The sequence below is a fragment of the Corallococcus sp. CA047B genome, from assembly GCF_003612065.1.
GTDB classification, from domain to species: Bacteria; Myxococcota; Myxococcia; order Myxococcales; family Myxococcaceae; genus Corallococcus; species Corallococcus praedator.
The window spans coordinates 57,672-115,342 of the sequence record NZ_RAWD01000003.1 but is presented as its reverse complement, the minus strand read 5'-3'; the positions used below and the strand labels follow the sequence as shown (position 1 = coordinate 115,342).

Genomic DNA, 57,671 nt, shown 5'->3' with positions numbered 1-57,671 from the left:
GCACCGACGGCTTCTTCGGCGCCGTGCTCGTCCGCGCGAAGTAATCCCGACCGCGGTCCCCCCGCGAGAAAGGCAACTCCGGCCATGTCGTCAGCCGTCCACTACCGCGTCGCCATGCCCCGTCCGCATGCGCACCTGTTCGAGGTGGAGGCCACCTTCCCCGCCGGGCCCGACGCGCTCGACGCGGTGATGCCGGTGTGGACGCCGGGCAGCTACCTGGTGCGCGAATACGCGCGCCAGGTGCAGGACGTCAGCGCCGTGGACGAAGGCGGCCAGCCGCTGCCGGTGCGCCGGGTGGACAAGCGCACCTGGCGCGTGGAGGCGCGGGGGCACGCCGTCACCCTGCGCTACCGCGTCTACGCGAACGAGCTCAGCGTGCGCACCAGCCACCTGGACGGCAGCCACGGCTACTTCAACGGCGCCACCGTGTTCCTCTACACGGAAGGCACGCGCGAGCTGCCCCACCGCGTCACCGTGGACGCGCCCCCGGGCTGGCGCACCTTCTGCGCGCTGGACTCCGAAGGCGGCACGTTCCACGCGCCCGACTACGACACGCTGGTGGACAGCCCGTTCGAGGTGGGCCCGCACACGCCGCTCACCTTCACCGCCGCGGGCGTGCCGCATGAGGTGGTGGTCTGGGGCGACAGCGTGCCGGACGCGGAGCGGATGTGCTCCGACATGCAGCGCATCTGCGAGGCGCAGGCGCGCATGTACGACGGCCTTCCGCTGAAGCGCTACCTGTTCCTCGTCTACCTCACCGACAAGGGCCGGGGCGGGCTGGAGCACCAGGCCTCCACCGCGCTGCTCTTCCCGCGCACGGGCCTGTCGTCGAACCGGGGCTGGGAGGACTTCCTCACCCTGGTGGCGCACGAGTACTTCCACCTGTGGAACATCAAGCGCGTGAAGCCGCGCGCGCTGGTGCCGTTCGACTACTCGCAGGAGAACTACACCACGCTCTTGTGGGCCTTCGAGGGCGGCACCGCCTACTACGACAACCTCTTCGTGCGCCGCGCCGGGCTGATGTCCGCGTCGCGCTACCTGGCCCGGCTGGGAGAGACCTTCAGCCTGCTGCACTCCACCCCGGGCCGCCGCGTGCAGACGCTCACCGAGGCGTCGCTCGTCAGCTGGGTGAAGCACTACCGCCCCGACGAGCACTCCCCCAACAGCGCCGTCTCCTACTACCTGAAGGGCGAGGTCGTCTGCGCGCTGCTGGACCTGGAGGTGCGCCGCGCCACGCGGGACGCGAAGTCGCTGGATGATGTGCTGCGCTGGCTGTGGCGCCACCACGGCGACGGCTCCGGCGTGCCGGAGGACGGCGTGGAGAAGGCGGCGAGCGCGGTGGCGGGCGTGGACCTGACGCCCTTCTTCGACCGGGCGGTGCGCTCCACGGAGGACCTGGACTACAGCGTCTTCGCGCATGTGGGGCTGGAGGTGTCCTTCCGCGTGCGCGAGGCCCCCAACGACAAGGGCGGCACGCCGCCGCGCCTCAAGCAGGAGCCCAAGCCGAAGGGCTGGCTGGGCGTCACCCTGCGCGGCGCCGCGACGCTGTCCACCGTGCCGGAAGGAACGCCCGCGCTGGAGGCCGGCCTCTACCCGGAGGATGACGTGGTGGCGCTGGACGGCTGGCGCGTGGACGGCGCGGGGCTCATCGCCCGCTGCGAGGACAAGCGCCCGGGCGACACGGTGAAGGTGACGCTGTTCCGCCGCGACCGGCTGCTGGAGGTGCCGGTGGTGCTGGGCCAGAAGCCCGCGGATGCCGTGTGGCTCCAGCGCGTGGAGCGCCCCACCGACGCGCAGAAGGCCGCGTTCCAGGCCTGGCTCGGCGCGCCCTGGGACGAGACGCCCGGCCCGGCGTAGTAGGCTTTCGCGGCATGAAGGCCGCCCCTGCCTCCCTTACGTGCCGCTCCCATCCGGCCGCCGTCGCAGGCTGGCGCTGCGAGCAATGCGAGTCGCCCCTGTGCCCCTCCTGCGTGGAGACCCGGCGCATGGGCCCGGTGGAGTACTTCGCCTGCGGCCGCTGCGGTGGCACGGCGAACGTGCTCCTGCGCCACCGCTCGGACTTCGACTTCCAGCAGCGCCTGACGGGCGCCCTGCGCTTTCCCCTCACCGGGCCGGGCCTGCAGACGCTGTTGGCCGTCAGCCTGATGCTGGCCGTCCTGCGCTCGCTCGGAGGCGGCATCCGGTTGATCCAGGTGCTGCCGCTGACGCTGGCGCTGGGCATCTTCTGGGGCACCTTCTTCGCGCTCGTGAAAGGCGCGGCCCGGGGCAATCCGGATCCGGAGGCCCCCGTCTTCACCGATGTCATCCGCGACAACCTGATCCCCGGCCTGCGCGGCCTGGTCGTCACCGTCGGCGTATTCCTGCCCGCGTTCGCGCGCGCCGTGTCCCTGGCGCCGTCGCCGCAACAGCACCTGATGAACCTGCTGCTGGGCGCCTCCCTGGAGGCCGTGATGCCTCCGGCCGCGCTGGAGGACCCGCTCACCTGGGGACTCGTGCTGCTGGGCTTCCTGTGGCTGCCGTGGGCGTGGCTGGTCGCGGCCATGGGACAGTCGATGGTCGGCGCGCTCCATCCCCTCCGCGCGCTCGCGTGCATCCGGGCCCTGGGGCGCGACGCGCTCAAGGTGATGGGCGTGTTCGCGCTGCTGGCCGTCGCCCACGCGGGGATGCACTGGCAGGCGGACCAGGTGCTGGCGTTCCACATCTTCTTCCTGTCCCGGTGGATCGCGGAGGCGCTCACGTTGCTTGTGCCCTTCGCCGCCGCGAACGTGCTGGGGCTCGTGCTGTACGTGTACGGCGATGCGCTGGGCTACCTGCCCGCGAGCGACTTCCTGGAGCCCGTGCTGGGCACCACCGCGCCGGAGCGCGCCCCCCCGCCGCTGCGGGGCGCCGCGCCCGAAGTCCCCGAACCCGAGGCGCCCTCCTCCCCCGAGGAGATGGCCTCTCAGGTGGCGGCGTTCACGCAGGCGGTGGAGGCGCGCGACGTGGCGCGGGCGCTCGCCCTGTACGCGGCCCTGCGTGTTCTGCCCCACCTGAAGCTTTCGCCCACGCACCATCTGTTCGTTGGACAGGCCGCGGCGGTGGAACGAGATTTCCCACTGTCGGTCATGGCGCTGGAAGCGGCGGCGGACGCGGCGCCCGAGGAGCCCACCGCGCCCCGCGCGCTGGTGCTGCTGGCGCGCGTGCAGGGGGAGAAGATGGGAAACACGGTGCGCGCGGAGGAAATCTACCGGTACATCCTGCACCGATATCCGGACACGGATGCCGCCCGTTTTGCCCAGGGGCGGGTGACGTCCGCTGCGTAGTCTTCGCGTTGCGGCACCCGTCCTCCGGTACCAGATTGTCCGCATGGGACGGGTCGGGGGCGTGGGGATGGGGAAGCGGTTTCGGACGTATGGATGGTTGGGGCTCCTCGCGAGCGTGTGGGTGACGGGCTGTGATGAAGCCCCGAGCGCCAATCGCCAGGAGGACCCGTGCGCGGAGCCACTGTCGCTGCGCGTGCACGTGGTGTCGTCGGATGGCGCGTTCATCCAGGGCGCGACCGTGACGGCCACCAACCTGGAGAGCAATGCCAGCATCACCGGCGTGACGGATGACCGCGGCCTCACCACCGCCATCAACGAGCACCTGGCGCCCAGCCCCATCCGGGTGGTGGCCACCGCGGGCTCGCACGTGACGCCCGCCGAGCGCGTGGAGTGGACGTGCGATGCGTGTCACTGCACGCCTGTTCCCGCCGAGCTGACCCTGGAAATGCGGGACTGACGTCGAAGACCCGCCAGAGAGGTCCGGGCCGGGTGGAAATCCACCGTCCCGGGCCGTGGGGCGGTTGTGTTGACCTGCCCGCGTGCGGTACGGCTTACGCCATGCGTCAAACCCGCATGCGCGCGCTCGCGTCGGACAGGCTCCCCTTCATCCAGGCCGCCCGCTCGGTGTGCCTGAAGGCGGGGTCATGGATGTGTTGTCGCGGCACTGGTGTCCCTTCGCTCCAGTAAGCCGTGCAACCGCGCTACCCCCCGGGTAGGCATATCCGTGGCATCCCCTGAAGGTCCCCCATGCCCGCAGACAGTGTGGAAGTGCTGCTCCAGTGCTCGGTCACCGAGCTGACGGGGCGGTTCATCACCCAGGCCCAGTCCGTCCCGCAGGGACTGCTGGAGGCGCTGGAAGCAGATCCCCGACAGGGCGCGCAGGGGCTCGCGCGCAAGCTGCGTTCGCGCCAGGAGAAGAACCGGGCGGAAGGCCAGCGGCTGCGTCACCTGCTGAAGTTCGAGACGGAGCTGTGGGAGCAGGGCCTGCTGAAGGTGGCCGGGGTGGACGAGGCGGGCATGGCGCCGCTCGCGGGCCCCGTCGTCGCCGCCGCGGCCATCCTGCCCAGGGGCTACCGGCTCCGGGGGCTGGACGACTCGAAGAAGATACTGGACCCGGACAAGCGCGAGGCGCTGGCGGAGGCCCTCAAGCGCGACGTGGTGGCGTGGGCGGTGGGCCAGGCGGAGGTGGAGGAGATCGACCGGCTCAACATCTACCACGCGGGCCTGCTGGCCATGCGGCGCGCGGTGGAGGGGCTGGGGATGACGCCGGACTACGTGCTGGTGGACGCGCGCACGATTCCCCAGTGCGCGGCGCCTCAGCGGGGCATCATCAAGGGTGACTCGCTCTCGTTGAGCATCGCGGCGGCGTCGGTGCTGGCGAAGACGACGCGCGACCGGCACATGGCCGAGCTGGATGCGCGCTACCCGGGCTACGGGCTGGCGGCGCACAAGGGCTACCCCACCGCGCAGCACGTGGCGGCGATCCAGGCGAAGGGGGTGCTGCCCATCCACCGACGGAGCTTTGGACCGGTGCGCGAGGCGCTCGGCCTGGAGCAGCCCGCCGGGTCCGTCCCGATGCAGTCGGAGCTGTTCGCCGCTACTCCTGATCAGGTGGCGAAGCGATGAGCGCGGACCGGGACATCGACGGCTGGTTGGCGGAGCGGGGCGTCACGCTGATGGACGCGCGCGTGCGGGCGCGGGGCGTGCTGGAGGAGGTGGGGCTCACGCGGCCGGGCAAGGCGCGCATGAGCGAACCCAAGCTGATGCGAGCGGCCGAGGTGCTGACCGAGCGCTTCTTCCAGGTGTGCGCGGATCCCGCCTGCCTCCAGGTGGCGACGGCGAGCGGCCGGGAGCCTCTCCGTGTAGAGCCGCGCAGTCACTGCGCGCGGTGCGGCGGTTCCGCCAACCGGCGCGCGGAGGTGGCGTTCCTGGAGGTGTGCCACGCCCGCAACGTGAACCGCGTGGTGGTGGTGGGCGGCTCGCCCGCGGTGCGCGAGGAATTGGAGTCGAAGCTGGGCGGCCACATCGACCTGCGCATGGTGGACGGCACGGAGCGGCGCACGTCGGACCGGGCGCGGAGTGATTTGGAGTGGGCGGACCTGGTGCTGGTCTGGGGCGCCACGGAATTGCACCACAAGGTGTCTGGCCATTACACGCACGGGCCGCCCGCGCATCACCACAAGGTGGTGCACGTGGTGAAGCGGGGCGTGGCGGCATTGCTGGATGAGGCGATGATCCACCTGCAACGCGCCACGCGCTGAAGGGCGTCACGTGAGAAGCCTGGCAATCCCATCCGGGTGGCCAGGCTTCTTCCTTCAGGTCCACCCTGCGGGAAGGACGCAGCGGGGGTGAGGGTTTTCAGCGACCCGACGAATCGTCGCTCTCCGCCGAGCGGACAAAAAGCTCTCTGCCCGCTCGGATCGTGCACTTGACGTCGGTGAACCTCCGAACGTCCGTGGTGGGATCGCCGCCGAGGACCACGAGGTCGGCGTCGAGCCCTGGGTTGACGCGGCCACGGCGCTCGCCAGCGTGCCAGCGTGCCGCAGGGGCGGTGGTCAGCGACGCGAGGATCTGCATCGGCGTCAGCCCCGCGTGGGCCATGAGGACGTATTCCTGCGTCGGATCCAGGTCCGCCATGTACCCGACATCGGTGCCGAACAACACCTGACCACCGGCGCTCGAGAACGCCGCGAGCTGCCGTTCGGCATCCGCCACGATGGCCTCGCGGATGTGAGGGGGCACGTCTGCCTTGGCGAGCTCGTACCCCCAGAGTTGCAGCGTCGGGACCACGGAAACGTGGCTCGCGACCATCTGACGGATGAGTTCGGCGCTCCACGTAGACTTCGGCGGATCGATCGTCGTGTGCACGAGGATGTCCACGCCGGCCTGCACGGCGGCGCTCACCCCCTCGGGATCGGTGGGGTGCATCATGGACAGGCCACCCTGCCGGCGGGTTTCGTCCACCGCGGCGCGCGCGATGTCCGCGGACATGCGGCGGATCTCACCATGTCCCTGGGGCGTGGCGATGAACAGCTTGGTCCCCTGCGCGCCGTGCTCGAAGTTCCCGCGCACGATGGCGCGGGCCTCATCCGCCGTCGCGGGTTGCGGTAGCTGTCGCAGCAACTCGGGCGGCAGGTCGCGCAGGTAGATGGGAATGCCGTTTTCCGGATACAGCGAGGCTCCGACGGTGAGGATCGCCGGCCCCTGCAGTTCGCCGCGCGCGATGCGCTGGCGAAGGGCCTCGGTGTTCGCGGGGTCGGACCCGGTATCAACGACCGTCGTGAAGCCGAAGCGCGTGGTCATCCGGCTCAGGGGTTGCTGGAGCGCGTCGGACGGGCGGCCGGCGGCCCCGGCGAACGCAGGGTCCGTGAAGTGAACGTGGCTGTTCTGGAACCCAGCCGTAATCACCCCGCCGCTGCAGGCGTCCGCCCGCCGGACCCCGGCCGGCGGAGCGACCGACCCGGAGCCGATGGCTTCGATTTTTCCGCCGCTCACGAGCACCCAGGCGTTGTCCATCGGAGGCTCATCCGGCGCCACATAGAGCCGCGCGGCCGTCAGGAGCCAGCGCTCGGCGTCAGCCGGCCGCTGGCTCGAAGCGCAGCCAGCGGTGGCCAGCCAGAGAAGAAGTACGAAACGCTGCATCATCCCCACCTCACGGATTCGAATCATGCGTTCAAGCGCGGAACTTCGTGAGGAGTCTAGGGCACGAGTACACATGGACCGCACCTCCTTCGGGACGCGCTGCCTGATGCGTGGAGTTGCCCCCGTCAAATCGGACAGCTCAAGGTTGAGAGTTAGCAGTACGGAACTCGCGGGGTGACTTCATCTTGAGGCCTCCGGCGGCGGGTTCAATTGCCGCCGCTTCCAAGGCGCCACCCTCTGAGAACGGGGCTGCACCTGCATTTCAAGGACCAAACCGGAGACGGAAACGACATGAGCAAGACGTGGATCGGCAAGTGGAAGCGTATAGGCGGGATAGAGGCCATGCGACGCGGTACGGCCGTCCCGACGCGACGATGCGGACGCTGCCGCACAGGCAGCCGCCGGTGAAGCGCTCGGGTCCTTCCACGCTCATTCCGCTTTGCGACGGAAGTGGAGCGCCTGCACGCCGGACTTGAGCCGCTGCGTCGATAGGAGTTCGAGATGCCGCGCACTCGACAGGCCATGAAACAACGTCGGCCCGCGGCCACTGATGATGGGATGAACGACGATGCGGTACTCGTCGATGAGCCCCAACTCCTCGAGCGCAGCCGCGAGCTTGGGCGCTCCGACGAGGACACCCCGCTCGGTCTTCGCTTTCAGCGCCGAGATCGCCTCGCCAAGGTCACCCTCCACCTTGATCGTGTTCTGCCACGGAAAGTCGCTCCGCGAGCCCGACACGACGTACTTCGCCTTCGCCTCGAGCCTCTGTGCCCACTCGCGCATCGCGCGCGGCGCCTTTTCGTCGCGTGCCACCGCGGGCCAGGCTCCCTCCATCAGCTCGTAGGTGTTGCGCCCGAAGAGCATCGCCCCGCTCTGCTCCATGAGCTGCGTCCAATAGTCGTGCAGTTCGTCGTCCACGATCCCCTGGGTGTGATCGATGCACCCGTCCAAAGTCACGTTGAGACCGAAGGTGAGGAGGCCCATGGCGTGGGACTCTACGAAAAGCGCGCGCAGCGCGCAGCAGCCCGAGCCATCGACGCAATGCCCCTTCCCCGGTGGGTATCGGCGCGCAGAAACTCGACACCATCGAATCGATCATCCCGCCCGGCTGCGCGAGGACGCGCAGCAACCAGACATGATCGCCGCGATCCCCTTTCGCCACTGCGCACTGCGCGCAACAACCTGGCGTATCGGCGGGATAGAGGCCATCGGTGAGCGTCAAGGTAGTTGTCGCGTGAAAGGGTTCAGCCGATGCGTTTCAGCTCCTGCACTTCCGGTGAGGGGTTGAGGCGCACGGGGCCCGCGGGCGTCCAGTCGCGCGTGTCGCGGCTCCATCGCTCGGGGCGACGGGCACGAGCGCGCTGGTACACCTGGTGGCGCTGGGCGAGCAGTGCCGTTTCGCTGCCGAAGTGCCTGGCTTCCGGCGTGACGAAGCGGATGGCGGAGTGCCGGTGCTCGGTGTTGTACCAGCCCACGAAACGCGCCACCCATGCGTGCGCGTCCTGAGTCGAGGCGAAGGCTCGCTGGGGGAAGGAAGGGCGGTACTTCAGCGTGCGGAAGAGGGCCTCGGAAAACGCGTTGTCGTCCGAGACGCGGGGCTGGCTGAAGGAGGGCGCCACGCCCAACCATTGCAGCGTGGCCAGCATCGTTGCGCCCTTCATGGGGCCGCCGTTGTCCGCGTGCAGCACCAGGCCCTCGGGGCAGCCGGCGGCCTGCCAGCTGTCGCGGATGAGGGCTGCGGCATGCGCGGACGACTCCTCCTCGTGGACGCGCCAGCCCATGATGCGGCGGCTGAAGACGTCCACCACGAGGTAGAGGTAGAGGAAGCAGCCCTTCACCGGGCCCTTCAGGTAGGTGATGTCCCAGATCCACACCTGGCAGGGCCGGGGGGCGGTGTGTTCGGCCTTCGGGCGCGGTGTGGGCGGCTTCGCGGGGCCTCGGTGCGTCAGCTGTCCCGCCGCGCGCAGCACCCGGTAGAAACTCGCCTCACTGGCCACGTACTCGCCCCGGTCCGCGAGCCTCGGCACCAACTGCTTGGGCGACACGTCCCGGAACTCCTCGCTGTGGGCCACCGCCAGCATCCGGCGCTTCTCTCCCTCGGAGAGGCGGTTGGCGGGCCGGGTGCGCGGACCGCACCGCCCATCCTGCGCGGTGGCCGGCTTCCTCCAACGTTGAATGGTGCGAGGGGCGACCCCCAGCCGCTCGCAGACGGCTTCCAGCCGCACGCCCTGCTGGAGGGCTTCTTCGACGTGCGCGAGCGTCATTTCTCGCGCCTCTCGTCCGCTGCGGCGTCCTCGTCGTCCAGGTGCCGCTCGTCCCAACCCGTCGCCTGAACTTATTCGAGCACCAGCAGCGCCGCCGTCTCCGCCAGCGCCTTCTCCTTGCGGTGCAGTTCGCGCTCCAACTCCTTCACCCGCTTCTCGGCCACCGCCAGTCGCCTGCGCTCCTTGGCCGGCAGTGGCTCGGCGGAGGCACCCGAGAGGGCTCCAGCTGCGGCCTGCTGCCACTCCTTCAGCTTCTCCTCGTGCAGCCCCTCTCCTCGCAGCAGCGCCCCCATCGCCTCGCCGGTGAGCCCCTGGGCTGCGACCAGCACGCGCAGCTTCTCCTCGGGCGTCCACTTCTTCGGCCCAGCGGACACCGCGGGCTTCTTCTCCTCGGGCGGGGGCGTCATCGCCGCCAACTTATTCGCCTCCCGCAACCACTGCGACAATGTCGGCTGCGACACTCCCACCTGGCGGGCCAACGCTGCGGCGCTCACCGCGCCCGGGCCTACCATCCGCTTCACCATCTCTGATTTGAATCCATCCGTGTACGGCACTGCGTCCTGCCTGCTCTCGCCTCCAAGGCGTGGTCATCCCGGCCGCTCAGCCGAGGCGACAACTTCCCTGACACAGAGGGCCTCACGCACGCGAACACATCCAGGGCGAACGTCCTTTTCAGCAGCCCGGCCCAATCCAAACGGGGTATGCGCTCCTTCCTCGGCTCCTCCACCGTCGCGGCAAAGGCGGGGCTCTCCTCCTCCAGCCCCGGCTCCGCCCCTGCTTCAGGGAGCGTGTTGGCATGCAGGAGAAGCCCTCCAGGAAGGCGCACCGGGGCTGCTTATGCTGTTGGCTTGCCGACGCTCGATGGTCCTAACAGCCAGGTTCCCTCGTCGCGGAGCCATTTCCATGCTGAGCCGATGCAACACGCGCAAGAGACCTCCAGCTCCGTGAGCAGTGAGGAACCCGAAGTGCATCAGCGTGGGCACAGCCGACGCGAGTTCGTGCGCGGCACCGCTTTCGCCATGGCCAGCGCGGGAGCGGCAACCGTCCTAGGTCCTCTGACCGCCGTCGGCGCAGAGGCAAGAGGTCCAGTGGAACAGGGGACCGGTCCGTTTCCGACGGAGGGCATGGCCGCCTACTCCCCGAATGGCCCCCACAAGCTCCTCAAGTTCCAGCGTCGAGCCCTCCGCCCGAAGGACGTGGCGATCCGGATTCACTACTGCGGCGTCTGCCATTCGGATATCCACACCGTCCGAGGCGACTGGGGAAAGTATCCGTATCCGCTGATCACCGGTCACGAGCTTGCGGGTGAAGTCGTGGGCGTCGGGTCGAGCGTGAGCAAGTTCAAGGTGGGCTCGCGCGTCGGAGTCGGGACGATGGTGAATTCCTGCCGGCAGTGTCGGGAGTGCCAGGCTGGCTTTGAGCAATACTGTGAAAATGGAAACACACAGGCATACGGGTCGAAGGATCGGGACGACTCCATTACGCAGGGCGGCTATTCGAGGCTCGTCGTTGTAGACGAGGATTTCGTCCTGAGCATCCCGGACTCCATCGATCTCGCCGAGGCAGGCCCACTGCTGTGTGCCGGTATTACCGTCTACTCCCCCCTTCGACACTGGAGCGTGGCCCCGGGACAGAACGTCGCCATCGTCGGGCTGGGCGGCCTTGGGCACCTCGCGGTTCAGCTTGCGAGTGCGCTGGGCGCTTCAGTGACGGTCATCACGACCTCGCCCGACAAGGCCAAAGACGCTCGACGATTCGGAGCGAAAGAGGTGCTCGTCAACAAGGAGGGAGCGGATTTCTCGAAGCAGAAGAAGACCTTCGACTTCATCCTCGACACCGTCCCGTATGCTCACGAGCTGGATCGCCTCATCCCTCTCCTCAAGCGGGATGCGACCTACTGTCGCGTCGGCGTTGGAAAGCTCACGACTCCCAACGAGGTCGGCCAGATGCACCTGGTGCTGGCGAGAAACTCGCTCGCGGGGTCGGTTACGGGCGGCATCCGGGAAACGCAGGAGCTGGTGAATTTCTGCGCTCTCCAGAAGATCAAGCCAGAGGTCACGAAGATCGCCCTGACGGGCATCGATGAAGCCTGGTCGAAGGTGGTGGCCAAGAGGGCTCGATACCGCTTCGTCGTCGACATGAACGCCTGACAGAGGACTCGATGGGAACCACAAACGAGAACGGCAGATTCGCAGGGAAGGTCGCGTTCGTAACGGGGGCCGCCAACGGCATCGGGCGCGCCACGGCGCTCGCCTTTACCCGAGAGGGGGCCAGCGTCGTGCTCGCCGACGTGTCCGAACAGGGCAACCGGGAAACGGCACGCATGATCGAGGAACAAGGCGGAAAGGCGCTCGCGGTCCGATGCGACGTAACACGGGCCGAGGACGTGAAGGCGGCCCTGGACAAGACCGTTGAGACCTTCGGACGGCTGGACTTCGCCTTCAACAACGCGGGTATCGAACCGAGAAAGCCAGCTCCTACGGCGGAGTACGAGGTGGAGGAGTGGGACCGGATCCTCAACATCGACCTTCGTGGCGTCTTCCTGTGCATGAAGTACGAGATCCCGCTGATCCTCAAACAGGGCGGCGCCATCGTGAACACGTCCTCGGGGGCCGGGGTGATCGGAATCAAGGGCAGCCCCGCATACACCGCCGCAAAGCACGGCGTGATCGGCCTCACCCGGGCGGCGGCCCTCGACTATGCGGCGCAGAATGTTCGCATCAATGCCGTCTGCCCTGGGTACATCGACACGCCGATGATGGACCGCTTCACGGGCGGCACCCCCGAGGGCCGAGCCAAGGTGGTCTCGGAGGAGCCCGTCGGGCGAATGGGTCGGCCCGAAGAGATCGCCGCGACGGTCCTCTGGATGTGCTCCGACGCGGCGGCCTTCATGATCGGGCATGCGCTCGTCGTCGATGGCGGCCAGACGGTGCAGTGATGTATTGCCTGGCCTGACAGTCCAAAGGACTCATCATCATCAACGCCCGCTTAACGGCCCGTTCGCTCCCTCGGGCTAGTGCATGGGGCGCCCGACGGGTACTCCTGTTGTCGCCCTCCACATCGACTCCCTTCCCGGGAGCGCGACCACGGGGGCTCCTTCAGGGCGAAAGGGCCCCCGACCCATGTGTACCCAGTGCGATGACCCGCGCCATGTTCATCACGCGGCCCCCCCCGCCCGCAGGACCATTCTCAAGGCGGGCCTGGGGCTCGCTTCTGCGAGCGCCCTTGCGGGTACGACCGCCTCCGCGCAGCCAGCCGTGCCCAAGGCGGGACGAGCCACTCAGGGTCCGCGGACGACCCGGGCGCTTGGCGCCGCGGAGGCCAAAGGCCCCCTGAAGGCCCTCACCATCCAGCGTCGCGCCATGGGGCCCAACGACGTCCTCTTGGATGTCCTCTATTGCGGCATCTGCCACTCGGACATCCACGTCGCCCGCAGCGACAGGGCGCGCTTTCCCTGTGTGCCGGGCCACGAGGTGGTTGGCCGCGTGCAGGCGGTGGGCAGCGCGGTCACCCGCTTCAAGGTAGGGGACGTGGGCGGCGTGGGTTGCATGGTGGGCTCGTGCGGGGAGTGCGCGAACTGCCTCGCGGACCGCGAGCAGAACTGCCTGAAGGGCACCGTTTTCACCTATGGCGCGCCAGATCCCGCGGCGGGCGGCTACACCTTCGGTGGCTACTCCGAGACGATGGTCGTCCCGGAGCGCTTCGTGCTGCGGATCCCTCCGGGAGCGGACCTCGCGGCGACGGCACCGCTGCTGTGCGCCGGCGTCACCACCTTTTCGCCCCTTCAGCACTGGGAGGTCTCGGCGGGCCAGCGCGTGGGCGTCGTCGGCCTTGGAGGGCTGGGGCACATCGCGGTGAAGCTCGCCGTGGCACGCCGCGCGGACGTCACCGTCTTCACCACGTCGCCGGGCAAGGTCGCGGACTCGCGGCGTCTGGGCGCCCGGCACGCCGTCCTCTCCACGGACGCGGCCGCGATGAAGGAGCACGCGGGTACCTGCGACCTGCTCATCGCCACGGTGCCCAGGACCTTCGACATGCGCCCGTTCATGGACGTGCTGAAGCTCGACGGCACGCTCGTCAACTTGGGCACGCTCGGGGCGCTCGGCAGCCTCGACGGCTTGTCGATGGTGATCGGTCGCAAGAGCGTGGCCGGTTCGCTCATCGGCGGCATCGCCGAGACGCAGGAGATGCTCGACTACTGCGCCGCGCGCGGCATCAAGGCGGACGTGGAGGTCGTGCGCGCCCAGGACGTCAACCGGGCATACGATCGCATCGTGAACAAGGACGTCCGCTACCGCTTCGTCATCGACGTGGCGAGCCTGAAGGACGCCCAGGGCTAGGTGCACATGCGCATGCGTACCCAGCCGACACGGACTCGCTTTCGTCGACTGGCGCTGCGCTTGGGGCTCGGCTTCCTCGCCGTCCTGATACTCGTGACAGGCGCGGTCCTTCTGTCTACCCAAGGCCTCCAGACCCTTGGCGACACGCCGGAGCCGGCAAGGCTCACCCGCTTGGCCAGGCAGTCGCGTTTCCAGGACGGGCGCTTTGCCAACCTCGAAGCACCTTCGCCTCCGTACACGGGGGAGCGCCCGACGCTCATGCAGGTCTTCTTCGGCGGCGAGCGCCGACGGCCTCCGGCGCCGCCACCCATCGCCGCACGGGAGGACTGGATGTCCGTGGGCGAAGGCGGCCGCGTGACGTGGCTTGGCCACTCCACGCTCCTCATCGAGGTGGACGGCGCGCGCGTGCTCACCGACCCCATCTGGTCCGAGCGCGCCTCGCCGTCCTCGCTCGTCGGCCCCGTGCGCTTCCACCCGCCTGTCGTGCCGCTCAGTGCGTTGCCGAAGCTGGACGCCGTCGTCATCTCGCACGACCACTACGACCACCTGGACATGGACACGGTCCAGGCGCTGGCGAAGACGGGCGTGCGCTTCTTCGTCCCACTGGGTGTCGCTGACCACCTGAAGGCGTGGGGCGTGCCGCGGGCGCAGCTGGTCGAGTTCGACTGGTGGAGCGAGGCCCGCGTCACGCCGGACGTGTCCCTGGTGGCGACCCCGTCGCGGCACTACTCCGGCAGGACGACAGGGACGCGCAACACCACGCTGTGGGCGTCCTGGGTCGTCCGGAGCGCGCGACACCGAGTCTTCTTCAGCGGCGACAGCGGGCCGACGCCTCAGTTCGAGGAAATTGGACGCCGCTTCGGTCCCTTCGACCTGGTGGCTCTCGAGATTGGCGCCTTCCACCCCGCCTGGGGAGACATCCACCTGGGTCCGGACAACGCGCTAGAGGCGCACCGGATGCTGGGGGGCGGGCTGCTGCTGCCCATCCACTGGTCCACTTTCAACTTGGCGGCGCACCCGTGGGACGAGCCCATCGAGCACCTCGTGCGCCTCGGAGATCAGCGCGGCGTGAGCATCGTGACGCCGATGCTGGGAGCGCCCCTGGTCCTCGGCGAGGTCGCTCGCACCGGGCCCTGGTGGCGGAGCGCCAGCGCGCCGGGCGTCCCCACGCAGGCAAGAAGCTCCAACTCCGCGGGGGCGGCGCGATGAGCGGGCAGAGCGACATGCAGTGCTTTCAAATCAGGAGGACGGACATGAAACGATTCATCGGTGTTGCACTCGTCGGGTTGCCGGTGGTCGGCGTTGCGCTCGCACAGCCGCATCCCAGCACGCCTGCGCTGCGCATCACGCGGTATCGGGTGCGCTACTCATGACGCTTCACAGGACACGGCCGCTGGCCCTGGGCCTTTCGCTCTCTCTTCTTCTCGCGGGCTGTGCTTGCGCGAACAACTCGGACCCGAGGCGTGGCGGACCCGCCTCGCCGACGGCTCCTTCCACGGACGGCGGGGGCAGTCACGCCCCTCCAGGCGAGGCGTCGGCTCAGATGAAGATCACGGTCGGAACAGCGGTCTTCACCGCCACCCTTCACGACAACGAGACGGCGCGGGCCTTCAAAAAGATGCTGCCGCTCACGTTGAACATGAAGGACCTGAACTCGAACGAGAAATATCACCGTTTCCCGGACAGCCTACCTGCGAAGGACGCGAACCCCGGGAAGATCCAGGCCGGCGACGTGATGTTGTACGGATCCAACACCCTGGTTCTCTTCTACGAGTCGTTCTCCACGTCTTATCGGTACACGCGAATTGCCGAGGTGGACGACCCCATCGGCCTGACCGCGGCACTGGGCTCGGGCGACGTTTCCGTCACCTTCGGGCTGTGAGCCAGCAGGGCCCTACGTCGACATGCACATTGGAGATCACTACAGCCTTCGCGATTTTCTCAGATGGACGAGGCAAGAGCTCTACGTGCTCGCTCTCAATGCCACCGTCCCCACGTTGCTTTACCAGCTGCTCGGCTGGAAGTGGCTCACGCTGCCCTGGGCGCCCATCGCCACCGTCGGAACGGCTGCGGCGTTCCTGCTCGCGTTCCGCAACAACTCCACCTACGACCGTCTCTGGAAAGCCAGGATCATCTGGGGTGCGATCGTCAATCTGAGTCGCACCTGGGCAATCCAGGTCCGAGACCTGGTCTCTGCCGGGCCCCCCGAGGCCCAGCAGTTCACGCGCACGCTCGTCCGCCGGCACTTCGCATGGCTGACAGCACTGCGCTTCCAACTCAGACAGAGGAGACGCTGGGAGCGCATGGACCAGACCGTCAACAGGGAGTACCTCGGGGTCTATGAGGTGCCCGAATGGGACGGGGACCTGGACGCGGAGATGCGGCCCTATGCGCAGGAGGCCCAGTGGGAGCGTCTGAAGGTCACGAGGAACCCAGCCGCGCAGATCATCTCCCTCCAGTCCGAGGACCTGAAGGCTGCCTTCGACCGGGGATGGCTCGACAGCATTCGCCTCTCTCAGCTCGTTGGCACCCTCGGACGGCTCCACGAGCTCGCCGAGACGGGGGAGCGACGGTGTGGCTCTCGATTCCAGTGAGCATGCTCATCAGCTGGGTCTTCCACTCGATCGAGAAGATCGGGGCTCACTCCGAGAATCCTTTCCAGGGAGGCTCGGATGACACGCCGATCTCCTCAATCGCGAGGAACATCGAGATCGACCTCAAAGAGATGTTTCAAGAGGCGCCCGTTCCCCTCCTGATGCAGCCCAAGAACTCGATCGTCATGTGAGGACCTGCGAGAGCTGGGTTTAGGTGCCGGAAGTCGCCACGCGTCGAGCTGGACCGCGCGGTCCGCCGTCAGGTGGCCGTCTCGCCGAAAAGTTCCTTGGCTCGGCTGATGGCGGACATCGCGTTCGGCCAGCCGGCGTAGAAGGCCAGGTGGGCCATGAGCGCGACGAGCTCCTCCTGCGTCACGCCGTTTTCCAGGGGGCAGGTGCGCACTCGCGTGGGCAACCCCAGGTGCTCCAGAATCGCTCTGCCCCCTCCTGCTCCCTTCACGTACGCCAACACCCTTAAGCCTGCCTCCACACCTCACGCACGCGAACACATCCAGGGCGAACGTCCTGCGCAGCAGCCCGGCCCAGTCCACCAGGTGCACTGCCGTCACATGCGCCCGCTTCGCGTTGCAGGAGGGACACACCCCTCGTCCCTTGCACGAGAAGGCGACGAGAAGCTCGTCCTTGCAACTCTCGCAGCGCCCCCGCGCGAAGCCGTGCGCCAGCACTCCGCACTCCAGGTACCAGGCTTACGTCCCGCTCCACGCACCGGGGCAGGCCGAGCCCCACCTCGCTCGCCTCCGCCAGCAGCGTGGCCAGGTGGTCCTTCACCGCCTCGTACAGCACCGTCCCCTCCGGCTGCCTCCGCCGGTACGCCCACCCGCGCTCCGCCACCCGCTCCTCCCCTGCCACACCTTTCCAGGGCACACGCGACTGTCCGCCTCCCATGGGGTTCTCGTGAGCCCTGGGAGACCGGGGAACTCAGGCCGCTTGCGTTCAAGCAGATTGCCCCTGTTGGGCCGCATGTGCCCCCAGTGTGCCCCTCCAGCGGGGTTAAGAACGGGACGAGACGGGACAAAACGGGACGGAGCGGGGGAACGATCCGGTGTGAGATCAAGGCATTAGCCGGTAACAGCGCGACCTGCTTAGGGTTTTTGCTTCCGCCTTGAGGCGGGTTCGATTCCCGCCGCTCCCAAGCAGACCGCGCGTGGTGACTGGAGTCATCAGGGAATGACGGCGGTCATCAGGCCGAGCCGCGCGGAGCCGCGTTGGCGCGCATCCAAGCCGAGGAAGATCAATGGATTGCGCGTCCCCCCAGGCCTCCAGGGCCCTGGCACGCCCGCTGCTATGGGTGGACTCAACGCTGAACGCGGCAACCACCCTCTTCTTCTGAAACGAGTTCCCCCATGAAGGTCTCCTCCGCTCGCGGCTCCTCCACCAACGCCATCCGCCGTCCCCCCGCGCAGGACATCCCGTCTTCCAAGCCGAACTCGCCCAACGCCCCCCAGAAGCCGGACTCCAAGCTCTCCTCTCCCAACTCGCCCAACGCCCCCCAGAAGCCGGACTCCAGGTTCTCCAAGTCCTCGCTCCTCGACACCGCGACCCAGCTGCCTGACGCCATGCTCTCCGCGTCCTCGCTGCTCAACGGCGCCCAGCAGCCTGACGCCATGCTCTCCGCGCCCTCGCTGCCCAGCGGCGCCCAGCGGCCTGACTCCAAGCTCTCCTCGCCCCTGATGCAGTCGCTCCAGGCGGACGGTTTCTCCACGGGCGGCTCCAGCAAGACCGAGAGCATCGGCAAGCTGCTGGAGGGCATCTCCTCCGTGATCAGCAGCATCACGGAGCTGGTGCAGGCCGCCACCCAGGGCGTGCAGGCGGTCTCCCAGGGCGTGCAGGGCGTGGCCCAGGGCGTGACGGGCGTCGTCGGCGCCGTTGGCACCGCGGGCAGCTCGCTGCTCGGTGGCGCGCTCGGACAGGCCCACTCGGATCCGACGGCCGGCATGAGCCAGTCCCCCACCATCGAGTAATCCGACGGCGCCCCGCTTCGGATGAAACAAGAAGCCCCTTTCCAGCACGGGCCGGAAAGGGGCTTCGTCATCACGAAGACCCGGTTGGATCGCTCTCGCCAGAGGCGCCGAGCGGCGGGTTCAATTCCCTCCGCCTCCCCGCAGAACAACCGCCCCTTTCAATCTTCCACTGTGGATAAGAGGAGGGGGCTTGTATTTCGGGATCCAATCGGGCTTTCGCTACGCCTTCATTTCGATGACACGTCGGACCTGGCCTCCCACCTGCTTCGTCCAAACGCTCACTTCGCGCCTTGCTTGCCAAATACCGGCGCAGAGTCCTCCCAGATAAAATCTTCGAGCGCCTGAATGGCCGCCGTGCTCAAGCCCAGGTCCTGAAGCGGCCAATACTCAATCGTCAGGGTCTTCTTCCATAGCGATACAGGCGCCCACATTGACAGATGCATCGCGAAAGTCGTTGGACTGTGCTTGCCGAAATGCTGCCTAAGCCGTGGCGTAAGATCGTTGGCTTTGCCGACGTACAAGCACGCCTTTCCCTCATAGCCGTTCAGCCGAGCCATCTGGTACCCGTGCTTGACTTTTGTACCAGCACCGATGTTCTTGTGCTCGACTGCCACCGCTTTGCGTCGTTCGTGCTCGCTCTGCGCCAAGCGCCACAATTCGCCAGCAACGGCAGTTGCTGCACCAATCCGGTAGATCGCCGGGCACTTCTTCGGCCAGCCGCCTTCATAGAGCGTTTCAGGACGTTTGCAGGCCGCGACCTCAGCGACCGTTGTAGTCAGACTCTCCGGCATTGGCAACTGGACAGGGCGCAACTCATCGGCAATAGCAAGCAGGCGATCTGCGGCGCTCGCGGGATAACCTCGAATCACCTCCCCCGGCGCAGCCGAAATATTCTCTGACTTTTCAATGACAGCTTTCATTTATCTCTCCCCTGCGAATATCCCTTGGGGTGACAGGGCGGGGTCATCAATCATTGGACGCGATGAGGTTTAAGTTTCTCGTAGAGAGCCTTTGCCATCTTGGTTTCGAGTTCAATGGTGCCATACTGGAGCCGGGCAACGTAGGGCTGGAAGTCCCTGGGCCCCAATGCTGCTCGACGAGCGTGCGTAGCACCGGAGCCTGATCATCATCACCCTGAGTTCTTCACGAAGGTCGCGAGACGTCATCAGGACTTCATCCGCCAACTGCCCTATGCGTCGCGCGCCCGCTACCGGAACTTCGTGGCATTGGGGTCTGTCACGGGGCATCCGCGGCTCTCGGACCCGGGCTGGTACCGGCTGACCGAGGCGTTCTGGACGTTCTACTCGCGGGCCTCCGACCCGGAGGCGCAGCGCAAGCCGGTGTTCATCCAGCAGGTCCTCACCACAGTGTCCACGCTGCTGCTCCTCAACCAGCACGGACTCAAGCTCAGCCCCGAGGAGAAGCAGGACCCCGAAATCCAGACGGCCCTGCGCGCCGTGAACCTGGCCGAGCTGCTCGACTGAGCCTGCCTCTAGCCGTAGGGCGTCTTCTCCTCGTGCCGCTGGAAGGGGTACGCGAGCTGCCCCAGGTACGTCTCCGGAGGCTGGAACTTCGTGGTTCCGTAGCGCGAAGGCCAGTGCTTCGGCTGGTAGGCGGTGCCGAAAATGACGTCAATGAATGACAGGAAGACGGCGAAGTTCTTGTCGATGCCCTCGTCATCCGACGTGTGGTGCCAGTGGTGGAACTCCGGCGTCGCGAACACCCAGCGCAGGTACGGCCAGCGGTGATTGACGTTGGCGTGGATGTACACCGCGTGGAACGACACGAAGACCAGGTAGCCGTAGATGGCGGACGGGTGGAAGCCCAGCAGGAACACCGGCACGAAGCCCGCGAAGCGGTTGACCAGCACGTCCACCAGGTGGCTGCGAGAGCTGGCCAGCCAGTCCATGTGCAGCGTGGAGTGGTGGATGGCGTGGAAGTTCCACATCCACCCGAAGGTGTGGAAGGCCCGGTGCACCCAGTAGCTCACCAGGTCCACCACGAGCAGGATTTCAAAGAACTGGAGCCACACGGGCTGCGCGGCGACGTGCGCCTGGAAGTCCATCTTCACGGCCCAGGACAGGAACACCTGCACGGGGATGAGCACCGCGAAGGAGATGAGCTGCACGCTCACGTGGCTGACGAAGAAGTGCTTCAGGTCCGTCTGCCAGCCAGTACGGAAGATCTTCTGCTCATTCAGCGCCCACAGCCGCTCCATGGGGATGAACACCAGCCCCAGCACCAGCAGGTCCAACGCGAAGAAGTCCAGGCCCGCACTCATCGCCCGGGGCCGGTGGGTGAGCGGCTCCGCCTCGCCTCCGCCCAGGAGCAGCGCCACCAGCGCGAGCACCATGGCGATGCCGCCGTGCGCCTTGGAGCGCAGCGTCAGCACACTGAAGGCACCCAGCAGGAAGGTGACGATGATGGACACCTGGAGGATGCCCCGAAAGACATCCAGGTGCTCGGCGTAGAAGGCGCGGCCGTCGTTGGAGACGAGCACGTGGGGAAAGAGGAAGCAGAACTCGGCGACGACGCACAGCACGCCGAGCAGCCCGCCGGTGACGCCGGCGCGCTTGCCCAGGTCGATGCGCCGGGCGGGCGCGAGAAGGATGTCCAAGGAAACCGTCCAGAAGGAAGAAGCCGGGCGCAAGCCTACGCCACTTCCGTGAAGGTCCGGCCCCCCTGGCCCGCGGCCCGGCTTGCTCCCTTCGCCGCCGCTTCCTAGGATTTCGACCTTCGCGGCCTCCACGCATCGCCAGGAGCCATTTCCATGCGTTACACGCGCAAGAACATCTCCGTGCTGCTCGACACCGTGCAGGGCAGCCCCGACGTCATGGGCTTCTGGACGTCAAACTTCGGCGGCTCCGCGTTCACCCTGGTCCCCTCCCCCGGAGGCATGATCTGGCAGGACGTCTACGCGCCTGGCAACCAGGCCTGCGAGGACGGCATTCCGTACGGCACCGAGGACGGCATGAACAATCACTGCGGCGGCGCCGGCTACTAAATGGCGGGCAGCTCGGCTCTTGCAGAGCGCACTCGACGGGCGGCATGGCGTCTGCCTGGCCATGCCGCTCGCGGTGGAGTCCTGCTCCTGAAGCGCCCTGCCCTTCGCCTGCGTCAGACCGCGTCCTGGATGTTCCCCAGGTACGTGTCGATGCCGTGCTTGCCGTCGGTGCCGAACACCTCTCCGCTCGCCCCGGGCGAGTCGAAGGTGTGGATGGTCGCGCCCTCCGGAGCCTGCATGGACGGGCCGCCGTTGATGATGCCCACGCCCGGGAACATGCCGGACACGATGCCGGTGACGATGTCCGTGACGGGGTTGAACTCGTGCGAGCCCAGCCACGTCGGCACGGGGTCCTGGTTGTTGACGTAGAACGTGTAGTTCGGCCCGTCCGGGAACGTCTTGCCCGCGCCCGCGAACATGGTGGCGTTCACGTTGCCGAGCAGCGCCTCGCGCTTGTCCCGGTTGCCGTCCCCGAGGATGGGCAGGTTGCCCCAGAAGCCGCCCATGTCGTTCTTGATGCGGTTGTCCACCTCGCGCAGCGCGCTGGACACGATGGCGCCACCCTGGCTGTAGCCGGTGACGTTGACCTTCTTGCCCGCCTGCAGGTCCTTGTAGATGGCGTCCGCCAGCGTCTGCGCCGCCTTGTTGTTCCCAAACCCCAGCCGGTCCATGCCCGTCTGCACGACGTCCTCGCGCAGGCTCTCCGAGGCGTTGTAGATGGGCACCACGTTGGTGCCCGTCTCGTTCGCCATCTTCTGGGCCTCGCTGGTGGCGCTGCCCTGCGGGGTCTGGATGCCGTTGACGTGGTACGTCGTCGGCGTGGGGCTGGCGATGGGCGAATCCGGCCGGAACGGCGGCACCTCCGACACGGAGAACTTGTCCGGCGGGTACGCGTAGCCGTCCGAACCCAGGTACATGCCGTCGTACGTCGTCGGGTCGGCGGATTCGTCGATCTTCAGCGCCCCGCGCGCCTCCTTCGTCGCATCGGACAGCACCACCGTGCCAGCCTGCACCGTGCCCGTGTTGGACTGGACGGGGGGCAGGTTCGCGTTGCCCGGCGTGGGGCCCGAGGACCGGGCGCTCTTCGCCTCGAAGACGTCCGCGCGCGCCAGGGGGCGGGCCACCTGGTTCTTCGCGGCGGCCGGTGCGGCCTGGGTGTCCACGGGACGCGGCGTCACCGGGCGGATGCTGCCTTTGCCTACTCCGTCGATGCCCATGGTCAGGTCCTCAGGATTCTCGGGTTCCAGGGAGTTATCGGAGCCTGAGAGAAAGAGTTGCCTGCCAGGTCAACGGAGGACCGCTCAGCTCCGCCAGAAGCGGCGCACCCAGGGATCCGTCTGCTCGTCCTGGGCGAAGCGGGCCAGGAGCGGCGGCAGATGCTCCTCGGCGATGCGCAGCCGGCTGAGCTTCTCACGCACCTCGAACTTGCGCGTCAGCCCGAGCAGGGCCTCGCGTTCGGCGAGGGTGAGGTCCGGGTGCCAGCAGTCCGCGATGAGGATGACGCGGCGCTCCTGGCTGCGGTTCCATGTCTCGTGCTCGAAGGAGTCGTGGAAGGTGAGCACGCGGCCCTGCTCCCAGTGCCGCGATTCGGTGCCCACGCGGATGCCACAGCCCTCCGCCGGAATCTGGAGCCCCAGTTGGAAGCGCATCCGGAAGCCGTCCCAGCTGCAATGCGGGGTCAGCGTCGTGCCCGGCGCGTGCGAGGAGAAGAGCACGTCCGCGAGCGGCAGCGCGGTGCACTCGCCCTCCAGCGACTGCACGGCCTCGGCCGTCTCGTCCATCGCGAGCTGGGGCCACAGGAGCCGGTCGACGCGCTCGCCCGCGAAGAACACGGGGTGCACCGACCAGCGCCCCGACCCGACGATGCCACCTTCGTAGTGCATCAGCTCCGCGGTCTGAAGCCGCGCCAGGTCCCGCTGCACCGCCGCGAGGCAGCCTTCCAGGGCCTTCGCCGCCGGAGGCGGTGGGTCGCGCCACGGCCGCTCGTCCAGGCCGGGGAACGGCGGGAAGATGGAGGGGGCATGGCCCGGGACCGAGGGAGGCAGGGGAATCTGCCCCGTCAGCATCCGGAGGTATTCCTTCAGCCGCTCCAGCTCCGGGCCCGCGCGCAGGACGGAGTCGACGTAACCGCCCTGCACGGCCAGCTCGACGATCTGCCGGCGCAGCCACGCGGTGACTTCCTGCATCTCCTGGTCGAACATGGCTTCTCCTTGAGAGCAGAGCCTTAGCCCGCTGGCGCGTGCACCGTCCAGGTCCCCCCGGACAGGTGCACGCGCCGACCCCGACGCGGAGGACGTCCCGTGTCCCTATCGACGCTCGACGTGGGTCATGCCGTAGGGCTCGTAGCGTGACGGGAGGCTCGACCGCTGGGCCGCCGCCGCCGCGCGCTCACGCGCGGGCGAGTTCGGGCAGGATGGAGCGCATGCTCATGAGCTCCGTGGTGATGGTGGTGCTGCTCGCGACTCCAGCGCCCGCGCCTGCTTCCCCCCAGGCGAAGACGTGGAAGGTGACCGGCTCGGAGGTGACGTTCGAGCAGTCTCCGAAGGACCTCCGCGCCCTGCGCGGAGGCAAGGAGGTCTTCGGCCTGCGGTCGCGCGAGAAGGAATTCCTCTCCAACTTCGAGTCCGATGCGGACACTGACACGTCCAACTGGGAGGGTTTCGAGTCCTACAAGGTGTTGTCGGTGGTGGGCCCGTGGGTGAGCTACGAGACCTCCATCTCGGGCTACACCGGCGGCGCTCACCCGTACGCGCACGAGAGCTACGTCACCCAGGACGTATCGAAGGACCCAGGCGCCTTCTCGCTGCTCGACGCGTTCGCGGAGAAGGACGTGCTCAAGGCGCTCAAGGCGGACGCGTTCGTGCGCAAGCACATCCGCGACGACGACGCGTTCAAGAAGGCCCGGACGGTGCAGGCGATGCTGGAGAGCCTGGACCCCGGTGAGGACTGCGTAGGCTTTTCATCCGGGCTCGACGCGGTGAAGCGCTCCGTGGCGTTCCACCACCTGGAGGCCCACAAGGTCGCCGTGCGCATCGCGTTCGGCTACGACAACGAGTCGTGCCGTGGGAACAAGTTCGTCGTGGGCGTGCTGCTGCCCCTCCCCGTGGCGCTGCGGCCAGCATTCGAGCGCGCGGCGAAGCGCGAAGAGGGCTTCCTGATGAAGGACGCGAAGGCCGCGCAGGCTCCGTCCGTGGACTTCGCCTGGGAGCCGTCCGACGCCAAGAAGCCCTGAGCAGCCACGTCACGAAGGCCGCCGCCCCTTCCAGGCAACCGACCCAGGAGCCGTCGATACGTTGCAAGAACAGGTGAGAGCACCCGACGGAAGGACGTCTGTCTTCACGGCGCGAATCGAACCTCCTGGCCAGAATGTTCCCTGGACAAGCAAGGAGCCTGTGCACTCAACGGGAAGAGGAATGGCGCCGTGCGCCATAGGGAAATGGCTTCAGTCTCCATCCAGTTTTCCTCGAAACAGGAACAAGTTGAACGTCATTTTTAGGGGGCCTACCGTTTCAGCGCCGTGCTTCGTAGCGCTGAAACGAGACACGGGATTCAACCACCCATTCACCCTGGAGGATTGAGATGACTCTCTCTGTCAAGAAGGCAGGACGTGCGTTGCTCGCCATGGTCACCGGCGCGGCCTTGTCGTTCGGCGTCACGATGGCATTTTCCACGCCCGCGCAAGCCTCCCAGGTGGAGTGCAGCCCCGTGGACTGCAACCAGAGCTGTCAGGGCAAGGGCTTCCGGCTGGGCAAGTGCGTCAACGCCGCCTGCACCTGCTTCTGAACGACGCACCCTCGCGAATTACACGGGGCATCAGGCCGCGCGCCGGGTCCACCCGGCGCGCGGTGTTCCCCCTTCTGCGTGGAATCCCCCATCCCGTCGCGACGCCAGACATGGCATGGTGCGGTCCATGGGGCAGCCCATGGCCGGATGGGCTGTGATGGGGAAGCACGGACCATGCATTCAAGTCTGGAAGAGAAGTCCCGAGGGGGCTGGACGACTGGCGTCCTGTTGGGCGTGCTGCTGGTCCTGGGAGCCTGCGACAAGGATCCGGATGACATCCCGGCGTTGCAGCCCGGCGCCCAGGGGGAGTCCGCGGTCACGGCGCCCGAGGGGGCCCGTTTCGAGCTCGCCGTACGGGGGGGCCAGCGATACCGGTTCGACTGCACGCCCATCTCCCTGACGGGGTGTCGGGTCCAGTTGCGCGACGCGAAGTCGCTGGAACCCGTGGGCGACGCGCAGGCCTCCAGCCTGAGGAATGTGCTGTCCTTCTTCTGGACGGCGGACGCGGAGGGTCGCGTCGTGGTGGAGGTGCAGTCCGCCCCGACGGGCAAGACGGGGCAGTTCCTGTATGCGTTCACGGAAGCGGTCGATGACGCGGGCGGCTCCGTCGCCGAGGCCGTCTCGCGGCCGGTGGACACGACCCCGACGGAATTCACTGGGTTCCTGGAGTCCCGCGACGACGTGGACGCCTGGCGTCTCTCCCTCCCCGCGAACCACGTCCTGCGCGCGGTCTGCAAGGATGCGGAGATAACCCATCCAGCCCCCGACATGGAGGTCGTCCTCCCGGACGGCACGTCCCTGGGCCGGTTCAACGCCACCGAGTCCGCCCGGCTCGCCTATTGGATGGGCGCCAAGAGCCCCAACGGGGGCGACCTGATCCTGCTCGTCCAGGCCAGTTCCGCCATGCGTGCCGGCTCGGCCCGCTACACCTGTCAGGTCTGGGACACCGGACCGGATGATCATCCGGATGCGCCGCCCGCCACCACCCTGTTGAGGATGCCCGGGGCCGTGGACGTCATGCTCTACTCCGAGAAGGACATCGACGTGCTGGCGGCGGACCTCCTGGAGGGCCACCAGTACCTCCTGCGGGAGGGCAGTCCGCGGTCGGACCCCTACTACTGCGCCACCACGGTGACGAATGCACAGGGCGTGGTGCTGGGCACGAACCTGCGCAGCGACCGCACCGGCGTCGTCTTCACGGCGCCCGCCACCGGTCGGTACGAACTCTCGCTCCAACGCGCTCGCGGCGAAGCGCCGGAGACGTGGTTCATTCCGGGGGGCTTCACCTATGCCATCTCGGACATCACGCCTCCATAGGCGCCCTGACGGCGCCGGATGTGGCATTCTCTGACAGTGCCAGCCCATGGCCGGGTGGGTTGGTTTTGGGGAAATACGCAAATGCATTCAATTCTGGAAAAGAAGTCCCGAGGGGGCTGGACGCTGGGCGTCCTGCTGGGGCTGGCGCTGGCGCTGGGGGCGTGTGGCAAGGATCTGGATGACGCGCCGGGGTTGAAACCGGGAGCGCATGGAGAGGCGGAGGTCACCGGGCCCGAGGGCGTCCGCTTCGAGCTCGCCGTGCGGGCCGGTCAGCTCTACCGGTTCGTCTGCACGGCCACCACGCTGTCGGGGTGTCAGGTCCAGCGGCTCGACGCGACGTCGCTGGAGCCCGTGGGTGAGGCCCTGTCCTCCCGTGAGACGAAGCAGGCCGATTTCTTCTGGACGGCGGACGCGGACGGCCTCGTCGTGATGGAGGTGCGCTCCGTCACGGACGGCGAAACGGGAGGCTTCCTCTACATCTTCACGGAGGCCAGCGATGACGCGGGCGACTCCCCGGACACGGCCGTCTCGCAGCCGGTGACGGAGACGGAGTACACCTTCGAGGGCTTCCTGGAGACCCCCGGCGACGTGGACGCCTGGCGGATCTCCATCCCCACGAACCACGTCCTGCGCGCCTATTGCAGCGGGACCCGTGACAATCCCTTCATGGAAGTGATCCGCCCGGATGGCACGTCGTTGGGCACGTTCACGGCGTCCTACTCCATCACAGACGTCCTGGAGCTGGGTGCCAAGAATGCCGTGGGCGGTGACCTCATCCTGCTCATCCGCCCCAGCAGCTCCACCGCTCCGGTGACGACCCGCTATCTCTGCCGGGTTCGTGACATCGGGCCGGACGACCACCCGGATGCGCCGCCCGAAGCCACGGCGGTGACGGTGCCCGCGCGGTTGAGCGTCGACTTCATGTCCGTCAAGGACGTCGACGTGCTGGCGGTGGACCTCGTCGGGGGCCGCGATTACCTGCTGAAGAGTGATGGCGGCTCCAGCCCCTACTATTGCGCGACCACGGTGATGGATGCCCAGGGCCAGGTGCTGAAGACAGACCTGCCAAGCGACAAGACTGGCGTCACGTACACGGCGCCCACCACCGGCAGGTATTTCCTCGCGCTCAAGCGGGTCCGCGGTTCTGGCATCTGGAAGTGGTGGATTCCGGAGGGATTCCTCTTCGCCATCACCGACGTCACCCCGGAGTGAACCGGGCGTGACACGTTCTGCTACTGCCACGAGCCTTTGTGGCCCGGAGCGCTACAGCGACCGGATCCGTCAGCGACCTGGGGCCTGGAATTGCAGGGTGGGCCCGGCTTCCACGTCCTGGCGCGCGTGATGCAGGGGTGCGCCCCCTGTCGCAGGGCCCTTGTGCCCCGCGACAGGGCTTCCCCGCTGGAGGGAAGCCCCCCCATTCCCGAGGTCGAACACATGCGGATGATGAAGACAGGTCACGTGGTCGCGGCGGCGTTCCTTTCCCTGGTGGGTTGCCAGGGCCAGGACGAGGGCACGAAGGCCGTGGGCACCCAGCAGGCCCAGGCCCAGGCGACGTGCGTCGAGCAGTTCAATGGCATCCAGAGCTGTGCGACCGGTGGGGCGTCCCTTGAGTCCACCGACGAAGGGCTCCGGGTCACCGGGCTGTCCAACCCCCAGACGGATGGCCTCTCCAGCCACTTCGGCGGCGCGGTCGCCTGGCGGCAGAACGCCACGGCGAACATCGGCGGCGGGCAGGGCCGGTTCGCGTTCGCGGCGCGGGATGGCGACCAGGTGGTGAGCACGCTGGGCATCGCGCCGGACGCGGACGGGACGGGGGTGACGTTCGCGCCTGCCTTCACCGGCACGGCGGGCGGCTCCGAGTTCCAGGTGCGCGTCTTCCAGGGCGGCGTCTTGCAGGGCGAAGGTACGGGCGGCCCGGGGCCGGCGGCCCGCTGGCACGTGTACACCAACTGGCTGGGAGACGTGGTGATGGTCTCCGACTTCTACCTGCGGGAGCACGGCCCCATCCTGCCGTTCCCGTTCCGCAACGCGCCCCATGCCGCGCAGGAGCAGGGCGCTTGCGTCTGGCGCTTCCAGTTCCCCGGGAGGACCTTCACGGTGGAGGTGGACGGCGCCCAGCTCACGGGCGACGCCATCGAGTTCACGGAGACGATTGGCACGGGTGCCTATCCCTACCGCCACTTCTCCGGCATCGACGTGACGGGCTCCGCGGGCGCCTTCACGGTCCACGGTGAACTCGCCCTGAACGCGAACGGGCAGGCGCGGTAGGCCTTCCCGGCCCGGACGCTGTTTCAGTGTCAACGGGCCGGTCCGCCGGGCGGCTGAGACAACGCCGCCCGGTTCTCCTTCAGCGCGCATCCAGGATGCAAGCCATTGCGCGCCCCTTTCCCAGACAATGACTGCCTCCCCCGGGGATGAGCCGTCGTCCGGAATCCGGATGCGGCACGCCGGGCCCTGTCCTTCAGGTGACGCCGGGATTGCCCCGCGGTGGTGCCTCCCTCACGGAAGACACGCCCCGTTCGTTCAGGGTCGCGTGGGCCGGAAGCGGAGGTATCACATGGCAGGCGTCGTGAGCAGGCTTTGGAGTGTCTGGCTGGGATTGCTTTTAAGCATCACCGCGTGCGGCCCGGAGTTGGACTCTTCCGAGTCCTTGTCACGCCAGTCGTCCGCACTGGTCGCAGCCCCCCGGGTGGCGGCCGGGGTCTCCCACGCATTGGCGGTCCGTCCGGACGGCACCGTCTGGGCTTCGGGCCTCAACGTCTTCGGCGCGCTGGGGGACGGCACCACCGTCCAGCGCGCAAGCCCGGTGCGCGTCTCCGGGCTCACCTTCGTGAACGCCGTGGCCGCCGGGCGGAACTTCTCCGTGGCGCTGCGCGCGGATGGCACCGTCTGGGCCTGGGGCTCGAACGGCTACGGACAGCTGGGAGACGGCACCACCTCCAGCCGCACCACGCCCGTGCAGGTGGTGGGCCTCACGAGCGTGGTGTCCGTGGGGGCCGGTGACAGCCACGTCGTCGCCGTGCGCTCGGATGGCACCGTGTGGACCTGGGGCTACAACGGGCAGGGCCAGTTGGGCTCCGGCACCCTGACGAACCGCTCCACGCCGGGCCTGGTCTCCGGGCTGTCCGGCGTCGCCGCCGTGACGGCGGGCTCCAACCACTGCCTGGCGCTGCGCTCGGATGGGACGCTGCGGGCCTGGGGCTGGAACATCTACGGACAGTTGGGAGACGGCTCCACCACCGACCGCACCCTGCCCGTCGCCGTCCCGGGCCTCACCCAGGTGACGACGTTCTCCGGCGGTGGCTACCACTCGCTCGCGGTGACCTCCGACGGGTCCGTCTGGGCCTGGGGTTCCAACAGCTACGGACAACTGGGGACGGGCAACTTCGCCTCCAGCAACGTGCCCGTGCGCCTCAACGCCAAGGATTCGACCGTGTCGGTGGCGGCGGGCGGCTACCACTCGCTCGCGGTGCGCTCCGACGGCACCATCCGGGCGTGGGGACAGAACACCTGGGGCGAGCTGGGCGACGACACCCGGACCGCCCGCACTTCCCCGGTCGCCGTGTCGGGCCTCTCCGGCGCCGTCTCCATCGCCGCGGGCTGGGGCTTCTCCCTGGGCGCGCTGGGAAACGGGACGCTGTGGGCCTGGGGCACCTCCGATGTGGGCCAGCGCGGTGACGGCACCTCCGGGACGCGCGTCACCCCGACGATGGTGTCGGGGCTCAGCGGCGTGTCGAAGGTGGCCACGGGCGCCGCGCACACCCTGGCGACGCGCTCGGATGGTTCCGTCTGGGCCTGGGGCGCGAACAACGTGGGCCAGCTTGGGCTTGGCCACCTGAGCAACCGCGCCGCGGCCACCCAGCTTCCAACCCTGGGCTTCGCGACGGGCGTGGCGGCGGGCGGCCTGCACTCGGTGGCGCTGCGCTCCGACGGCACCGTGTGGACCTGGGGAGGCAATGACACGGGGCAGTTGGGCAACGGCACCACCGTGGGCAACGCCCTTCCGGCGCAGGTGGCGGGCCTGGGCAGCATCATCGCGGTGGCGGCCGGCTACCGGCACACCCTCGCGCTGCGCGCCGACGGCACCGTCTGGGCCTGGGGCTACAACGCCCTGGGCGCGCTCGGCGACGGCACGAACGTGAACCGATGGAGCCCGGTGCAGGTGGTGGGTCTGTCCAGCGTCGTGTCCGTGGCGGCGGGACAGTCCCACAGCGTGGCGCTGCGCTCGGACGGCACCGTGTGGGCGTGGGGGATGAACTACAGCGGCCAGGTGGGCGACGGCAGCTTCACCCATCGCTCCGTGCCCGCGCTGGTGTCCGGGCTGTCCAGCGCCGTGTCCGTGGCGGCGGGCGGCGATTCGTCCTTCGCCATCCGCTCAGGCGGCACGCTCTGGGCGTGGGGAGAGAACGGCTACACCCAGCTGGGCGATGGCACCTTCACCAACCACTCCGTGCCCGCGCAGGTCCCTGGCTGGAGCGGAACGGGCGTCGTGGGGGCGGCGACGTACCACACCGTGGCCGCACGTTCGGACGGCACGCTCTGGGGCTGGGGCATCAACTTCGGTGGCTGCCTGGGCAATCCGGCCACCCTCGACAACTATGTCCCCACGCCGTCGCCCGTGGTGGGCCTGAGCGGGACCACCACCGTCGCCGTGGGAGAGGGGTTCACGCTGGGGCTGCGCTCGGATGGCACGCTCTGGGGCTTTGGCCTCAACTCCGACGGCCAGCTCGGCAGCGGCTACCCGGTCCACGCCTTCGTCCCCATCCGCTCCCTGCTGTACTGAGCAAGGCGTCGCCGGAGGTCCGCTGACGCGTCAGGGATTGCGCCTGATGCGTCAGCGGGGCGGTGGCGTGGGGGGCGCGCAAGCAGTTCCGCCCGGTTCGGGAGTGCGAGTCATTGGCGTGGCGGGTGCAGTGAGGTCCCAGCATCCGCCTGCTCGCGGATATCACCCCCATCCCAAGGAACGCCCATGACCACCCTGTACGACGATCTGTTCTTCCGCACCAACATGTGGGACGTCGGGCAGCTTCCGTCTCCCCCGGATGCCTACGAGTCGCCGGACATCATCCCCTCCGGCATCTACCCCACCAACAACCCGCAGGCCTACTTCTCCAGCAACTACAACCAGGACGTGGGCCAGAGCCTGGTGATTGACGGCCCCAACTACATCTACCTGCGCACCAAGAACCTGGCCAGCGGCGCGCAGAGCGGAAAGGTGTCGCTGTATTACACGCCGACCAGCCTGCTGCTCTATCCCAACAAGTGGCAGAACAACGCGCTGAAGACGAGCGATCAGCAGCTCCAGGTCTTCGTCCAGGCCACCCAGCCGGGCGACATCGCCGTGACGGACAATCCCTTCGTCTGGGAGCCGTCCGCCATCAGCGGCGACCACTACTGCCTCATCAGCCGGGTCTCCACGCCCAAGCACGACAACCCCATCCCCCAGGTGGGCAGCTACACCGACCTGACGGCCTTCATCCTCAACAACCCGGGCTTCGGCTGGCGCAACGTCAGCCTCACGAGCGCCAACAGCCCGACCTTCGACACGACCGTGGACTACACCCAGGGGACGGAGGCCGGAAGCATCACGTTCCAGCTCGAGTGCACCAACGTGCCCGGCGGCGCCAGCGTCGCCTTCTCCGCAGGGACCCCGGGCCCGGATCCGCTCATTGTGTTGGAGAAGACGACCGTGCCCCAGAACAACGGGAGCTGGAACACGTCCGTCACCTGCGACGTGCCCGCCAACTACCAGACGAACATCACCTATTCGTACTGGGCCAATGGCACCACGCCCCAGCCGGGCTTCAAGCTCCGGCTCAAGGCCCTGTCCTATGTCGACCAGAGCAGCCAGTTCTTCCACCTGCTCCGCACGCCCCAGCAACTCGGCGCGTCGCCGGAGCTGGCGCGGCGGATGAGCGCCCAGCGCGGCATCGTGCTCGGGTCGCACGTCACCATCGGTCGCTGAGACATCTCCCGCGCTGAGCAGGGCCCAGGCGGTCATCGGGACGGGTCGTGAGACCGTCACCGGTGGCCGCTTTTCTCGTGCCGTCGAGTCCAGCCGTGACATGACGAAGCGGCCACCAGGGGCGGGCGCGACGCCCACCCCCGATGGCCGCCCGGGGTCAAACCCTTGTCTTCGTTCCTAGTTCTTCGTCACGCTGGCTTCGCTCAACACCATGGACCAGTTGTCCATCAGGTCCACCTGCGACGTGCCCTGTCCCTGCGACTTGTACGTCAGCGACGCCTTCGTGTTCAGGTGGCTGGTCATGTAGATGAGCCGTTGCACCGCGGGCCCCGGCTGCGAGGGCTTGCCCTGGTCATCCAGCAGTGAGTCCCGGAAGCGCGCGTTGAGGTAGGACGGCGGGATGGTCTGGTAGTTCATCCGCACGCGGATGCTCTTCCACCCGCTCACCGCGGACAGCGGCACCTGGAAGGTGACGTGGTCCGTGCCCTTCGCTGGCGACGTGCTGAAGTCCGGGTCGCCGGAGACGCTGGTGTCCTTGGGTCCCAGCACGGTGCTGAGCGGCTCGGTGAGGCGCGCGAGCTGCTGGAGGTTCAGGCCGAGCAGCATCTCGTCCGGCTTGCGCTGAGACGGGGCAATCCACCCCTCCGGCAGCAGGCGGTTGTCCTTCACCTCCATGAACTGCTGGAGCTCCAGGCTGGTGAGACGGTTCATGTCGTCCACCGCGCGCAGCTCGTAGATCTGCGCCTGGTCCTGCCGGTTGATGACCTGATGGTTCGGCTGGAGCCCGGACGCATCGGCGGTGAACTCGCTCGCGAGCAGCGCGCTGTCATCCGGCTTGCAGACGCCCGAGCAGATGACGCCCAGCGCATTGGGCTGACCGGAGGCCCACAGCACCTTGCCGGAGGCGTCCGACACCTCGAACTGGAGGAATGCCCGGCGGAAGCCCGCGCCGCTGGGGAACTTGTGGCCCACGTTGCTGGTGACGGTGACGGGCACGGTCAACATGCCGTTGTCTTCCTTGAACGAGTCCACGGAGACCAGGACCGCGGGCTGCGTCGGGTCGAAGATGCCCTGGGAGGTGTTCACCGCCAGGTCCAGGATGGACTGCTCCGCGTTGAGCAGATTCTTCGCGAACGTGTAGTCGCGCTTGCCGTCCGTGAGCGGCGCCACCGAGCCATCCGGGAACTTCAGCGCGAGGAACACGTCGTCCACGCTCATCGCGCGGCCGGGCTGGAAGGCCAGACGCAGCGCGCTCGTCCCGGCGGGAATCCGGGTGGGCGCACCCGCCTGCACGGGGATCCAGCGCTGCTGGCTCGCCGGCACGTTGAGGGAGCCCGCCGTGTTCGTCCAGGCGCCCTGCCCTGCCCGCTGCTGCAACGCGAGCGTGCCGCACGGCGCGACGCCGTCGCAGTAGACCGTGGCGCCCCACTGGACCACCGCCGCGCCCGCCGCCTTGTCGATGAGGGCCTGGTACGCGGACACGTCCACGGTCAGCGCCGCGCCGCCGCCCAGTTGGAAGAACTGCGCGCCATGGCTGGGATTGATGGTCTGCTTGGACAGCCCCTGCTGCTGGGCCACCACCGTGACCGTCACCCCGGAGTCCGGCACCCAGCCGTCGGCCGTGAGGTCCGCCTTGGGACCGTCCTCCGCGCCCGGGTTGGTGACGAGGTTGGGCGTGCGCGCGAGGATCTCCGGGCTCTGGAGGTACGGCGGCACGCGCGAGTCCGGCTGCGCGTAGAAGTCCAGGCCCAGCACGTCCGGGAACTGCTGGAACATCTCATGGACGAACAGGTTGATGCCCAGCAGCGTGTGGCGGTTGTACTGCCGGGGCGGCAGCGTCTGGTTGTCGCGGTAGAAGGCCGCCAGGGCCCCGTTCTGCTGCGCCACCTTCACGTTGCCATCGAACGGCGAGTCCGGCTTGGTGATCTGCATGTGGCACGTCATGCAGGTGGACGTGGACTGGGCGTAGCCGCTGTTGAGCCACTCGAAGTAGGTCGTCTGCTCATACGCCAGCTCCACGCAGGGGTCGGTGAGGAAGTCACCGGTGCTGCTGAAGGTCGTCTGGTTCTGCGCGCAGCTCGCGGGGCGCTGGTAGACGCCCTTGGCTTCCGCCTCCGCGATGGGCATCGAGGGCCGGTAGTTCGTGGGCACCTTGGGCAGGATGACGACGTGGCATGAGCCACACACCATGGAGTCGCGCAGGTAGCTGTGTCCGCCCACCGTGGCGGCCGTCTCCAGGCTGAGCCCGGCGGCGGCCATGGGCTGCTTGTTCAGGTGCGTGTCCGGGCCCACGATGGTGCCCGGGCGCAGGTTCATGGACGACGTGAAGGGGAACGGCGGCGGCAGCACGGTCTCCGACGGCAGCTTGAGGCGGGCCGACACGTCGTCGCCGAAGATGGTGCCGCTCGTGGTGCCGTAGAAGGCCGTGTAGTCCGTGCCGTTCCAGGGTTGCCCGCTGGAGGGCGCCACGGAGTGGCACGCGCTGCACGACACGCCGTCGCGCCCCAGCGCGCCCAGCACCGCCCGCTCCGGATCCGCCTGGGAGTTGTCCGGCGTCGCGTAGAGCAGGTCGTGCGTGAAGGGCCGGTGCTCGCTCTGCGCCTGGCGCTGGCCCAGCGGCGAGTGGCAGCGGAGACAGAGGTTGTCCACCGTGGTGGGCTGGTGGGGCGACAGCTTCCGCGTGGTCTCCACCTGCGCGAGGAAGATGGGGTCGCGGCCCGCCAGGGCCTTCACCGAAGCGCTCCAGTCGCCGAACGGAGACCAGTTGGCCGCGAGCGGCAGGGGCGCGTTGGGATCCAGGAAGGACGGCGCCGTGTTGTCATTCCAGAACCGGTCCACCGCCGGCATCTGCCAGTAGGCCATGGTGGACAGGGCCTTGTAGGTGGGCGGCGCGTCGGAAGGCAGCGTGAGGTCGCCGCTGGCCAGCCAGTCCGCGTCATGGCAGGACTGGCACACCAGCGAGGAATTGAACCGCTGACTGCCCAGGTTCAAGCCATTGTGCGCGATGTCCAGGGTCCTGTTGGGCAGCGCGGCGAGTCCCCCCTTCGTCAGCGCCGGGAAGGTGACGCGGCCCTGCTTCGCGTAGAAGTCGAGGAACCGCTGGGCCTGGGCATCTCCCTCGTCCAGCGGCGAGGTCAGCTTGTTGCCATGGGGAAAGACGGGATAGGGCGTGGGCACCGTGCCCGGCGTGGGAACCGAGACGACGTTGACTGTGTTTGCGTCCTCGCGCGTGGGCGGAGGACGGGTGGAGTCGGAGACCTGGGAGTCCCCTCCTCGCTGTCCGACCAGGGCCACGGCCACGGTCAGGGCGCTCACGCCTCCCAGCGCGAGCAGGAGATTTCGCTGACGACTTGTCTTCATGGATTTATCCCGGTTGGGGTGAGCAAGAGGCGGCCGTCACGCGGCCAGGGCGCCGGAGGCCAGGGCCTCGCGCCGGTTGCGCCAGAAGGGGGCGTCGGGCCACCGCCGCTCCTCGCGGTAGTAGAAGTCCCGCGTCCGCAGGTGCTCCACGAAGCCCTGACGCACCCGGGCCGCATAGGCATCCAGGGCGTCCGGCACGCCCCGCAGGTGCTGCTCCAGCGCCTCGGCCGCCAGCAGGGCGGACCCGAGCGCCTTGGAGATGCCCTGCGACGACAGCGAATCAAAGGTACACGCGGCGTCCCCCACCGCCAGCCAGTGCCGCGCGTGGGGACGGTCCAGGAGCCCCACGGTGGCGGGCACCGCCCGCAGCGGTTCGCCGGTGAAGTCACACGCGTCCAGCCGCTCGCGGGTGGCGGTGGTGCGCCCAAGCAATGACAGCCAGGCTTCCGGGGCGCTCGGACGCACGCCGCGCAGGGACTCCCCATCCCCCATCAGCGCGACGACGACGCGGCCTCCGGGCAGCAGCGCGGAGTACCACCAGCCCTCCGGGCGGGCCTCCACCAGCGCCTGCGTGCTGAACGCCGCGCCCTCCCGCAGGCGGAAGTCGCCGTACAAAGCGAAGCAGCGATCCACCACCTGCCGCCGCGCCCCCTGCGACGTGGCGAAGTCCGCCTTCCAGCCGGTCGCGTCCACCACGAAGCGCGCCGACAGCGTGGAGGGGCCTTCCGCCGGATGCGACAGGTGCAGCCGGAAGCCCTCCTCGCCCAGGGCCTCGCATCCCACCAGCGTGGTGCCGACCTTCACGGTGCCGCCCCGCTCCACGACGTGGGCGCGAAGGCTCGCATCGAAGCGGGCGCGGTCCAGGTGCCAGGCCGAACCCCAGGGCGACATCAGCGTGTCGTGATAGCCCACGGTGGCGGAGCCCCACGAGGACGCCGTGCCGCGCGAGGGCAGGTGCCCGTCGCGCAGGAAGCCGCCCCACACCCCCAGCTTCGCCAGGGGCAGCCGTGCGTCCGGGGGCAGCGTCTCTCCGATGCGGGACGCGGCCTGGGGGGCGCGCTCCACCAGCGTGACGGACAGCCGTGCCTGGGCCCGCAGGGCGAGCGCCACGCCCGCGCCGGCCGGCCCTCCCCCGAGGACGGCGACGTCGCAGTGGGCGTCGCTCACGGCATGTCACCGTCCGGCAGCAGGCGCTCCACCTCCAGGTAGAGGGGGGCCGGATCATCCGAAGTGGAGCTGCCCTGGTCCGCGGGCTGCGCATCCTTCCGGGCGAGGATGAAGCCCAGGCCCTTCCACTTCGCGACCATCTCCTCGTCCTTGTCGAAGTTGATGTCGGACGGGCGCGTCCAGTAGCCCTGCTGCCACTCCCCGTCGCGGTCCAGGTAGTTCACCTCGTAGGGGCGCTGCGAGGGCCACCACCACAGGGACGTGTTCTGCACGACCTGGTTGGAGCACTCGTTGAAGTCCGCCTGCCAGGGCAGGGCCATGTACTTGGTCGCGTCCCCTGGCTCCAATCCCTGTCCATCGTGGGGGTTGGTGTTCCATTGCAGGCCGCTGCCGCCGGTCGCGCGGCGCTTGAAGCGGAACGGCTCCATGAAGAAGTTCGGGTCGCGGGCAATCCAGGTCATCTCGATGCCCGGGCAGAACGGCCCGCCCACGCAGTTCTCCAGCACGCCCCGGTCCAGGAGCTGACCCGGGGTGGGCGTGGCCGTGCTCGGCGTGTTGTCGAAGAGGCCCTTGCTGAACTGGCTCAGGAAGAAGTACTGCGTCCGCGTGAGGGTGAGGAAGGTGCGCGGGACGTCTTGCGTGAGGGGATTGTCACCCGCCATCTGCGGCATTCGCAGTGGGTAGTCATTGAAGGACTGCGGGTCGCGCACGTACTTCATGAAGTTGTGGGTGCTGGCCTCCGGCCGGGGAAGCCCTGCGTGCGCGTCGATGCCCTGGTCGTTGATGCGCGCGACCCAGCGGTAGTCGGAGGGGCGCTGGAGGATGGGCAGGATGTCCGCCTGGAAGTTCGGCTTGTACGCGTCGTTGAACGTGCCGCCCTTGCAGACGTCGGGCTCCAGGTCGCGCTGGGTGACGAAGGTGTCCCGCAGCGTGTCGTACAGCGTGACCATGTTGAGGAGCTGGGGCGCGTAGGCCGGCGGGGCCACCATCATCCACGCCGGAAACGGCACCTCCACACGCGTGCCCCCCTGCAGGATGACCGTCGCGGTGACGGGGCCGTCCGACGTGTCGTCCCACCAGAAGTTGTTGTTGGCGTAGGTGTCCAGCCGCGGCTGCATGTAGGCCTGGGCCTGCATGTAGTCGGCGGTCTGCTGGATGTCCGGCGCGCTGTTGGACGCGTGCGTCGCCAGCTCCGCCACCATGGCGGCCCGGAGCGCGGCCTGGGTCGGGTAGCACTGGTCCGCCACCGGCCGGAGCTGATCCAGGCGCACGCGCTGCGGGGCGGTGAGCGTCGCGTCGTCCTCCAGGAGGTTGTCAATCAACCCGTTGGACAGGTTCCACACCGCCGTCGTGCCGGAGCGGCCATGGCCTCCCACCGTGTAGAGATAGCCCTGGTCATCCGCGATGACGCTGCCCAACGTGGTGATGTCATTGTTGTCAGGGAGCAGGCCCGACGCCGGGAACGTCTGGGGATAGCCCTTGCCCTGGGGGTCGTCCTGGGAGAGCTCCGCGCGCGACGGGTGCTGGTTGCTGCCCCGGCACGCCACGGTGCGAGGCCCCGGGTCGATGATGAGCGCCTTGCGCCCGGCATCGTCCTTCGTGCGGGGATTGCGCAGCGCGTGCGAGGGCGCGTACGTGCCGTCCGCGCCCTGCTGCTGCTGGAACTCGTACCAGGCCGCCTTCTTGTTCGCGACGTGGACGGTCCACTCGATGTCCAGCACCCCGTCGACCCCGGGCTGGATGCGCTTTCCCGGCGCGGTGGGATGGTCGGGGTCGAACGTGTGGATCTGGAACCGGGCCGCCTGCCGGCGGATGCCACCGTGCGGGTCGCGGAAGCGGGTCACGTCCCCACCGGTCCGCTCCTGCGGCAGGCCCTTCGCCGTCTCGGGCCCCAGGTAGTAGTCCTCGCTGTCCCCGACGCGGGCCACCCCGACCGCCGGGTGGATCTTGTAGCTCATGCCCATTGCAGCGCTCCTCCGGTATTGGCGGGGAGTTCTGCAATTGGCGGGCCTTCCGGGAGAAGACTGGGCTTGAGGAAGTGCGAGGGCTTGCGATGCGTTCCCTTTCATTCCTGACACGTCAGCGATGGGCTGACAGGTCAGGCGCCCGTCGGTGACGTGTCAGCCTTTGGGCAGCCCCTTCTCCGCGCGGCGTGCGCGTGGGATGCGACTGGAGGTGGAACCCAGGGCCGGGGAGGGAGCGACCCGTGTCAACTTTCACCCAGTGTTCCTCCCTGTCCGGCTATCCTCGGAGGATGAGTACATATCGGCCGAAAGGGGATGGCGCGGAGGCGACGGTGACGCCGGCGCAGAAGCGAGCGCGTCTGGCCGAGCTGCTGCGCAAGGCGGCCCGCACCACCGTCCAGGCCCCCGTGTCCTTCAGTCAGGAGCGGATGTGGTTCCAGGACCGACTGAGTCCGGGCAGCGCCGCCTTCAACATCCCTGTCCGCGTGCGCTTCTCCGGCGCGCTGGACGCGGCCGTCCTCCGTGCCAGCCTCCAGGAGCTGGTGCGGCGTCATGCGCCCCTGCGCACCACCTTCATCGAGCAGGACGGTCGCCCCCTCCAGCGCATCGCTCCAGACCTGGACCTGGCGCTGACGGTCGTGGACCTCCAGGGGTTCCCCGCCGAGGAGCGGGAGGCCGAGGCCCTGCGCCAGCTCACGGAACAAGCGCGCCAGCCCTTCGACCTGGAGAAGGGGCCGCTGCTGCGCGCCCTCCTGTACCGGCTGGAGCCGCTCGAACACCTGCTGCTGCTCAAGCTGCACCACATCATCACGGACGGCTGGTCCATGGGGGTGCTGGTGCGCGAGCTGGGGGCGCTGTACCCGGCACTGGCCTCGGGCCAGCCTTCGCCGCTGCCTCCCCTGCCCATGCAGTACGCCGACTTCGCCGCCTGGCAGCGTGAGTCCCTTCAGGGCGAGGTGCTGGACTCCCACCTGCGCTGGTGGCGGGAGCGGTTGGATCCGGACGCCCTCCTGGAGCTGCCCACCGACCGGCCCCGCCCCGCGGTCCTCTCCGGGCGCGGTGCGCGCATCAACGAAGTGCTGCCCCTCGCGCTCATCGAGGCGCTCAAGGTGCTGGCCCGCGCGGAAAACACCACCCTCTTCGGCGTGCTGCTGGCGGGCTTCCAGGTGCTGCTCTCCCGCTACACGGGACAGGAGGACGTGGTGGTGGGCACCTCCGTGGCCGGCCGTGGCCGCGCGGAGCTGGAGGGCCTCATCGGGCTCTTCACCAACTACCTCGCGCTGCGCACGGACCTGTCCGGGCAGCCCTCGTTTCGCGCGCTGCTCGGCCGGGTGCGGGAGACGACGCTGGAGGCCTACGCGCACCAGGACGTGCCCTTCGAGAAGCTGGTGGATGCGCTCAAGCCCGAGCGCCTGTTGAGCGTCAATCCCCTCTTCCAGGTGGCGCTGACGCTGCAGAACGCGCCCCTGCCGCCCTTGAGATTGCCGGGGCTCGTGCTGGACGCGCAGCCGGTGGACAACCGCACCAGCAAGACGGACCTGTCGCTGCTCGCACAAGAGCTGCCGCAGGGCCTGCGCCTCACCGCCGAATACAACACGGACCTCTTCGACTCCGGCTCCATCCAGCGACTGCTGGGGCACCTGCGCACCCTGCTGGAGGGCGCGGCCGCGGCTCCGGACCGGCGCATCTCCGAGCTGCCGCTCATGGACGCGGACGAGCGGCGACGGGTCCAGCGGGAGTGGACCGGGAGCGCCGCGCCCTTCCCCGACGCCACCTGCCTGCACGCGCTCTTCGAAGCGCAGGCGCGGCGGACGCCCGAGGCACCGGCCGTCCAGTTCCGGGGGCAATCGCTCACGTACGCGCAACTGGATGCCCGCGCCAACCAGCTCGCGCACGCGCTGCGCCGCCGGGGCGTGGGGCCCGAGGTGTGCGTGGCCCTGAGCGTGGAGCGCTCCCTGGAGGTGGCCGTGGGGCTGCTTGGCATCCTCAAGGCGGGCGGCGCCTGGGTGCCCGTGGATCCGCTGCTGCCGCGTGAGCGACTGGCCTTCATGTTGGAGGACAGCGGCGCGAGCGTGCTGGTGACGCAGGCTCCGCTCCTGGAGCGCTTCGCGGAGGCGCACCGTGCGCGGGCCCTGTGTCTGGATTCGGAGCGGGATGCGCTCACGGGTGAAAGTCCCGAGCCATTGGACTCCGGTGTGGGTCCCCGAAACCTTGCCTACGTCCTCTACACGTCCGGCAGCACGGGCACGCCCAAGGGGACCGCCATCGAGCACCGTGGTGTCTGCAACCTCGTCACCCATGAGGCTTCGGCGTACGGCATCGGGCCTGGCAGTCGCGTCCTGCAGTTCGCCAGCCTGTCCTTCGACCTGTCCGTGGAGGAGATCTTCACCACCCTGTGCAGCGGGGCCACGCTGGTGCTGGCGCCGCTGGAGGACCTGATGCCCGGTGAGCCGCTGCGCACGCTGCTGCGTGACGAGGCGCTCACCGTCATCAGCCTCACGCCCGCGACGCTCGCGGCCACGCCGGCGGAGGGACTCCCAGCGCTGCGGACGGTGATTTCAGGAGGAGAGGCGCTGCCCTCGGAGGTGGTGTCGCGGTGGGCTCCGGGCCGGGTGTTCCTCAACACGTACGGCCCCACGGAAGCCACCGTCATGGCCACGCTGACCGGGTGCGTGGCGGACGGGCGCGTGCCTTCCATCGGCCGGCCGCTGGCCAACGTGCGCGCGTACGTGCTGGACGCGCGGGGTGAGCCCGTGCCCGTGGGCGTCAGGGGCGAGCTGCACCTGGGCGGAGTGGGCGTGGCGCGCGGCTACGCGGGGAGGCCGTCGCTGACGGCGGGGCGCTTCGTGCCGGATGCCTTCTCCGGAGAGATGGGAGCGCGGCTGTACCGCACCGGCGACGTGGTGCGCTGGCGCGAGGACGGCACGCTGGAGTTCATCGGCCGCGCGGATGCGCAGGTGAAGGTGCGCGGCTTTCGTATCGAGTTGGGTGAGGTGGAGGCCGCGCTGGGGAAGCTGCCGTGGGTCCGGGAAGCGGTGGTGGTGGCGCGCGAGGATGGGCCCGGCGGCAAGCGGCTGGTGGGCTATGCCGTGCCTCGCGACAGCGTGGCCACCGATGGCAACGCCCTGCGCGCGGCCCTCAAGGACGTCCTGCCTGAGTACATGGTGCCCTCGGCCGTCGTGGTGCTGACCGCGCTGCCGCTCACGCCCAACGGCAAGGTGGACCGCAAGGCGCTGCCCGCGCCAGACCTCGCGGGCAGTGGCACGCGGGAGTACGTCGCGCCGCGCACGCCCACCGAGCAGCGGCTGGCCGGGCTGTGGCAGGAGTTGCTTGGCGTCACACGCGTCGGAGCCCAAGACCACTTCTTCGACCTGGGAGGCCATTCGCTGCTCGCCACGCAGGCGCTCAGCCGCATCCGACAGGCCTTCGCGGTGGAGCTGCCCCTGCGGCGCCTGTTCGAGTCACCCACCCTTGAGGCCGTGGCCCGCCTCATCGATGAGGCTCTCGCGGGAAGGACTCAACCGGCACCGGCAGCGAGCAAGAAGCACGAGGCCCGCGTGAGGCCCGTGCCGACCGTTCCCCTGGAAGACGTGGCGCGCGAATTGGAAGCCCCCGCTGGTAGCGCACCACTCGGTGACGCCAGCGCGGCCTTCACATCCGAGCAGCGCCAGCGGGTGCTGGTGGAGTGGAACGCCACCGCTTCCGACTTCCCACGGGACTCCACCCTGCCGGAGATCTTCGCGCGCGTGGCGGCCCGCTTCCCGGAGAAGGTCGCCGTCGAGTCCGGCGAGGCGAAGCTCACCTACCGGCAGTTGGACGCGAGCGCCAACCGACTCGCGTGGCACCTGCGCTCGCTGGGCGTGGGCACCGACTCCCGCGTGGCACTCGCGCTCGAACGCTCCCTGGAGCTCATCGTCGCGGTGGTGGCCATCCTCAAGGCGGGCGGGGCCTATGTGCCTTTGGATCCGGCCTACCCGCGCGAGCGCCTGGCCGCCATGGTGGAGGATTCGAGCCCTCACGTCCTGGTGACTTCGCGCGCGTTGCTGCCGAGCCTTCCCCGCGAGGGACTGCTCCCCGTGGTGCTGGACGAGCTGGCGTTGGAGTCATTCCCAGCGCACGCGCCCCCACCGGCGGCCCTGCCCGACAGCCTCGCGTATATCGACTTCACCTCGGGCTCCACCGGCAGGCCCAAGGGCGTCGGCACGCCTCACATCGCCGTGCTGCGCACCCTCTTCGGCGTGGACTACGCCCGCTTCGGGCCGGAGGAGACGCTGCTGCTCATGGCGCCCCTGGCCTTCGACGCCTCCACCCTGGAGGTCTGGGGCGCGCTGCTGCATGGCGCGAAGCTGGCCGTCTTCCCCGCGCACCCGCCTTCGGATCCGCACGAACTGGAGCAGGTGCTGGTGCGCCACGGCGTGACGACGCTGTGGCTCACCGCGGGGCTCTTCACCCAGGTGGTGGAGGCACACCTGCCCGCGCTGCGCTCACTGCGACAGGTGCTCACGGGCGGTGACGTCATCTCCGCGCCACACGTGCGCCGGGTGCTGGAGCACCTTCGCCTTCCCGTCACCGCCGGCTATGGCCCCACGGAGACCACGGTCTTCGCCACCAGCCACCGCTTCACGGAGGCGTCACAGGTGGGAGCCTCCGTCCCCCTGGGCCGCCCGCTGGGCAACACGCAGGTGTACGTGCTGGATGCATCCGGACAGCCCGTGCCTCCAGGTGTCACTGGCGAGCTGCACGTCGGTGGCGAGGGCCTGGCGCGCGGCTACGTCGGTCAGCCCGGTCCCACCGCGGAGCGCTTCCTGCCCGACCCCTTCTCCGCCGTGCCGGGGGCCCGCCTCTACCGCACCGGCGACCTTGCCCGCTGGCGCGAGGACGGGGTGCTGGAGTTCCTCGGTCGCGCCGACGCGCAGGTGAAGGTGCGCGGCTACCGCATCGAGCTGGCCGAAGTCGAAGCCGCGCTGCGCGCCTGCCCCGACGTCCGCGACGCCGTCGTGGTGGCGCGCGAGGATGTCCCCGGAGACAAGCGACTCGTCGCCTACGTCGTGGGCCCGGAGTCGCTGGAGGCCGCAGCGGTGCGCGCGTTCCTCCAGCAACGACTGCCCGACTACATGGTGCCCTCCGCCGTGGGACGGCTGGACGCGCTGCCACTGACGCCCAACGGCAAGGTGGACCGCAAGGCGCTGCCCGCGCCTTCCACGTTCCAGGCACGCGCCCGGACGCGCACGCCGAGCACGGACACCGAGCGGCTGCTCGCCACGCTCTGGGAAGAGGTCCTCCAGACGGGCACCGTCGGCGCGGAGGACAACTTCTTCGAGCTGGGCGGCCACTCGCTGAGCGCCACGCGGATCCTCTCGCGCATCCGGCGCGCGTTCCCGTTCCAGGTGGAGCTGTCCATCGCGGACATCTTCGCGGCCCCCACGGTAGAGGCCCTCGCCCGCCGACTGGACATCCAGGCCCCGGCGCGACCCACGCTGACGGTGCCGCCCCTCCAGCCCGCGCCGCGCGACGGGAGCCTGCCCCTGTCCTTCGCGCAGCAGCGGCTGTGGTTCTTCGCGAAGCTGGAGCCTGACAGCACCGCGTACAACCTGCCCTTCGTCATGCGCCTGGAGGGCGTGCTCGACGTGCCGGCGTTCTCACGCGGCCTGCGCGACCTGCTCCAACGCCACGAGTCCCTGCGCACCACCTTCCGTGAGGAGGCGTCCGGTCCCGTCCAGATCATCGCCCCCACACCACCACTGCCCGCGGGATGGATGGACCTGGGCTCCGTGCCCGACGCCGAGCGCGAGCTTCAAGCCCTCATCGACGAGGAAGCACGGCAGGTCTTCGACCTGGAGGCCGGTCCGCTCTGGCGCGTCCTCCTGGTGCGACTGGACGCGCGGCACCACGTGCTGCTGCTGACCCTGCACCATGTCATCTCCGACGCCTGGTCCATGGGGGTGTTCCTCGAGGAGCTGACCACGCTGTATGCGGCCCACACGGAAGGACGGGTCCCCCTACTGAAGCCACTGCCGGTGCAGTACGCGGACTTCGCCGTCTGGCAACGCGGCTGGCTGCGCGACGAGGCGCTGGCGCCCCAACTGGACTGGTGGCGCACGCAACTCCACGGCGCACCCAAGGCACTGGAGCTGCCCACGGATTCCCCCCGGCCTCCGGTGCGGACCTTCCGTGGCGCGGTGGTGACCTTCCAGTTCCCTCGCGACCTGTCGGACGCGATGCATGCCCTCTGCCGACGTGAGGGCGTCACTCCCTCCATGGTGGTGCTGGCCGCCTTCCAGGTGCTGCTCTCCCGCTACAGCGGCCAGGAGGACCTCTCCGTCGGCGCGCCCATCGCCGGTCGCCAACACGCGGAGCTGGAGGGACTCATCGGCTTCTTCGTCAACACGCTGGTGCTGCGCACGAAGCTGGAGGGCGACCCCTGCTTCCGGAAGCTGCTCGGCCGCGTGCGCGACGTGGCCCTGGGTGCGTATGCGCATCAGGACGTGCCCTTCGAGAAGCTGGTGGAGGCGCTCCGTCCCGAGCGCGACCCGCGCCGCGCGCCGCTCTTCCAGGTGATGCTCGCGTACCAGAACGCGCCCATGCCGGAGACGATGGGCACGGGACTGCGCCTCCACCCGCTCGAACCCCGGGGCGGCACGGCGAAGTTCGACCTGACGCTCGCGCTGAATGACACAGCCGAAGGACTGAAGGGCCTGCTGGAGTACGACTCCGACCTCTTCGACGTTGCGACCGCGCGCCGCATGGTGGCCCACCTGCGCACGCTGCTGGAGGGCGCCCTCCGTGAGCCGGAGCGCCGGCTCTCCGCGCTGCCCATGCTCACGCCCGAGGAGCGCGACCTCCTGCTCCACGCCTGGAACCCACCTGACTCCGCCACGGCGGAGGACGCCGGGCTGCACCGGCTTCTGCAAGCGCAGGCACGTCTCCATCCGGACACGGTCGCCGTGGAGCACGAGGGCCAGACCCTGACCTGGGCTGAAGCGCACCGACGGGCCCGCGAGGTGCTTCGGAGCCTGCGCGTTCGCGGAGTGGTGGCACTGCCTCCCCCGCCGCCCCTGGTGCCCATCCCGCGCACGGGTCCGTTGCCCCTCTCCTTCGCGCAGCAGCGGCTGTGGTTCATCGACCAATTGGAGCCGGGCAGCTCCGCCTACAACCTCTTCCTGCCCCTGCGCGTGCAGGGCGCACTGGACGTGGCCGCCCTGGAGAAGGGCTTCACCGCGCTCGTCGCGCGCCACGAATCACTGCGCACCGTCTTCGTCTCGCGGGACGGTGAGCCCGTGCAGGTCATCCTCCCCGCGAAGCCCTTCTCCCTGGAGCAGGTGGACCTGGGTGATTTGGCTCCGGACGTCGCCCACGGAGTCCTGGAGCAGAAGCTGCGTGAAGAAGCACAGCGCCCCTTCGACCTGGAGCGCGGGCCGCTCCTCCGCGTCTCGCTGCTGCGGCTGGGCGAGGACGCATGCGTGCTGTCGCTGAACATGCACCACATCGTCTCCGACGGGTGGTCCATGGGCGTGCTCGTGCGGGAGCTGACCGCGATGTATGGCGCCTACGCTGCGGGCCAGGAGCCCCGGCTGCCGCCCCTCTCCCTCCAGTACGCGGACTTCGCGGTCTGGCAGCGCGAGTGGTTGAAGGACGAGGTCCTGGAGCATCAGGTGTCCTGGTGGCGTCGGCAGCTCGCCGGAGCGCCGCCCCTGCTGGAGCTGCCCACCGACAAGCCTCGCCCGCGCATCCAATCCCACCGGGGAGCCCAGGTTCCCGTCCGGCTGCCGGCGGAACTCGCCAAGGCCCTCCTGGAGCTGTGTCAGCGCGAGGGCGGCACGATCTTCATGGGGCTGGTGGCTGCCTTCCAGGTGCTGCTCTCCCGCTACAGCGGCCAGGAGGACATCCCCCTCGGCTCCCCCATCGCCGGCCGCACGCATGCGGACACGGAGGGCCTCATCGGCTTCTTCGTCAACACGCTGGTGCTGCGCACGCACGTGGCTCCGACGCTCACCTTCCGCGAGCTGCTGGGCCGCGTGCGCGCCACCACGCTCGCCGCCTACGAACACCAGGACGCTCCCTTCGAGAAGCTGGTGGAGGCATTGCAACCGCCGCGCAGCCAGGGCCACTCGCCCCTCTTCCAGGTCCTCCTCTCCCTACAGAACACGCCGACGGGCGCCCAGACGCTGTCCAGTGCTTCAGGCCACGCCACACCCCCGCGACTCCTGCCCCTGGAGCACGACTTCCAGACGACGAAGTTCGACCTCGACCTGTCCCTCACGCAGACGCCCCAGGGCCTGCACGGGATGCTGAGCTACCGCACGGACCTGTTCGAATCCTCCACCGTCGTCCGGATGGTGGAACACCTGCGCACGCTCCTGGAGGCCGCGGTGTCCCGCCCGGAGACGCGCGTGGGCGAACTGCCCCTGCTGACCACGGGGGAGCGGGAGCAGGTGCTGCACGGGTGGAATGACACGCACCGCGAGCAACCCTGGGACGGAGCCCTGCACGAGCGCTTTGAATCCCAGGCCGCACGGACTCCGGACGCGCTCGCCGTCGTCGATGACGCCACGTCCCTCTCCTTCGACGTCCTCAACCGGCGGGCCAACCAGCTCGCGCACTGGCTGCGCAGACGCGGCGTGGGACCCGAAGCGCGCGTCGCCCTGTGCATGGAGCGCGGGGTGGACATGGTCGTGGCGGTGCTCGGCATCCTCAAGGCCGGAGGTGCCTACGTTCCCCTGGATCCGGCCCACCCGCGCGAACGCCTGGCCTTCATGCTCCAGGACTGCGGCGCACGCCTCGTCGTCACCCAGCGCCACCTGGTGGACACGCTCTCCGGGGCCACGGTGGAGACCGTGTGTCTGGAGGATCCGAGCATGGACGAACAGCCCGGGACCAACCCGTCCCGCGGCTCCGAGCCCGAACACCTCGCCTACGTCATCTACACGTCGGGCAGCACGGGCCGTCCGAAGGGCGTCCTGGTGCAGCACGGCTCGGTGATGAACCTGCGCGCGGCACTGGCCTCCGCCGTCTTCGCCGGCACGGAAGGAGCCCTGCGCGTCAGCCTCAATGCGCCCCTGTCTTTCGACGCGTCGGTGCAGCAACTCGTCCAGGTGGCGGACGGTCACACGCTCTACGTGGTGCCCAGGGCCGCGCGCGAGGACGCGGCGTTGCTGAAGGCCTGGGTGGAGCGGCACCGCGTGGACGTGCTGGATTGCGCTCCGTCACATCTGAGATTGCTCCTGGAGGAGGGACTTGGAGACTCCCGGCCCCTGCGCGTGCTGGTGGGCGGCGAGGCGGTGGACGAAGTGCTGTGGTCGAAGCTGTCCACGCACCCCTGCATCTCCGCCTTCAATGTCTACGGTCCTACGGAGTGCACGGTGGACTCGACGGTTCGCGCGGTGCATGGGGCCGGAGGTCCACCCACGCTGGGCGGCCCATTGAGCAACATCCAGGTGTACGTGCTCGACGCGCGGATGCAGCCGGTCCCCACGGGTGTCCCTGGCGAGCTGTTCATCGGAGGCAGGGGCGTGGCGCGCGGCTACCTCCAGCGACCCGAACTCACCGCCGACAAGTTCGTGCCGGATGTCTTCTCCGGAGCGTCGGGAGCGCGGCTCTACCGCACGGGCGACACGGCGCGCTGGCGGGCCCACGGTGAGCTGGAGTACCTGGGCCGCGTCGACTTCCAGGTGAAGTTGCGCGGCTTCCGCATCGAGCTGGGAGAAATCGAGTCCACGCTGGAGGCGGCGCCCGGAGTCCGCCGCGCGGTGGTGCTGGCGCGCGAGGACGTGCCCGGCGATCAGCGCCTCGTCGCCTACGTCGTGGCCCCGGAGCCCATCGACACCGCGGTCCTTCGCGCGCACCTGAGAACGAGGCTGCCGGAGTACATGGTGCCGTCCACCTTCGTGCGACTGGAGGCACTGCCCCTCACCCCTCACGGCAAGGTGGACCGCAAGGCCCTGCCCGTGCCCGGATCCGCCGCGTTGTCCGACGCCTACGTCGCCCCGAGCACGCCCCTGGAGGAGCAACTGGCGCGGTCCTTCGCCCAGGTGCTGCGCGTGCCTCGCGTCAGCATCACCGACAGCTTCTTCGACCTCGGGGGCCACTCGCTGCTGGCCCTGCGGTTGATGGCCGCCATCCGCGAGCACACCGGCCGGTCCCTTCCCGTCTCCGCCCTCTTCCAGCACTCCACCGTGGAGCACCTGGCACGACTGCTGGCGCGACAGGACGTCTCCCAGGGCACGCCCAACCTCATGCGCCTGGATGCAGGCAACGCGCACCTGCGCCCCCTCTTCCTCGTCCATGGCGGTGGCGGCGGCGTCCTGGGCTACACCGAGCTGGTCCGACAGCTTGGAAGCCACCGGCCCGTCCACGGTCTGTATGCATCCGGCCTGGAGGGAGGAGCGCTGCCTGCGTCTTCCGTCGAGGCCCTGGCCCGCGACTACCTCGCCCAGCTTCGCACCGTGCAGCCACGGGGGCCGTACCTGCTGGGAGGCTGGTCCTTCGGAGGACTCGTGGCCCTGGAGATGGCGCGCCAGCTCCAGGCCGTGGGCGAGCCGGTGGAGATGTTGGCCCTGCTGGACTCCACGGTGCCCACGCCGAAGCCCCGGCCCGCGCCCGATACGCTCAGCCTCCTGGGCCTCTTCGCCCGGACGCTGGGCCTGCCATGGCAGGAGTTGGACCTGGACCTGGAGCGGCTGCGACGGCTGGAGGGTCGGGAGCAACTGGCCTATGTGCTGGAGCAGGCCCGGAGCGCTCCGACGGGCGACCTCGGACTGGACCTGGATGGCGCGGAGCGACTCCTCACCCTCTACCAGCGGCTCCACGACGCCCAGCGAGCCTACGTACCGGACGGAGGCTATGCGGGGCCCACGCTGCTCTTCCGGGCCGCCACTTCCGATGCGTCGGATTGGAGCGCGTGGCTCACGGGCAGGGTCACCGTGCACGAGGTGCAGGGAGACCACTACACGCTGCTGAATGCGCCCCACGTCACGACCGTGGCGGAGCGGCTCCTCCACCACCTGCGCGAGGCTTCTTGAGCAAGGAATGCGGGCCCGCCCGCATCCTCACGCATCCGCGTCGAAGTCGATTCCCAGTGCCTCGCTCGCGAAGCGAGACATGCGTTCAATCAGCTTCCGGTTGTCATCCAGGACGCTCCGGCCGGCGAGGTTCGTCATGGACTCCAGCCGTTCGGTGCAGCGCAGGTCCATGCAGAGGTTCACGCCCACCCGGCGCTTCGAATCGACATCCGTGGTGAGCAGGCCAATCTCCGCGGTGGAGGTCCGGCACCAGTCACACACCTGGGGCACCTGGGACTTGTCCCCCTGCTGGTCGCGGCGGAAGGCGATGCCGGTGGGCCGTTTGCCGCCGGGCGCGGTGAACACCAGGAAGACGCGCACCCCGTAGGGATCCACCCACGCGAAGTAGTCCCGGACGAAGAGGGGGAAGCCAGTGCCCCTGGGCGGCTCGACGTACTTGCGATCCCGTGAACGGAACGCTCGCAGAAACTCTTTCTCGGTCTCGATGCGGAACATAAAGGTCTGCCCAGACTACAGCGCCTCAAGAGCCTCTTGAAGCGCGAGAGTGCCCGGGCGGGTTCCAGGCAGCCTCCCCATCAGGTCTGTTGCCCCTGACGGTTCTTCATACCGCTGGCGGCGGTGCCATCGCGACCCATGCGAGCGTGGTGGAGGGAGCGGATAGGCTTTGCCGACAGCCCGGGAGCGACAGCCATGGTCAACCAGCAAGTCTTCATCAAGTTGCATGGAGGGTGGATCACCACTGCGTCCAAGATGCGGTGCGACGGTGGCGCCCAGAGCGTCAAGTGGAACAACACGCTTCACCACGGCGAGCAGAACGCGACGCTGCACCACATGATCCCCTGGGAGGCGCTGGGGCGGGTGCTGGCGATCGGGGTCAACAGCGTGAGCACCGGCGGTTCGGATGACGTCCTGACGGAGATCCTGAACGTCAGCCAGAAGCCGGCGCTGCGAGCCAACCTCGTGCGCCTCAAGGGGGCGCTGACGGGGCTTGCCGCCGCGCCGGCGGGCTCCGCGCCGAACAAGGCCAAGAAGATCACGGTCTCCGTGAGCGACGGGTTCGAGTCCTCGAACGACGCCATCGCCCCGGCCTCCGGCGCGGAGGACGTGGTCAACCTGGTGCACCACTGGTGCTGGATGCCGGGCAACCTGTTCACCGGCTCCTCCAACCGCGGCGACGACCCCGGCTACTGGGGCTTCGACTTCCCGCCAGCCGACGCCTATCGCATGGACCAGCGGCGGGTCGTCGGCCTGTTCGAGGGAAACGGCCTCTCGGACGCCGACGTGGTGAGCAAGGCCGATTTCACCCTTCGCTATCAGGCGCTCTATGCCTTCTGGCGGCTCATCAACACCTCCACCGACGACGAGCTGAAGGGCAGCCAACGCGGCGCGCTGCTCGGCGCGTTGAGGGGGCTCGCCGCCTACGAGCTGTGGCGGCCGCTCCGGCTGATCGTGGCCAAGAGCGCGCAGTTCCAGTTCCGCAATGGGAGTCCGTTCAAGCTCAGGCCGGCCGCCATCGACGCCGACATGAAGGAGGAGCAGAAGGTCCACCGCGCCATCCAGGCGGTGAAGAACAACCACGCCCAGTGGTCGAAGACGAACCGCAACAACCCCTATGTGAAGGCCGCCACCAAGGACGTGTCCGTGGAGGAGTAGGCCCGCGGGGCCGCACGGCGCCCTCGCGCGCACCCTGCCCCGGGGCATAGGCTTTGCCCGTGGCCGCGAGTCCCCCCCTGCTGGATGACATGCTCCTCTTCACGGAGGTGGTGACGACGGGCGGCATCACGTCCGCGGCGGAGCGCCTGGGCCTGCGCAAGTCGACGGTGAGCCGCCGGCTGGCCGCCATGGAGGAGCGCCTGGGCCTCCGGCTGCTCGAGCGCAACACGCGGCGGCTGCGGCTCACCGAGGCGGGCCGTGAGTACCACACGCACTGCGCGCGGCTCGTCGCCGAGGCCCGTGAGGTGAACGCCGCCCTGAGCCAGTCACGCGGCACGCCCCAGGGCACGCTGCGCATCGCGACCCTGTCCCTGCTGGGCGAGCTGCTCACGCCCGTCATCGCCGAGCTCCTCCTGCGCCAGCCCCGGCTGCGCGTGGAGGTGTCGCTGGCGCAGACGCACGTGGACCTCGTCGCGGAGGAGTACGACCTGGCGCTGCGCACCGGGCCGCTCGCGGACTCCTCGCTGGTGGCACGCAAGCTGGGGCGGGTGCGCACGGGCTGCTACGCGAGCCCCGCCTATCTCAGCCGCCACGGCACGCCGCAGTCGCCCGAAGCGCTGCGCGCGCACGAATGCGTCCTCCTTGCCGAGCCCGGCACCGACGAGGTGTGGTTCTTCGGCGAGGGCCGCAGCGCACGCACGGTACCGGTGACAGGTCGCCTGCGCGTGCCGAGCGTGCGCGCGGGCCAGGCGGCGGCGCGCGCGGGGCTGGGCGTCGTGCGACTGCCGGCCTCGCTCGTGGCGGACGACGTGCGCGCGGGACTGCTCGTCCCCGTGCTCGTGTCCGACACGCCCCCGGGCCTCCCCATCTTCGCCGTCTACCCGAGCAGCAAACAGCTTCCCTTCAAGGTGCGCGCCTTCCTGGACCTGCTGTCCGAGCGCGGCGCGGTCCTCCCGTGGGAGGAGGGCTAGAGGGCTCCTGGCGGAACAATGCGTTTCGCGCGGGCCACTCGTCCCCGTGGGTGCCCGCGATTACATCCTGCCCTGAGCCGAGGCGCGGGCCCGTGAGCGCGCCCTTCACTGGAGGATGGAACATGGCTGGGAACGTCATCGAGCTGGGAGACGCGGAGTTCAAGCGCGAGGTGCTGGAGTCGTCGGAGCCGGTGCTGGTGGACTTCACGGCCACGTGGTGCCCGCCGTGCCGCGTCATCGCGCCGGTCATCGAGTCGCTGGCGTCCGAGTACAAGGGCCGGATGAAGATGGCCAAGCTCAACGTCGATGATCACCCGGTGACGCCGGAGCAGTACGGCATCCGCGCCATGCCCACGCTGCTGTTCTTCAAGGACGGCAAGGTGGTGAAACAGATTGTCGGCGCGGTCGCGAAGGCGAAGCTCGACGAGGCCGTGCGTCAGGTCCTCTGAGGGCCCTCCTGACTCAACCCTTCTGGTTCTTGCCCGTCCGGAGGTACGGTGTCCTACTGCGCCGCGCGATAGGAGCTCGCACCATGGCGATGCTGGACGTCCATTACACCTGGATTGGCCCCCCCACCCTCGACGCCCGCGACACCGGCGGCCCCAAGGCCCTGATGAGGGCTCGCAGCGACGCCCAGGGCTCCGGCTTCGTCATCACCTTCTGGTGCCTCGATGCGCATGTGTGGACCTACCGCAACCACTTCAAGGGCTCGAACTTCCAGGTCCTCAACGGCGAGAAGCTCCGGGTGCGCGGCATCGAGTCCTACCTGAAGAACAGCGTCGGCGAGCATCGCGGCTCCCGGAGCGCGCCGTTGATGGCGGGCATCAACTGGGTGTGGTCCAGCTTCAGTTGGGACATCGACATGGTGGTCAAACACATCATGGAGACCTCCATCGGAGCGCGCGCGAACTCGCCCACGCGGATCCGGGAGATCGTCAATGCCAAGAATGTGTGGTCGCTGTACGTGCTGTACAAGCTGGGCGGCTACGCGATGGATACCGGCGTCGGTCCGGGCATCGACGGCTCGGTGAGCCTGCGCTCCTATCCGACCTTCAAGGCGCCCGCGGCTGGACCGGGGCCCATCATCGATGCGGTGATGGTCGCGCACGCGAGGGCCCCTCACAAATATCTCAGCGACCGCTGCTCGACCATGACCACGGGGGTGGCGGCCCACTTCGATGTCCACCGCGATCAGGAAGCGCCCCACGTGGATGTCTGGACCCTGTACAGCCCGGAGGGAAATCCCAGGGTGAAGCGGGCGCTCGAGTGGTACAGCCGGTTCTGGTACGTCCTGGAGACGATCAGGACGACCCAGTCCGTGGACCTCTACAAGGACCGGTGTCGCTTCGGCATCATCTCCGCTGTCATGACCGGCGCCTCGCACCATGATGATGGGCGCTGCCGCGATACGGACAGGGCGTGCCTGTGGCCCGCCGCGCTCGAAGGCGTCAACGCCGGCATCCCGGAGCTGAGGCTCAAGAAGACGTATTACGGCTCGCACCGCTGATACATCGGACCGCGCGGCCGGGGGGACTTGGGCTTCCTGACGGCGGCTGCTAAAGCCTCCGGGATGGCGCCGGCCGGAGGATTCTTGCTGCCCCCCCTCGTCCACCCGCTCGTCGAGCGACGCGCGACCGAACTTCCCTCCCATGTCGCGGTGAAACATGGGGGCGAGTCCCTCACCTACGCCGCGCTCAATCAGCAGGCGAACAGACTGGCGCATGCGCTGCTCGCCAGGGGGGCCGGTCCTGACTCCGTCATCGGCATCTGCCTGCCACGAAGCGCGCGGCTCGTGGTGTCCATCCTGGCGGTGCTCAAGACGGGGGCCGCGTGGCTCCCGCTGGACCCTTCCACCCCACCCGAGCGCCTGCGCCACATGGCGGCGTCCGCCGGGGCGATGGCTGTCATTGGAGAAGGACCGGCCGTGGAGCGGCTCGCGGGGGCAGGGCTCCAGGTCCTCGCGCCCTCGGGACGCGAACTCGCGTCGTTCCCGGAGGTGAACCCTGATGCCCACGTTCTGCCGGACCACCTCGCGTATGTCATCCACACCTCGGGCTCCACCGGGCTGCCCAAGGGGGTGATGATCAGCCACCGCGCCCTGTCCGCGTTCACCGCGCAGCACCGCGACACATGCGCGTTGTCACCAGCGGATCGCGTCGGGGTGATGGCCTCGCTGGGCTTCGACGCGTTCGTCATGTCCATCCTGCCCTCGCTGGCCTCGGGCGCGCGGCTGGAGCTGCCGGAGGACGAGGACACCCGTCTGTCCCCCCGGAAGTCGCAGGAGTGGCTGCTGGACCGGGGCATCACCTGCGTCTTCCTCCCCACCCCGCTCGCCGAGCGCGTGCTCCCGCTGCCCTGGCCCCGGACGTGTGCCCTGCGCCTGCTGCTCACCGGAGGCGACCGGCTGCACCTGCGGCCCAGGCCCGGACTGCCCTTCCAGCTCGTGAACGGCTACGGCCCCGCCGAGTGCACCATCTACTGCACCTCGGACGTCGTCCCGCCCGGAGGCGAGTCGCGCGAGGAACGCCTGCCGTCCATTGGCCGTCCCATCGACGACGCGGAGCTCCACCTGCTCGACCCGGAGCTGCGGCCCGTGGACGACGGAGAGACAGGCGAACTCTTCATCGGAGGGCCGGGCCTGGCACGCGGGTACGTGGGCGCTCCGGCCTCCACCGCCGAGCGCTTCATCCCCCACCCCTTCTCTTCCACCGGTGGCGAGCGTCTGTATCGCACGGGGGACCTGGGTCGCAGGTCACCAGATGGCTCGCTGGAGTTCCTGGGCCGCATCGACTCACAGGTGAAGGTCCGAGGCATTCGTGTGGAACCCGCGGAGATCACCGCCGCGCTCCTGACCCATCCGCACGTGGGCTCCGCGCACGTGATGGCGCGGAGCACCGGGGCGCCTGAGGGAGACGTCTCCTTCGTGGCGTGGTTCACGCCTCGCGACGCACGGGCCGTCCCCGGAACGGAGCAGCTGCGCGAACACCTCCGCGCCTGGCTTCCCGAGGCCATGATGCCCCGGACGTTCGTGGTGGTGGACGCGCTTCCGCTCGGCCCCACCGGCAAGGTGGACCTCCAGGCGCTCCCCATTCCGGCCCTCCACGCGCCCCGGAGCCGTGCGTATGTCGCGCCCCGCACGGAGCTGGAGCACGGGCTCGCGCGGGTGTGGCAGGAGGAGCTGCGGCAGGAGCAGGTCGGCATCCATGACGACTTCTTCGAGCTGGGCGGCCACTCCCTGCTTGCCACGCGGATCACCTCGCGGATGGAAGACACGCTGGGCATCGCCGTGTCACTGACCCAGCTCTTTTCCCACCCGAGCATCGCCCTGCTCGCGGCGCTGCTGGAGTCGCGAAGGGCCGCTCCCGCGAAGGACGTGCTGCCTCCGGTCCTCCGCGCCGCCGACTCGCCGCTCGCGCCGCTCTCCGTGCAGCAGGAGCAGGTCTGGTTCCTCCAGAAGCTGTCCCCCGACAGCATCTCCTACCAGGCGCAGACGACGCTCCGCGTGCTGGGCGGGTTGGACCTGGCGGTGCTCGAACGCGCCCTGACGGAGATCACCCGTCGCCACGAACTGCTGCGCACGACCTACGAGGAGGTCGATGGACGGCCGTGGCAGCGCGTCCAGCCGGTGACCTCGGTCCGTGTTCCGCTGCTGGACCTGAGCGCGCTGCCCGAGGACGCACGGGAGCTGCGGCGGGAGGAAGCCATCCGCGAGGAGCTGCGGCGGCCCATCTCCCTCTTCGCGCCGCCGCTCGTCCGCTGGAGCGCCCTCCGCCTGGCTCCGGAGGAATACGAGCTCGTCCTCGTCGAGCATCACGTCGTCCACGACGGGGTGTCCTTCTCCGTGCTGATGCGGGAGCTGGATGCGCTCTACAACGCCTACCTGCGGGGCGAAGCCTCGCCACTGCCGGAGCTGCCGGTGCAGTACCGCGACTTCGCCGTCTGGCAGCGCGCTGCGCTCGAAGCCCCGGCCATGAAGGCCCAGCTCGCCTGGTGGCGCGAGCGACTGGCCGGAGCCCCCGAGGTGCTGCCACTGCGCACCGACCGCCCGCGACCGCGCGTGCAGGGCTTCAACGGCGACCTGCTCCGTCTGGAGTTGCCGCCGGCCCTGCCCGGCGCCCTGCGTGCCTTCTGCCAGCGAGAGGGCGTCACCCTCTTCCATGCCCTCTTCACCGCCTTCGCGACGCTGCTGCATCGCTACACCGGGGAGCGGGACCTGTGCATCGGCTCGGCGTTCGCCGCCAGGGCCGGCATCCGCAACGTCGAGAACCTCATCGGCATGTTCGTCAATGCCGTCGTCCTGCGATGTGACGTCTCCGGTGCGCTGTCATTCCGGGAGCTGGTCCGCCAGGTGAAGGACGTCACCTCCGCGGCGGCGGAACACCAGACCCATCCCTTCCTCAAGTTGATTGAAGCCCTGGGCGTGAAGCGCGACCCCAGTCGCAATCCGCTCGTCCAGGCCATGTTCAGCTTTCACGACTCGGCCGTGCCCAGTCCCAGGCTCGGCGATGCCGCCTGCACCATCTTCGAGCGAGGCAACGGCTCCTCGAAGGTGGACCTGGACGTCGTCGCCATTCCGCATGCGGGACGGCACCTGGGGGACGCCTCGCGCGGGGATGACCGCATCTCCCTCATCTGGGAATACAACCGCGACCTCTTCGACCGCTCGACGATGGAGCGGATGTCCGCCCACTTCCTGCGGCTGCTCGAGGTCGCGGTGCGAAGTCCCGACGCCCCCGTGTCGCGCCTTCCGATGCTCACGGACGCGGAACGACAAGCCCTCCTGGTGGAGCGGAACCCCTCCGGGGCGCCCACGCCCGAGCCCCCGGTGCACCTCCAGGTCCTGGAGCAGGCCCGGAGGACGCCCGGCGCGGTGGCTGTGCGCGACGAGGCTGGAACCCTCACCTACGCGGAGCTGATCCGTCGCGCGATGCTGCTGGCCGAACACCTGCGCCGGCCGGGCACGGACGCGGATCCGCTCATCGGCGTCTGCGCGCCCCGGGGCGCCGACCTGGTGACGGCCGAGCTGGGCGTGTTGCTCGCCGGCGCGGCCTTCCTGCCCCTGGATCCGGAGCACCCCGCCGAGCGGCTCGCGCTCCTCCTCGCCGATGGTGGCGTGCGACAGGTGGTGACCACCGGAGCGCTCCGCGAGCGGCTCCCCGCCACGCTGGAGCGGGTGTGCGTCGAGGACTTCCGTGCCCCTGGCACACCGCGCGGCCACCTCTCCGTCGATGCGCGGCCTGAAGCGCTGGCCTACGTCATGTACACCTCCGGATCCACCGGCACGCCCAAGGGGGTGATGGTGGAGCACGGCTCGCTGTCCAACCTCGTCGGGTGGCACCGGCGCG

41 protein-coding genes and 1 pseudogene (2 of these 42 cut by a window edge) are annotated in these 57,671 nt (G+C 68.9%); 29 read left to right on the top strand and 13 right to left on the bottom strand.

Annotated elements, in window-relative coordinates:
• The 6 genes from D7X74_RS01320 to D7X74_RS01295 form a co-directional block, all read left to right on the top strand.
• On the top strand, nucleotides 1-44 hold the end of the coding sequence (locus D7X74_RS01320) for an RsmB/NOP family class I SAM-dependent RNA methyltransferase (protein WP_120531057.1). The gene continues 1,321 nt to the left of window position 1, outside the view; only the last 44 of its 1,365 coding nucleotides appear in the window; its start codon lies beyond the left edge, outside the window; its stop codon occupies nucleotides 42-44.
• 40 nt (nucleotides 45-84) lie between these two features.
• Nucleotides 85-1,857 carry a M61 family metallopeptidase gene (locus D7X74_RS01315; protein ID WP_120531056.1) on the top strand — a complete coding sequence of 591 codons (1,773 nt, stop codon included), beginning with the start codon at nucleotides 85-87 and terminating at the stop codon, nucleotides 1,855-1,857.
• A gap of 128 nt (nucleotides 1,858-1,985) precedes the next feature.
• Nucleotides 1,986-3,302, top strand: coding sequence for a tol-pal system YbgF family protein (locus D7X74_RS01310; RefSeq protein WP_120531055.1), 1,317 nt, complete (start codon nucleotides 1,986-1,988; stop codon nucleotides 3,300-3,302).
• Between the two features lie 67 nt (nucleotides 3,303-3,369).
• Entirely contained in the window at nucleotides 3,370-3,759 is a 390-nt protein-coding gene (locus D7X74_RS01305) for a carboxypeptidase-like regulatory domain-containing protein (RefSeq protein WP_233601922.1), read from the top strand.
• Between the two features lie 290 nt (nucleotides 3,760-4,049).
• Entirely contained in the window at nucleotides 4,050-4,928 is an 879-nt protein-coding gene (locus D7X74_RS01300; RefSeq protein ID WP_120531054.1) for a ribonuclease HII, read from the top strand.
• Nucleotides 4,925-5,563 (top strand): hypothetical protein, encoded by a 639-nt coding sequence (locus D7X74_RS01295; RefSeq protein ID WP_120531053.1) that lies wholly within the window; start codon nucleotides 4,925-4,927, stop codon nucleotides 5,561-5,563. The genes D7X74_RS01300 and D7X74_RS01295 overlap by 4 nt, the downstream gene beginning before the upstream one ends.
• A 97-nt stretch (nucleotides 5,564-5,660) precedes the next feature.
• Here the strand turns inward: D7X74_RS01295 and D7X74_RS01290 are convergent, their stop codons facing one another.
• From D7X74_RS01290 to D7X74_RS01280, 3 genes are all read right to left on the bottom strand, one after another.
• Complete coding sequence (locus D7X74_RS01290; RefSeq protein WP_158622153.1) at nucleotides 5,661-6,971, bottom strand: amidohydrolase family protein; 1,311 nt, start codon at nucleotides 6,969-6,971, stop codon at nucleotides 5,661-5,663.
• A gap of 402 nt (nucleotides 6,972-7,373) precedes the next feature.
• The gene (locus tag D7X74_RS01285; protein ID WP_120531051.1) at nucleotides 7,374-7,928 is read right to left on the bottom strand and encodes a dihydrofolate reductase family protein; all 555 of its coding nucleotides are present in this window, start codon (nucleotides 7,926-7,928) and stop codon (nucleotides 7,374-7,376) included.
• A 260-nt stretch (nucleotides 7,929-8,188) separates the two neighbouring features.
• A protein-coding gene (locus D7X74_RS01280) for an IS3 family transposase (protein WP_370450699.1) occupies nucleotides 8,189-9,762 on the bottom strand; the annotation gives its coding sequence in 2 pieces (ribosomal slippage) (nucleotides 8,189-9,282 and nucleotides 9,282-9,762; 1,575 coding nt in all).
• A gap of 570 nt (nucleotides 9,763-10,332) precedes the next feature.
• Here D7X74_RS01280 and D7X74_RS01270 point away from each other — a divergent pair.
• The 7 genes from D7X74_RS01270 to D7X74_RS01240 all read left to right on the top strand — a co-directional run bounded on the left by D7X74_RS01270 (nucleotide 10,333) and on the right by D7X74_RS01240 (nucleotide 16,333).
• On the top strand, nucleotides 10,333-11,358 hold the full coding sequence (locus tag D7X74_RS01270; RefSeq protein WP_233595803.1) for an NAD(P)-dependent alcohol dehydrogenase: 1,026 nt from the start codon (nucleotides 10,333-10,335) through the stop codon (nucleotides 11,356-11,358).
• Between the two features lie 11 nt (nucleotides 11,359-11,369).
• Entirely contained in the window at nucleotides 11,370-12,146 is a 777-nt protein-coding gene (locus tag D7X74_RS01265) for an SDR family oxidoreductase (RefSeq protein ID WP_120531049.1), read from the top strand.
• 424 nt (nucleotides 12,147-12,570) lie between these two features.
• Nucleotides 12,571-13,548, top strand: a complete 978-nt coding sequence (locus D7X74_RS01260; protein WP_199741740.1) for an NAD(P)-dependent alcohol dehydrogenase — start codon at nucleotides 12,571-12,573, stop codon at nucleotides 13,546-13,548.
• 258 nt (nucleotides 13,549-13,806) lie between these two features.
• Nucleotides 13,807-14,757, top strand: coding sequence for an MBL fold metallo-hydrolase (locus tag D7X74_RS01255; protein WP_120531047.1), 951 nt, complete (start codon nucleotides 13,807-13,809; stop codon nucleotides 14,755-14,757).
• Between the two features lie 334 nt (nucleotides 14,758-15,091).
• Nucleotides 15,092-15,430, top strand: a complete 339-nt coding sequence (locus D7X74_RS01250; protein WP_199741739.1) for a cyclophilin-like fold protein — start codon at nucleotides 15,092-15,094, stop codon at nucleotides 15,428-15,430.
• Nucleotides 15,431-15,515: 85 nt separating this feature from the next.
• On the top strand, nucleotides 15,516-16,142 hold the full coding sequence (locus D7X74_RS01245; protein WP_158620441.1) for a bestrophin family ion channel: 627 nt from the start codon (nucleotides 15,516-15,518) through the stop codon (nucleotides 16,140-16,142).
• Between the two features lie 2 nt (nucleotides 16,143-16,144).
• A complete protein-coding gene (locus tag D7X74_RS01240) occupies nucleotides 16,145-16,333 on the top strand; it encodes a hypothetical protein (protein WP_120531044.1) in 189 nt (62 codons plus the stop codon).
• A 68-nt stretch (nucleotides 16,334-16,401) separates the two neighbouring features.
• Here the strand turns inward: D7X74_RS01240 and D7X74_RS01235 are convergent, their stop codons facing one another.
• Together D7X74_RS01235 and D7X74_RS44800 are read right to left on the bottom strand one after the other, a co-directional pair.
• Complete coding sequence (locus D7X74_RS01235; RefSeq protein ID WP_233601921.1) at nucleotides 16,402-16,557, bottom strand: carboxymuconolactone decarboxylase family protein; 156 nt, start codon at nucleotides 16,555-16,557, stop codon at nucleotides 16,402-16,404.
• Between the two features lie 160 nt (nucleotides 16,558-16,717).
• Nucleotides 16,718-16,828: pseudogene (locus tag D7X74_RS44800) on the bottom strand (transposase zinc-binding domain-containing protein); the annotation flags it as partial.
• 678 nt (nucleotides 16,829-17,506) lie between these two features.
• Between D7X74_RS44800 and D7X74_RS01220 the strand changes: the two are divergent.
• Entirely contained in the window at nucleotides 17,507-18,124 is a 618-nt protein-coding gene (locus tag D7X74_RS01220; RefSeq protein ID WP_120531043.1) for a hypothetical protein, read from the top strand.
• A gap of 278 nt (nucleotides 18,125-18,402) precedes the next feature.
• Here D7X74_RS01220 and D7X74_RS42560 read toward each other — a convergent pair whose 3' ends face one another.
• The gene (locus D7X74_RS42560) at nucleotides 18,403-19,044 is read right to left on the bottom strand and encodes a hypothetical protein (protein ID WP_147446427.1); all 642 of its coding nucleotides are present in this window, start codon (nucleotides 19,042-19,044) and stop codon (nucleotides 18,403-18,405) included.
• A gap of 300 nt (nucleotides 19,045-19,344) precedes the next feature.
• Here D7X74_RS42560 and D7X74_RS01215 point away from each other — a divergent pair, with 300 nt between their 5' ends.
• Nucleotides 19,345-19,608, top strand: coding sequence for a hypothetical protein (locus tag D7X74_RS01215; RefSeq protein ID WP_147444160.1), 264 nt, complete (start codon nucleotides 19,345-19,347; stop codon nucleotides 19,606-19,608).
• Between the two features lie 8 nt (nucleotides 19,609-19,616).
• Here D7X74_RS01215 and D7X74_RS01210 read toward each other — a convergent pair whose 3' ends face one another.
• Complete coding sequence (locus tag D7X74_RS01210) at nucleotides 19,617-20,741, bottom strand: sterol desaturase family protein (RefSeq protein WP_120531041.1); 1,125 nt, start codon at nucleotides 20,739-20,741, stop codon at nucleotides 19,617-19,619.
• Nucleotides 20,742-20,894: 153 nt separating this feature from the next.
• Here D7X74_RS01210 and D7X74_RS01205 point away from each other — a divergent pair, with 153 nt between their 5' ends.
• Nucleotides 20,895-21,128: a hypothetical protein gene (locus D7X74_RS01205; protein ID WP_120531040.1), complete on the top strand. Its 234-nt coding sequence runs from the start codon at nucleotides 20,895-20,897 to the stop codon at nucleotides 21,126-21,128.
• Nucleotides 21,129-21,241: 113 nt separating this feature from the next.
• Here the strand turns inward: D7X74_RS01205 and D7X74_RS01200 are convergent, their stop codons facing one another.
• Nucleotides 21,242-22,345, bottom strand: coding sequence for a PE-PPE domain-containing protein (locus D7X74_RS01200; RefSeq protein WP_120531039.1), 1,104 nt, complete (start codon nucleotides 22,343-22,345; stop codon nucleotides 21,242-21,244).
• An 84-nt stretch (nucleotides 22,346-22,429) separates the two neighbouring features.
• Nucleotides 22,430-23,329 carry an aspartyl/asparaginyl beta-hydroxylase domain-containing protein gene (locus D7X74_RS01195; protein ID WP_120531038.1) on the bottom strand — a complete coding sequence of 300 codons (900 nt, stop codon included), beginning with the start codon at nucleotides 23,327-23,329 and terminating at the stop codon, nucleotides 22,430-22,432.
• 221 nt (nucleotides 23,330-23,550) lie between these two features.
• Between D7X74_RS01195 and D7X74_RS01190 the strand changes: the two genes are divergently transcribed.
• The 7 genes from D7X74_RS01190 to D7X74_RS01165 all read left to right on the top strand — a co-directional run bounded on the left by D7X74_RS01190 (nucleotide 23,551) and on the right by D7X74_RS01165 (nucleotide 32,193).
• Nucleotides 23,551-24,360, top strand: a complete 810-nt coding sequence (locus D7X74_RS01190) for a DUF4163 domain-containing protein (RefSeq protein WP_233601920.1) — start codon at nucleotides 23,551-23,553, stop codon at nucleotides 24,358-24,360.
• A 347-nt stretch (nucleotides 24,361-24,707) separates the two neighbouring features.
• A complete protein-coding gene (locus tag D7X74_RS42555; RefSeq protein ID WP_147446426.1) occupies nucleotides 24,708-24,911 on the top strand; it encodes a hypothetical protein in 204 nt (67 codons plus the stop codon).
• A gap of 174 nt (nucleotides 24,912-25,085) precedes the next feature.
• Nucleotides 25,086-26,228 (top strand): hypothetical protein, encoded by a 1,143-nt coding sequence (locus D7X74_RS01185; RefSeq protein ID WP_147446425.1) that lies wholly within the window; start codon nucleotides 25,086-25,088, stop codon nucleotides 26,226-26,228.
• A gap of 81 nt (nucleotides 26,229-26,309) precedes the next feature.
• A complete protein-coding gene (locus D7X74_RS01180; RefSeq protein ID WP_120531035.1) occupies nucleotides 26,310-27,440 on the top strand; it encodes a hypothetical protein in 1,131 nt (376 codons plus the stop codon).
• Between the two features lie 228 nt (nucleotides 27,441-27,668).
• A complete protein-coding gene (locus tag D7X74_RS01175) occupies nucleotides 27,669-28,496 on the top strand; it encodes a hypothetical protein (RefSeq protein ID WP_120582174.1) in 828 nt (275 codons plus the stop codon).
• Nucleotides 28,497-28,785: 289 nt separating this feature from the next.
• On the top strand, nucleotides 28,786-31,011 hold the full coding sequence (locus tag D7X74_RS01170) for an RCC1 repeat-containing protein (protein ID WP_120531033.1): 2,226 nt from the start codon (nucleotides 28,786-28,788) through the stop codon (nucleotides 31,009-31,011).
• A gap of 186 nt (nucleotides 31,012-31,197) precedes the next feature.
• Nucleotides 31,198-32,193, top strand: a complete 996-nt coding sequence (locus tag D7X74_RS01165) for a hypothetical protein (RefSeq protein WP_120531032.1) — start codon at nucleotides 31,198-31,200, stop codon at nucleotides 32,191-32,193.
• 177 nt (nucleotides 32,194-32,370) lie between these two features.
• Here D7X74_RS01165 and D7X74_RS01160 read toward each other — a convergent pair whose 3' ends face one another.
• Genes D7X74_RS01160 through D7X74_RS01150 form a run of 3 tightly spaced genes read right to left on the bottom strand, consistent with a single transcriptional unit; the run spans nucleotide 32,371 to nucleotide 38,678 of the window.
• On the bottom strand, nucleotides 32,371-35,553 hold the full coding sequence (locus tag D7X74_RS01160; RefSeq protein WP_147446424.1) for a hypothetical protein: 3,183 nt from the start codon (nucleotides 35,551-35,553) through the stop codon (nucleotides 32,371-32,373).
• Between the two features lie 36 nt (nucleotides 35,554-35,589).
• Nucleotides 35,590-36,720 carry a tryptophan 7-halogenase gene (locus tag D7X74_RS01155; protein ID WP_120531030.1) on the bottom strand — a complete coding sequence of 377 codons (1,131 nt, stop codon included), beginning with the start codon at nucleotides 36,718-36,720 and terminating at the stop codon, nucleotides 35,590-35,592.
• Nucleotides 36,717-38,678, bottom strand: a complete 1,962-nt coding sequence (locus D7X74_RS01150) for a LodA/GoxA family CTQ-dependent oxidase (RefSeq protein ID WP_147444157.1) — start codon at nucleotides 38,676-38,678, stop codon at nucleotides 36,717-36,719. Before D7X74_RS01150 ends, D7X74_RS01155 begins: the two co-directional genes overlap by 4 nt.
• Before the next feature lie 296 nt (nucleotides 38,679-38,974).
• Between D7X74_RS01150 and D7X74_RS01145 the strand changes: the two genes are divergently transcribed.
• Complete coding sequence (locus D7X74_RS01145) at nucleotides 38,975-49,702, top strand: non-ribosomal peptide synthetase (protein WP_120531028.1); 10,728 nt, start codon at nucleotides 38,975-38,977, stop codon at nucleotides 49,700-49,702.
• 27 nt (nucleotides 49,703-49,729) lie between these two features.
• Here the strand turns inward: D7X74_RS01145 and D7X74_RS01140 are convergent, their stop codons facing one another.
• On the bottom strand, nucleotides 49,730-50,197 hold the full coding sequence (locus D7X74_RS01140; protein ID WP_120531027.1) for an FBP domain-containing protein: 468 nt from the start codon (nucleotides 50,195-50,197) through the stop codon (nucleotides 49,730-49,732).
• Between the two features lie 195 nt (nucleotides 50,198-50,392).
• Between D7X74_RS01140 and D7X74_RS01135 the strand changes: the two genes are divergently transcribed.
• From D7X74_RS01135 to D7X74_RS01115, 5 genes are all read left to right on the top strand, one after another.
• Nucleotides 50,393-51,355: a hypothetical protein gene (locus D7X74_RS01135; protein WP_120531026.1), complete on the top strand. Its 963-nt coding sequence runs from the start codon at nucleotides 50,393-50,395 to the stop codon at nucleotides 51,353-51,355.
• A 59-nt stretch (nucleotides 51,356-51,414) separates the two neighbouring features.
• Nucleotides 51,415-52,326: a LysR family transcriptional regulator gene (locus D7X74_RS01130; protein ID WP_120531062.1), complete on the top strand. Its 912-nt coding sequence runs from the start codon at nucleotides 51,415-51,417 to the stop codon at nucleotides 52,324-52,326.
• 122 nt (nucleotides 52,327-52,448) lie between these two features.
• Nucleotides 52,449-52,775, top strand: a complete 327-nt coding sequence (trxA, locus tag D7X74_RS01125; protein WP_120531025.1) for a thioredoxin — start codon at nucleotides 52,449-52,451, stop codon at nucleotides 52,773-52,775.
• Nucleotides 52,776-52,858: 83 nt separating this feature from the next.
• On the top strand, nucleotides 52,859-53,833 hold the full coding sequence (locus tag D7X74_RS01120) for a hypothetical protein (protein ID WP_120531024.1): 975 nt from the start codon (nucleotides 52,859-52,861) through the stop codon (nucleotides 53,831-53,833).
• Between the two features lie 84 nt (nucleotides 53,834-53,917).
• Nucleotides 53,918-57,671: the 5' portion of a non-ribosomal peptide synthetase gene (locus D7X74_RS01115; RefSeq protein ID WP_158622152.1), read on the top strand. It continues 1,325 nt past the right edge of the window; only the first 3,754 of its 5,079 coding nucleotides appear in the window; it begins with the start codon at nucleotides 53,918-53,920; the stop codon falls past the right edge of the window.

What these genes read in the sequence shown, in the direction of transcription:
- D7X74_RS01315 (WP_120531056.1), top strand. Translation starts at nt 85, where the DNA reads ATGTCGTCAGCCGTCCACTACCGCGTCGCCATGCCCCGTCCGCATGCG.
- D7X74_RS01310 (WP_120531055.1), top strand. Translation starts at nt 1,986, where the DNA reads ATGGGCCCGGTGGAGTACTTCGCCTGCGGCCGCTGCGGTGGCACGGCG.
- D7X74_RS01305 (WP_233601922.1), top strand. Translation starts at nt 3,370, where the DNA reads ATGGGGAAGCGGTTTCGGACGTATGGATGGTTGGGGCTCCTCGCGAGC.
- D7X74_RS01300 (WP_120531054.1), top strand. Translation starts at nt 4,050, where the DNA reads ATGCCCGCAGACAGTGTGGAAGTGCTGCTCCAGTGCTCGGTCACCGAG.
- D7X74_RS01295 (WP_120531053.1), top strand. Translation starts at nt 4,925, where the DNA reads ATGAGCGCGGACCGGGACATCGACGGCTGGTTGGCGGAGCGGGGCGTC.
- D7X74_RS01290 (WP_158622153.1), bottom strand. Translation starts at nt 6,971, where the DNA reads ATGATTCGAATCCGTGAGGTGGGGATGATGCAGCGTTTCGTACTTCTT.
- D7X74_RS01285 (WP_120531051.1), bottom strand. Translation starts at nt 7,928, where the DNA reads ATGGGCCTCCTCACCTTCGGTCTCAACGTGACTTTGGACGGGTGCATC.
- D7X74_RS01270 (WP_233595803.1), top strand. Translation starts at nt 10,333, where the DNA reads ATGGCCGCCTACTCCCCGAATGGCCCCCACAAGCTCCTCAAGTTCCAG.
- D7X74_RS01265 (WP_120531049.1), top strand. Translation starts at nt 11,370, where the DNA reads ATGGGAACCACAAACGAGAACGGCAGATTCGCAGGGAAGGTCGCGTTC.
- D7X74_RS01260 (WP_199741740.1), top strand. Translation starts at nt 12,571, where the DNA reads ATGGGGCCCAACGACGTCCTCTTGGATGTCCTCTATTGCGGCATCTGC.
- D7X74_RS01255 (WP_120531047.1), top strand. Translation starts at nt 13,807, where the DNA reads ATGCAGGTCTTCTTCGGCGGCGAGCGCCGACGGCCTCCGGCGCCGCCA.
- D7X74_RS01250 (WP_199741739.1), top strand. Translation starts at nt 15,092, where the DNA reads ATGAAGATCACGGTCGGAACAGCGGTCTTCACCGCCACCCTTCACGAC.
- D7X74_RS01240 (WP_120531044.1), top strand. Translation starts at nt 16,145, where the DNA reads ATGCTCATCAGCTGGGTCTTCCACTCGATCGAGAAGATCGGGGCTCAC.
- D7X74_RS01220 (WP_120531043.1), top strand. Translation starts at nt 17,507, where the DNA reads ATGAAGGTCTCCTCCGCTCGCGGCTCCTCCACCAACGCCATCCGCCGT.
- D7X74_RS42560 (WP_147446427.1), bottom strand. Translation starts at nt 19,044, where the DNA reads ATGAAAGCTGTCATTGAAAAGTCAGAGAATATTTCGGCTGCGCCGGGG.
- D7X74_RS01205 (WP_120531040.1), top strand. Translation starts at nt 20,895, where the DNA reads ATGCGTTACACGCGCAAGAACATCTCCGTGCTGCTCGACACCGTGCAG.
- D7X74_RS01200 (WP_120531039.1), bottom strand. Translation starts at nt 22,345, where the DNA reads ATGGGCATCGACGGAGTAGGCAAAGGCAGCATCCGCCCGGTGACGCCG.
- D7X74_RS01195 (WP_120531038.1), bottom strand. Translation starts at nt 23,329, where the DNA reads ATGTTCGACCAGGAGATGCAGGAAGTCACCGCGTGGCTGCGCCGGCAG.
- D7X74_RS01190 (WP_233601920.1), top strand. Translation starts at nt 23,551, where the DNA reads ATGCTCATGAGCTCCGTGGTGATGGTGGTGCTGCTCGCGACTCCAGCG.
- D7X74_RS42555 (WP_147446426.1), top strand. Translation starts at nt 24,708, where the DNA reads ATGACTCTCTCTGTCAAGAAGGCAGGACGTGCGTTGCTCGCCATGGTC.
- D7X74_RS01185 (WP_147446425.1), top strand. Translation starts at nt 25,086, where the DNA reads ATGCATTCAAGTCTGGAAGAGAAGTCCCGAGGGGGCTGGACGACTGGC.
- D7X74_RS01180 (WP_120531035.1), top strand. Translation starts at nt 26,310, where the DNA reads ATGCATTCAATTCTGGAAAAGAAGTCCCGAGGGGGCTGGACGCTGGGC.
- D7X74_RS01175 (WP_120582174.1), top strand. Translation starts at nt 27,669, where the DNA reads ATGATGAAGACAGGTCACGTGGTCGCGGCGGCGTTCCTTTCCCTGGTG.
- D7X74_RS01170 (WP_120531033.1), top strand. Translation starts at nt 28,786, where the DNA reads ATGGCAGGCGTCGTGAGCAGGCTTTGGAGTGTCTGGCTGGGATTGCTT.
- D7X74_RS01165 (WP_120531032.1), top strand. Translation starts at nt 31,198, where the DNA reads ATGACCACCCTGTACGACGATCTGTTCTTCCGCACCAACATGTGGGAC.
- D7X74_RS01160 (WP_147446424.1), bottom strand. Translation starts at nt 35,553, where the DNA reads ATGAAGACAAGTCGTCAGCGAAATCTCCTGCTCGCGCTGGGAGGCGTG.
- D7X74_RS01150 (WP_147444157.1), bottom strand. Translation starts at nt 38,678, where the DNA reads ATGAGCTACAAGATCCACCCGGCGGTCGGGGTGGCCCGCGTCGGGGAC.
- D7X74_RS01145 (WP_120531028.1), top strand. Translation starts at nt 38,975, where the DNA reads ATGAGTACATATCGGCCGAAAGGGGATGGCGCGGAGGCGACGGTGACG.
- D7X74_RS01140 (WP_120531027.1), bottom strand. Translation starts at nt 50,197, where the DNA reads ATGTTCCGCATCGAGACCGAGAAAGAGTTTCTGCGAGCGTTCCGTTCA.
- D7X74_RS01135 (WP_120531026.1), top strand. Translation starts at nt 50,393, where the DNA reads ATGGTCAACCAGCAAGTCTTCATCAAGTTGCATGGAGGGTGGATCACC.
- trxA (WP_120531025.1), top strand. Translation starts at nt 52,449, where the DNA reads ATGGCTGGGAACGTCATCGAGCTGGGAGACGCGGAGTTCAAGCGCGAG.
- D7X74_RS01120 (WP_120531024.1), top strand. Translation starts at nt 52,859, where the DNA reads ATGGCGATGCTGGACGTCCATTACACCTGGATTGGCCCCCCCACCCTC.